This window comes from Achromobacter sp. DH1f (assembly GCF_000633435.1).
Classification (GTDB): Bacteria; Pseudomonadota; Gammaproteobacteria; order Burkholderiales; family Burkholderiaceae_B; genus Achromobacter; species Achromobacter deleyi.
Map to the genome: position 1 here is coordinate 1 of NZ_AYMF01000035.1, position 56071 is coordinate 56071.

The window sequence follows — 56071 nt, forward strand, 5'->3', positions numbered from 1 at the left end:
ATCACCGCCCCTCCCCAAGAACGTGCGCCCGACAAGCACGCCACAACCCGCACCCGCCAAGCGCCCCAAACCTCGCAACCCGTAGCCCTGGGGGCTGGGCCTTGTTGTGGCGAGCAACCTCGATGCGCCCGAGGGAATCTGAAGGAGGGACCGAAGGTCCGGACGAAGATGACGAGGGGGAAGTCCGGAGCGAAGGCTCCGGACCGCAATCGTGGGCGCTCGCCACAACAAGGCCCAGCCCCCAGGGCGACCTACGAAGACACCCCACCCGCCCAAGCCCCCAGCCGGCGTATCATCCCCATAGCTCCCCAAACACCCCCAAAAAGACATCAACCATGGACGTCTACACCCGCCTACAAGCACTGCTGACCCAACACCAAGCCACCTTCCGCCTGATCTCCCACCCCGCCGCCGGCCGCTCGGTAGAAGTCGCCGCCGTCCGCGGCACTGCCGTCAGCCAAGGCGCCAAGGCACTGGTCTGCCGTGTCAAGATCTCGTCCAACCAACGCAAGAACGTCCTCGCCGTCTTCCCCGCCGACCAGCAGGCCGACCTGGAAGCCATCGCCCGCGCCGCCGGCGGCAAGAAAGCCTCGCTGGCCTCCCAGGACCTTGCCCGCGAACTCACCGGCTGCGAAATCGGCGCCATCCCGCCCTTCAGCTTCAACCCCGACCTGCACCTCATGGTCGACCCCACCCTGCGCCAACGCCACGATGAAATCGTGTTCAACGCCGGCCGGCTCGATGCCTCGATCCTGATGCGCACCGAAGACTACTTCCGGCTCGCCGCGCCGCAAGAAGCCCCGCTCATCAAAGGCTAGAACCCCCACGAACCCGCGCCCCGAGGCCGCCTTGTCCCGCCCGACCCACCCATCGCGCGCACGCGCTTCCAACATGCGCTGGCTCATGAGCCTGGCGCACATGGAGCCGTCGCCCGTCAGCCGCTGGGTGGCCCTGCGCGCCGCCCTGGCCATCGGCCTGCCCACCGCCGTCGGCCTGGTCCTGGACCAAAGCGCGGCCGCCGCCCTGGTCGCGCTGGGGGCCTTGCCCGCCATCACCGGCGACAACGGCGGCCCCTACCGCAACCGCGCCCTGTCCATCGGGTCCACCGTCTTCGGCGGTGCGCTGGGCTACTTCCTGGGCAACCTCCTGTCCGGCCACGGCCTCTGGAGCGCCGCCGGCATGACCGTGCTGGTGCTCATCGCCAGCCTTGTCGGCACCTTCAACAACATCGCCGCCGTCGCCACGCTGCAATTTGCCACCTACGTCATCGTCGGCACCAGCCTCACCTCGACCTTGCCGCCCTGGCTGCCGTCGGTGCTGGTGGGGGCCGGCGGCCTGTTCGGCCTGGCGCTCACGCTGCTGGGTTGGGTCGTCAACCCCATCGCGCCGGAACGCGCTGCCGTCGCCACCGCCTACCGCAAGCTGGCGGCCATGTTCGCGGCCATCGGCACCTCGCGCATCATGGCTGCGCGGCGCGACATGGAAGCCGCGCTGACCACCGCCTACGACACCGTGCTGGCCGCCCGCCGCCGCGCCGCCGGCCCATCGCCCCGGCTGGCCCGGCTGGCCGCGCAACTGCAAGCCTGTACGCCGCTGTCCGACGCCGCGTTGGCGCTGGCCCGCGCCGGACGGGTGCTGCCGCACGAAGGCGCCCGCGTCATGAACCACCTGGCCGACCGCGTCGAAAACGACGCCCCGCCCGCGCCCGCCGACGACATCGCCACCTTGCGCGGCGCGGGGCTGGATGCCCTGGCCGATGCGCTGGCGCGCGTGCAGCCGCTGCTGGACGGCAGCGGCCCCGCCCAGCCCGACGCCTTTCCGGCCCTGCCGCCCGCGCGCCCGCGTACCCCGTGGCGCGTGCTGGCGCGCACCTACCGGCCGGGTCCGACCACGGTGCGCTACCTGGTGCGGCTGGGGCTATGCCTGGTCGCCGCCGAAGTCGTCGCCCACGCCTTCGCGCTGCCGCGCTCCTACTGGGTGCCGCTGATCGTCGTGGTGGTGTTCAAGCCCAACTTCGGTTCGGTCTTTGCCCGCGCGCTGCAAAGCTGCGCCGGCAGCGTGGTGGGCGTGGCCATCAGCGCCACCGTGCTGGCGCTGGACCGCAGCGGCATCGCCAGCCTGGTCACCGTGGTGGCGCTGGCGGCGCTATTGCCGTGGTCGATCCGCCGCAACTACGGCCTGTTCTCGGCCATCTTGCTGCCCATCCTGATGCTGCTGATCGGCGCCCTGCAGCCGGGCAGCTGGCCCATTGCGCTGGCGCGGCTGGTGGATGTGGCGGTGGCCGCCGGCATCGTGCTGGCGGTGGGCTACCTGCCCTGGATGCGGCTGGAACGCCACAACCTGGACCAGGCCGTGGCCACGGCCATCGATACGCTGGCCGCCTATCTCAACACCGTATTCCAGGCCGATGGCGCCACCCGCCACGACCTGCGCGCGCAAGCCTATGCGCGGCTGTCGGACCTGCGCATCGCGCTGCAACGCGGCCTATCCGAACCGCGCCTGGTCAGCCGCCGGGCTTTGGCGTGGTGGCCGGTGGAAGTGGCGCTGGAACGCGTGGCCAACGCCATCTCGGACACCGCCTGGTCGCTGCCCGCCGACCAGACGCCGCCCACGCCCTCCGAACTGGCGCTACTGGCCGGCGCCTTGCATAACATGGCCGAGGCCGTGGCGCAGGGCGCCCCCGTGGCCGTTGATGTCATCGACGCGCCCGTGCCCGCGCTGCACGAAGCGGCCGCCGCCATCGAGTCCTTGCGCGCCACGCTGGCCGGCCCGGAATTCGCGACCACGCCAGGCAAGCCCGCCCCTTCCTCATCGAACGTCCACCAGGTCTGAACCATGTGTCTCGCCGTCCTGGCCCTGCACGCCGTGCCGGGCATCCCCGTCCTGATCGCCGCCAACCGCGACGAATTCCACGCCCGGCCCACGCTGCCCGCAGCGCAATGGCCGGACGCGCCCCACGTCTATGGCGGCCGCGACGGCCTGGCCGGCGGCACCTGGATGGGCGCGACCGCAGGCGGACGCTATGCCCTGGTCACCAACTTTCGCGAGCCCGGCCGGCAGATCGCCGACGCGCCTTCGCGCGGCGCGCTGGTCGAAGACTTCCTGCGCGGCACCGCCACGCCCGCCGAGTACCTTGCCGCAGTCCATGCCGCCGGCCAGGCCTACAACGGCTTCAACTTGATCGTGGGCGACGCCCGCGGCGCCTGGTACGCCAGCAACCGCGACGGCGCGCCGCGCGCATTGGCGCCCGGCGTCTACGCGCTGTCCAACCACCTGCTGGACACGCCCTGGCCCAAGCTGGCGCGCACCCGGGCGGCCTTCGAACGGGTGCTGCAGCACGATCCCCAGCCCGACCTGCCGGCGCTGTTCGCCGCCCTGGCCGACCGCCAGCCCGCCGACGATGCCGACCTGCCCGCCACCGGCCTGCCGCTGGATCGCGAAAGACTATTGAGCAGCCCGTTCATCATCAGCCCCAACTATGGCACCCGCAGTTCCACCGTGCTGGCGCTGCACGACGGCGGCGCGGCCGAGCTGACCGAAAGGCGCTTCGCCCCCGACGGTTCAGCCAACGGCGAAAGCGCCCTGGCCTTCGCCTGGCGCGACGGCGCGGCAAGCGATATCCTGAAATGAGCCTCGGAAACCATCCACAGGCATCCGTTTGCATCCGCGGCGAACTCGCCGCGCGCAAAACGGTCGAATTTCTGTCGCGTGATCAATCCGCAAGGAGACCCTTATGAACAAGCGCATCGAACGCTGCACCGTGGCCGCCGTGATGGCCCTGGGCAGCCTGGCCGTCGCCGGCATCCTGACCACCGCCCAGGCGGCCCTGCCCGCCGTCAAGCACCAGGGCAGCGTGCAGTACGTCAGCGGCGGCATCGGCCTGGACGAATCCGAAGCCCTCAAGGCCGCCGCCAAGGACTACCCGCTGGCCCTGACTTTCGCCGCCCAGCGCGACGGCAAGGCCGACTACGTGGCCAACGTCGCCGTCAGCATCCAGGACGCTCATGGCAAGCAGGTGCTGAAAGCCGAATCTGAAGGCCCGTACATGCTGGTGAAACTGCCGGCCGGCAGCTACAAGGTGTCCGCCACCTTCAACGGCAAGGCGCAAGATCGTGAAGTGACCGTGCAGAACAGCGGCACGGCGCGCGCCGTGTTCGAATGGAAGTGATGCAGCGCCTCGCGGCTTTCACGGAAACGATGCGGTGGGGCTGCGGCCCTTGAAGGCATGCGCCGCCGCTTCGATTTCGTTGGTCCAGATGCCGCCCGTATAGCCGGCGGGCACGCGGCGCATGTCGTCCGGCGTATCGATGCCGGTTGAAAAGCCTTCGCCGTGATAAGGCCCGATCAGGAACGGGACGCTGCCCACGTCGCGCAGGCGCGCCTGGAAACGCCCCGGCCAGCCCCACAGCCACGGCGCGACATTGATCGGCACCATCACAAGCATGCCGTGGCAGGCCTGCGGTACATGCCCCGACCAGCCCAGCGCCACGTAGCGCAGCAGGCAGGATTTCAGGCCGGACCGGGTCAAGGTCGGCACCTCCGGCGCCAACTGGCGCAGGCGCGCCATGGGCTCGTCGCCGCCATAGGCCATGAAGTCGCGCCGCCGCTCGGGCGTCATGGCATTGAGCACGCGGGCCAGGGCCTCGCCCTCGGCCGGATCACGGCTCTTGATGTTGACCAGGAAACGCTGGCGCGGAAAAGCAGCCAGCACCTCGTCCAGCGTCGGCATCAGCCCCACTCCAAGGCCACGGAACGGAAACGTCTTGCCGCCGTCCGCCGTGTAGCCATAGCCGATATCCAGCGCCTTGAGCTGGGCCATGGAATGGTCACGCGTCACGCCCTGGCCGTCGGTGCGGCAGTCCAGCGTCCAGTCATGGAACACCGCGAACTGGCCATCGGTGGTCGGATGCACGTCGATTTCGACGATGTCGGCGCCGGCCTGGACACTGGCGCGCATCGACGCGATCGTGTTTTCCAGGTAGCCGTGGACGGGCGGCACGATCCGCGTGGCCGTGCAGGTATCGGGCTGCATGCCGGCGGTGTCGTAGCGCTGCGCGATGCCGCGGTGCGCCAGCAGCGTTGGCAGCGCGCCCGGTTCAGGCGTCGTCCAGTCGGCGTTGGCCACATACACCAGCGCCACCGCCACGACGGCCACGCCCGCCGCGATACGCCGCTTGCGCACGCGGCTACACGCCCGAGAACAGAATGGCGATCGTAAAGCCCATGCTGATCGCCCACACCAGCGAACGCAGCGCGCCCCAGCCGGCCAGGTACATCGCCAGATAGCCCAAGCGCACGCCCAGCCAGCACGCCATCAGCGTGGCCACGTGGGCGGGCGGCGCCTGGGTGTACAGCGCGAACAGCACCGCGCCGAAAAAGAACGGCAGCGCTTCGAAGGTATTGATCTGCGCCGCGTTGGCGCGGGCGCGCCAGCCTTCCTGGCGGGCCAGCCAGGCGCGCGGATCGTTGTTGTCGAACTTCTTGCCGCCGGCCTTGGCCACGATCGTCGACACGAACGGCAGGATTGCTGCCGCCAACATCAACCAGGCGATCATTTTCATTGTTGCTCCTTGTGCGGGCAGGCCCGCCGATTCGCGGCCGGCCCTTGCCGCCGCTGCGGCATGGTCGCCTGAAAGCGCGGAAATGAAAAGCCCGGGGCGCTTACACTGGCTGCCGTTTCACCGCAGGAAGATTCATGCCGCTCGCCTCTCCCGGTTCGCTCTTGTTCCTGGCCGCCGCCCTGTTGTGGCTGCCAGCCACCCGCCGTTGGTCGCTGCTGCCGCTGGCCGCGGCCTACGCCTGGGCCTGGACCGAAGGCGCCATCGAGCCGCTGGCCCTGGCCTGGCCCACGCTGCTGTTCATGGCCGCCATGCTGGTCCGCCCGGCCTTACCGCCCGCCCTGCGCGCCGCCGGCCACACCCTGTTCCTGACGCTGGCCGTGCTGCTGTTCCTGCATTGGCTGCCGGGCTTTCGCAACCCGCTGGTCATCCCGCGCGCCGCGCTGACGCCCGACGCCGTGCCCTTCGGCATGTACCTGAACCTGGACAAGCCGCTGGTCGCATTCTGGGTCGTCCTGGCCGCCGCACCCGTCATGGCCGGCGCCAACGCGCGCGCCACGGTCGGCGCTGCGCTGGCCGCCTGCGCCGCCGCCATCGCAGCCTGCCTGGGGCTGGCCTTGTTGCTGGGTGTGGTGGGATGGGCGCCGAAATGGCCGGCGTCCGGCTGGCTTTGGCTGGTCAACAACGCCTTGCTGGTGACCCTGGCCGAAGAAGCGCTGTTCCGCGGCTATGTGCAGCAGCGCCTGGCGCAGTGCTGGCGCGGCCAGCGCTGGGGCGCGACGGCCGCGCTAGCGGTCGCCGCGCTGCTCTTCGGCCTGGCGCACTACGCCGGCGGCTGGCAGTGGATGCTGCTGGCAGGCATTGCCGGCGTCGGCTACGGCGTGGCCTATCGCCATGGCGGCCTGGCCGCCGCCGTGCTGGCCCACCTGGGCCTGAACGCCGCGCACTACGGGCTGTTCACCTACCCGATGCGCGCGGCCCTGCATTGAGACTCAGGCCGCCAGGGCCGGATAGTCGGTATAGCCGGCGGCGCCCGCCGAATAGAACGTCGACGAGTCCGGCGCGTTCAACGGCGCGTTCTTGGCGAAACGCTGCGCCAGATCCGGGTTGGCGATGTACTGCACGCCAAACGCCACCGCATCCACGCGGCCCGCTTCGATGGCCGCTTCGGCCGACTCACGCGTGTAGCCTTCGTTGCCGATGTACACGCCGCCGAACGCTTCGCGCAGTTGCGGGCCGATGCTGTCCGCGCCCTCGTGCTCGCGCACGCACAGGAACGCCAGGCCACGGCGGCGCGCCGCACGCGCCACATAGCTGAACGTCGTCAGCGGATCCGAATCGCCCATCGTGTGCGAATCGCCGCGCGGCGACAGATGCAGGCCGACCCGGCCCGCGCCCCACACGCTCACGCATGCGTCGATCACTTCCAGCATCAGGCGGGCGCGGCCTTCCAGCGAACCGCCGTAGCCGTCCGTGCGGTGATTGGTGCTGTCCTGCAAGAACTGGTCCAGCAGATAGCCATTGGCGCCATGCACTTCCACGCCATCGAAACCCGCTTCCTTGGCCAGCAGCGCGCCGCGGCGGTAGGCCTCGACCACGCCCGGCATTTCATCGGTTTCCAGCGCGCGCGGCACCACATAGCCGCGCTTCGGACGCACCAGGCTCACGTGCCCGTCCGCCGCAATCGCACTCGGCGCCACCGGCAGCTCACCGTTCAGGAACACCGGATCGGAAATCCGGCCCACGTGCCACAGCTGCGCAAAAATACGGCCGCCGGCGGCATGCACCGCGTCCGTCACCTTGCGCCAGCCCTTGACCTGGTCTTGCGACCACAGCCCCGGCGTATCGGCATAGCCCACGCCCTGCGGCGTCACCGAGGTCGCCTCGGTCAGGATCAGCCCGGCGCCGGCGCGCTGGACGTAATACTCGGCCATCAGTTCATTGGGCACCCGACCTTCGCTGGCCCGCTGGCGGGTCAACGGGGCCATGATGATGCGGTTCGGCAGGGTCAGATCGCCCACGCGCAGGGGTTCAAACAACTGGCTCATACAAACAATCCTTGCCCGGGGCTCGGGCGCTGGGTAGCGGCGGCAGGCTACATATCTTGGTTCAATTGCTGCAAAAACGCGGCAATCACGGCTTCATTGCGACGAAAGAACACCCACTGCCCCACCTTCGTGGGCGTAATCAGCCCCGCGCGCTGCAGCACCGCCAGGTGTGAAGACACCGTGGACTGCGACAGCCCGCAGCGCCCATCGATATGGCCCGCGCACACCCCGTTTTCAAAGGTATGCCCCGGCCGTTCCTCGAAGTGCGCTTCCGGCGTCTTCAACCACGCCAGAATCTCGCGGCGCACCGGATTGGCCAACGCCTTGAGAATGGCGTCGGCATCAATCACCGGAGCGGCCGCCGTAGCGGTGGAAGGAAGGGTCGTCATATTCAAATATCGCAATTTATCGAATCTTATATCGAGACATCTCGATATATAGTCATGCCCCTACAGGCCAAGGGGCTATCCACCCCCAAAACCGCCTACTCGCCCTGCACCCGCCCCCGCAACCGCTTCACCTCGCCATGCAGCACCTTGCGCTGCACCCGCCGCCGCTGCGAAGCCCGCGTCGGCTTCGTCGCCCGCCGCGGCTTCTCGACCTTAGCCGCCGCCCTGACCAGATTCACCAGCCGCTCGATCGCCTCGGCCCGATTCTTTTCCTGGCTGCGAAACGACTGCGACTTGATGACGATCACGCCATCTTTCGAAATCCGATGATCACTCAGCCCACACAAGGCATCCTTGATCTCGTCCGGCAACGACGACGCCCGCACATCAAACCGCAGATGCACGGCACTGGAAACCTTATTGACGTTCTGCCCCCCCGCGCCCTGCGCCCGGATCATCGAGAACTCGAGCTCGCGCTCGTCAATATAGAGAGAATCTTGAACATGAAACATAGCGCGAGAGTATATAAGCCTTCCCCACCAAGCCCGCTGGAACACAAGGGCACAACACAATCCAGCCCCAGCCAAGCCCTCCACCATCCCGCAAGCCACAACTCGCCCTCAAGGGCGGGCGCAAGCCCGCCACCGCCCCACCCCACGCCGGAATGGTCACCGCCCCCAACGACAGCACGCCCTACACCAGCGCGCAGCGCACCCTCGCCGACGCAAGACACCGCGTAAGCCGATGAGGCCGCCCGCGCGGCCGAAAGCGGCGGGCCCCGCAAACCTCTAGGCAAGCCCACAACCTGGCAGCGCCCCAATCCTCGAAACCCGTAGCCTGCGGGGCTGGGCCCTGTTGTGGCGAGCAACCTCGATGCGCCCGAGGGAATCTGAAGGAGGGACCGCAGGTCCGGACGAAGATGACGAAGGGGACGTCCGGAGCGAAGGCTCCGGACCGCAATCGTGGGCGCTCGCCACAACAAGGCCCAGCCCCGCGGGCGACCTACGAAGAACCAATCGCAGCAAGCAAAATCAACCACCCACCCAAGAAAACAAGCAAGAACAAATCCCCACCACCAGCAAGCCCAGAATCACCCATCCCCCAGAAAGACTAAAATACCCCGCTTTTGCCCCATTCCAGCCCCCCGCAAGTCCATGACCTACACCGCCAAAGAAATCTTCAAAACCCTGCAAGGCGAAGGCGCCCACGCAGGCCGTGCGGCGGTCTTCTGCCGGTTCGCGGGCTGTAACCTCTGGACCGGCCGCGAAAGCGACCGGGCCAGCGCCGCCTGCAACTTCTGCGACACCGACTTCATCGGCACCGACGGCCACGGCGGCGGCAAATTTGCCACCCCCGACCGGCTCGCCGACGCCATCGCCAACGCCTGGGGCCCGGACACCGCCAACCGCTACGTCGTCTTCACCGGCGGCGAACCGCTGCTGCAATTGGATGCGCCCCTGCTCGACGCCATCCATGCGCGCGGCTTCACCGTCGCCATCGAAACCAACGGCACCGTCAAACCGCCCCCCGGCATCGACTGGATCTGCGTCAGCCCCAAAGGCACCGCCCCCGTCGTCATCGAACGCGGCAACGAACTCAAGCTGGTCTACCCCCAGCCCAACGCCCTGCCGCCCAACTTCGAACACCTCGACTTCCAGCACTTCTTCCTGCAGCCCATGGACGGCCCCGCCCGCGTGGCCAACACCGAACAGGCCGTTCAGTACTGCATGCAGCACCCGCAATGGCGACTCAGCCTGCAGACCCATAAATACATAGGCATTCCATGATTTCCGTGACCCGCAGACTTGAATTCGACGCCGGCCACCGCATTCCCGACCACCGCAGCCAGTGCCGCAACCTGCACGGCCATCGCTACGTGCTTGAAATCACCCTGACCGGCGACATCGTCCAGGCCCCCGGCGAATCCGACAACGGCATGTTGATGGACTTCTCCGAAATCAAGCACATCGCCAAGACCCACATCGTCGACGTCTGGGACCACGCCTTCCTCGTCTACGAAGGCGACACCGCCGTGCGCGGCTTTCTCGATACCCTGCCCGGCCACAAGACCGTCGTGCTGGACCGCATTCCCACCGCCGAGAACCTGGCCGCCATCGTCTTCGACACCCTCGCGCCGCACTATCACGGCCACTACGGCGCCGACCTGCGCCTGACCCGCGTGCGCCTGTACGAAACACCCAACTGCTGGGCCGACTGCAACGGCTGATGCCCGCGTAAGGCAGCGCGCCTGATCCCCGGGCGGCCTATATGGCCGCCCTTTCCATTTCCAGACCGCCCCGGCTTTCCATTCGCGGAAAGCCCGCCCCCTATTCTTCCGATTGGAAAAATCTATGGAGATATTCGCCATTTTCAATTAATAGTAAGCTAATAGATAGGATACAATCGAATTCATGAACCCACCCACCGACTCCCAACTCATGGCTACCACCGCAAACCTGATCGTGCTGTCGCGCGCTTATCGCGGCGCGGCAGACAAGGCGCTGGCCGACTACGGCCTGTCGCAAGCCACGGCCTGGCCCGTCATCCTGACCGGCCGCCTGGGCGACGGCGTGCGCCAGGGCGCGCTGGCCGAAGCCCTGGGCGTCGAAGGCCCGTCGCTGGTGCGCGTGCTGGATCAACTGGTAGCCGCCGGCCTGATGGAACGCCGCGAAGACACCCACGACCGCCGCGCCAAGACCCTGCACCTGACCGAAGCCGGCAACGCCCTGCGCAAACAGGTCGAAGACGTGCTGGTGGAATTGCGCCGCCGCCTGTTCGACGGCGTCAGCGAAGCCGACCTGCAAGCCTGCCTGCGCGTGTTCGACACTTTGAAGAATGCGCTGGGCCGCGGCACGGCCGGTGCGCAAGAGGACCGGCGTCCATGACATTGCCGAACGTCCGCGAGACCATCTTTTCGCTCAAGAGCTATATCAGCGCCATCATGGCGCTGTATCTCTCGTACAGCATCGGCCTGCCCCGCCCGTTCTGGGCCATGACCACCGCCTACATCGTGGCCCAGCCCTGGTCCGGCGCCGTGCGGTCCAAGGCCCTGTACCGCCTCGTCGGCACCTTCTGCGGCTCGGCCATGACCGTCTACATGGTGCCGCGCCTGTCGAATTCGCCCGTTGTCATGACCGCCGCCATGGTGGCCTGGGTCGGCGCCTGCCTGTACCTGTCGGTGCTGGACCGCACGCCGCGTTCGTACCTGTTCATGCTGGCCGGCTACACCGCCGCCATGATCGGCTTTCCCAGCGTGTCCGACCCATCGCTGGTGTTCGACACCGCCCTGGCGCGTGTCGAGGAAATCAGCCTGGGCATCGTCTGCGCCACGCTGATCCACAGCATCGTGCTGCCGCGCGGCCTGGCGCCCGCCCTGACGCTGCAGCTGGACAAGGCCGTGCGCGACGCCAAGCTCTGGATCCACGACACCCTGAGCGGCCAGAATGCCGAACAGAAAGATCGCGACCGCCGCGTGCTGGCCAACGACATCACCCAGTTGCGCCTGTTGTCCACCCACGTGCCGTTCGACACCAGCAACTTGCGCTGGACGGCCGGCGCGGTGCGCGCCATGCAGGACCAGATTTCCGCGCTGACGCCCGCCGTATCCGCCGTCGAAGACCGCATGCGGGCCTTGCAGGCCAACGACCAGCCGCTGCCCGAACCCGTCTCGCAAGTGCTGGCCGACATCTCGGAATGGATCAATGCCGGCGCCAAGGCCACCCACGAAACCGCCGTGCAACTGCGCGCCGCGGTCACCCAGCTGACGCCCGACATCGACAGCCGTTCAAGCTGGCGCGATGCGCTGCTGGCCAGCCTGATGGCGCGGCTGCGCGAACTGATCGACACCTACGACGCCTGCCTGGCGCTGCGCCGGGAAATCCGCGCCGGACTGGCCGGCGCCCCGCTGCGCGCGCCCCGCGCCGAACGCGCCGCCAACAACAACAGCACGCTGCACCGCGACCACGGCATGGCGCTGCTGTCGGCCCTGGCGGCGGGCGTGGCCATTTCGGTCGTCTGCGCCTTCTGGATCGGCACGGCCTGGAGCAACGGCGCCACCGCCGCCATGATGGCCGCCATCTTCAGCTGCTTTTTCGCCTCGCAGGACAACCCCGTGCCCGGCATCATGCAGTTCCTGGTCTACACGGTGTATTCCATTCCGCTGTCGGCGCTGTACCTGCTGGGCATCATGCCCGCCATCCATTCGTTCGAGATGCTGGCGCTGGCGATGCTGCCCACCGCTTTCGTGCTGGGCGTCTTCATCGCGCGGCCCGCGTCCACCGGCAAGGCCATGGCCGTGCTGTTCGGGTTTCTGGGCACCATGGCGCTGCAGGACACCCACACCGCCGACCTGGTGTCGTTCATCGACACGCAGGTGGCGCAGTGCATGGGCGTGGGCGCGGCCGCCATCATCGCCGCCATCTTCCGCACCGTCAGCGCCGACTGGAGCGCCCGCCGCATCCAGGCCGCCAACTGGAAAGAACTGGCCGTGCTGGCAAGTTCGCCGCGCGCCCCGGCGCGCCACACCTACGCCGCCCGCATGCTGGACCGCATCGGCCTGCTGCAGCCGCGCCTGGCCATGGCCAAGCGGCCCGACGACCTGGTGGCCGCCGACGCGCTGAAAGACCTGCGCGTGGGCCGCGACATCACCGAATTGCAGCACGCCCGCCGCCACCTGCCCATGGCCGACGCCACCATCGCCCCGGTGCTGGCCAGCCTGGCGCAGTTCTTCCGCGCCCGCTCGTCGTGGCGCGCCGGTGAAAAGACGCCGGACATGCTGGCGCAGATCGACCGCGCGCTGGCCAGCGTCTCGGCCACGCCGGCCGGCACCGCCGCCCGCGACCGCGCCGTGGTGGCCCTGGTGGGCCTGCGCCGCGCGTTCTTCCCGGACGCGGCCGACTATCAACCCGCCCATCCCACGCTGGAAACCCCATGATCGGCGAATTCAACCTCTACGGCATTTACTTCCCCTGGCTGCTGGTGCTGGGCGTGGTCACCCTGGGCGTGGCCTGGGCCGTGCGCCGCGTGCTGGCGCGCGCCGGGCTGTACCGCCTGGTGTGGCACCCCGCGCTGTTCGACCTGGCGCTGTTCGTGGTGCTGCTGTACGGCGTATCCCTCATTTCCCCTTATTTTCTGCAGAGATAGGTATGAAACTCCCCAATGCCCTGCGCCCCGCCGCCATCGGCAAATTCGCGCTGACCGCCGCCGTCGTGGTGGCCGCCGTGGCCGCCGGATGGCAGCTCTGGGTGCACTATGAAGTCGAACCCTGGACCCGCGACGGCCGCGTCAAGGCCTACGTGGTGCAGGTGGCGCCGGACGTGTCCGGCCTGGTCACCGCCGTGCCCGTGCACGACAACCAGGACGTCAAGGCCGGCGACCTGCTGTTCGAGATCGACCGCGCCCGCTTCCAGCTGGCCTTCGACCAGGCGCAGGCGTCCGTGCACTCGCAACAGGTGGCGCGCGAACAAGCCATGCGCGACGCCAAGCGCAACCGCTCGCTGGGCCAACTGGTGGCCGCCGAAGCGCTGGAACAAAGCCAGACCAAGCTGCAGCAGACCGAGGCCGCACTGGCCCAGGCCGAAGTGCAGTTGAACACCGCGCGCCTGAACCTGGAACGCAGCCGCGTGCTGGCCGTGACCGACGGACGCATCACCAACCTGGACCTGCGCGCAGGGTCGTACGCCACCGCCGGCCGCGGCGTGATGGCGCTGGTCGATTCCAGCTCGTTCTACGTCGAAGGCTACTTCGAGGAAACCAAGCTGCCCGGCATCCACGAAGGCGACCCCGTGACCGTCACGCTGATGGGCGACAGCCGCCAGATCCGCGGCCACGTCGAAAGCATTGCCCTGGGCATCGCCGACCGCGACCGCAGCACCAGCGCCAACCTGCTGCCCAACGTCAACCCGACCTTCAACTGGGTGCGGCTGGCGCAGCGCATTCCGGTACGCGTGAAGATCGACGACGTGCCCGAGGGCGTGCGCCTGGTCGCCGGCCAGACCGCCACCGTGGCCGTGGGCGACGCCGCCGCGCCGCGCCAGGCCGAGCCCGCGGCCAAGCAGCCGTCCTGATCCCCGCGCCACTTTCTTCAACCCTTTCAACCTGTCGACAACGCCAAGCCGTAACTGCCATGAACACCAAATTCTTCCTGCCGCTGATGCTGGCCGCCGCGCTGGCCGGGTGCACCACCGTGGGCCCTGATTACCAGGTGCCCGCCGGGTCGGTCGCCACGCGGCAAAGCGCCCAGGTGCCGTTCGCCGAAGCGCAGGAAGGCGTGTTCCAACAGAACGAGGTGCCCGGCCACTGGTGGCGCCTGTACAACGACCCGACGCTGGACGGGCTGGTCGAACAGGCGTTGGCGGCCAACACCGATCTGCGCGTGGCCAGCGCCAACCTCGAACGCGCCCAGGCCGCCCTGCGCGAAACCCAGGCGCAGCAGCAGCCCAGCCTGGGCGTGAATGCCTCGCCCACCTTCGGCCACGTGTCCGGCATCCAGGAACTGGCGCCCGGCATCGATCCGCCCAACCGCTGGTCGTATTCGGCCGGCGCCAGCATGTCGTACCAGCTGGACCTGTTTGGCCAGATCCGCCGCGCCGTCGAAGCGTCCAGCGCCGACGCCGAATCGGCGCAGGCCGCCTACGACGCCACCCGCGTCACCGTGGCCGCCGAAACCGCGCGGGCCTACGCCAACCTGTGCGCGGCCGGCATGCAGCTGGCTTCGGCGCAGCATTCCGTGAAGGTGCAGCAGGAATCCCTGGACGCCGTGTCGCGCCTGCAACGCGCCGGCCGCGGTACCGCGCTGGACGTCACCCGCGCGCGCAGCCAGCTCGAACAGCTGCAAGCCAACCTGCCGCCCTTCCAGGCCCAGCAGCGCACCGCGCTGTACCGGCTGGCAGCCCTGACCGGCAAGACGCCGGCCGAGATTCCCGCGTCGCTGCTGCAATGCGCCGCCGCGCCCAAACTGGCGCAGACCATTCCCGTGGGCGATGGCGCGCAATTGCTGCGCCGCCGCCCCGACATTCGCCAGGCCGAACGCAGCCTGGCCGCCGCCACCGCGCGCATCGGCGTGGCCACGGCCGACCTGTACCCCAAGATCACGCTGGGCCTGTCCGGCGCCTCGGGCGGCCCCGCCGCCATGTTCGGCGACCGCGGCACCTTCAGCTGGAGCGTGGGTCCGCTGATTTCCTGGACGCTGCCCAACACCGGCGCGGTGCAGGCCCGCATTGCCGAAGCCGAAGCCAATACCCGCGCCGCCGTCGCGCGCTTTGACGCGTCGGTGCTCAACGCCCTGCGCGAAACCGAAAGCGCGCTGGTGGTCTATGCGCGCCAGCTGGACCGCGACGCCTCGTTGCAGGCCGCGCGCGACCAGGCCGCCGTGGCCGCCTCGCAGGCGCGCCAGCTGTTCCAGTACGGCAAGACCGACTACCTGACCGTGCTGGATGCCGAACGCACGCTGGCCACCAACGAAAGCGCGCTGGCCGCCAGCCAGGCCGAACTCAGCAACGACCAGATCGCCGTATTCCTGGCGCTGGGCGGCGGCTGGGAAAAGTAAGCGTCGCTGCGGGCGGGCCGCTCGGCCCGCCTGTTCCTTGCCCGTTCGGGCTTTCTTCCAGAAATTGATTTCCATAATATGGAGACATCATTGCTCCAGGGAAACGCACGCTCGTAGAATCGCCTGCAGAACATCATTGATATCTGCACGGAGACAACCCAGCCCTTTGGCGCCGTATCTGCGCCGCCAGAGTGTCGGGATAAAAATCCATAATATGGAATACGAGACTGACACCCGGGAAGCCCGCGTCCTGGACAGCATCACCAAGCTGGCGCCCGAGGACGCCGGCCGCGTGGTGATCGCCGGTTCGCACGGCGGCCGCTACGCCGCGTATTGCGCGGCTCGCGGCCGGGTCCGCGCGGTGGTGCTGAACGATGCGGGCGTGGGCTGGGAACAAGCCGGCATTGCTGGCCTGCACGACCTGCAGCAATGGGGCGTGGCCGCCGCCACGGCCGACTACCGCAGCTGCCGCATCGGCGACGGCGCCGACATGGCGCGCCACGGCATCATCAGTCACGTCAACGACCTGGCCTATGCGCTGGGCTGCCGGCCCGGCATGGCGGTCGCAACGGCGGCTGCCCGGCTGGCCCACGCCGACCTGGCCCCCACCCACCCCGCGCCGCAAAAAGAAGCGCGCCGCATCCTGGCCACCGGCGCCGATGGCGCAGCGCGCGTCATCGGCGCCGATTCGGTCTCGCTGCTGGGCCCCGCGGACGACGGCCTGATCGCCGTCACCGCCTCGCATGGCGAACGGCTGGCGGGCCTGGCCACCGACGGCGTGCGCGCCGAACCGCGGCTGGTGACTTTCAACGATGCCGGCATCGGCAAGGACAGCGCCGGCATCGGCCGCCTGCCCTTGCTGCAGCAGCGCGGCATTGCGGCGCTGACGGTATCGGCCCACAGCGCCCGCATCGGCGATGCCCGTTCGTGCTTTGAAGACGGCGTGGTGTCGTCGGCCAACGCCCGCGCCCGCGACCTGGGCTGCCGCCCCGGCATGGCCCTGAAAGCCTTTATCGACGCCCTGCTGACAGGGCGCGCAATCCACTAGGGAGCAACCTCCGCATGTCGGAAAAACTGGAAATCACGGGCGGCGAAGCCATCGCCCGCATGTTCGCGGCGCATGACGTCGGCCTGATGTTCGGCATGGGCGGCTTTCAGCTGCTGCCGTTCTACGACGCGGTGCGGCGCCTGAAGCTGAACCACAACCTGATCAACGACGAACGCTGCGCGGTGTTCGCGGCTGACGCCTACACCAAGGTCAGCGGCCGGCCCGCCGTGTGCGACGCCACGTTGGGGCCGGGCGCGACCAACCTGGTCACCGGGCTGGCCGAGGCCTACAACGCCGGCACCGCCATGGTGGCGCTGGTGGGCGATTCGCACCGCATGCATTCCTGGAAGAACATGACCCAGGAAGCGCGCCAGCTGGAAGTGCTGCGGCCGGTGGTGAAAGACGTGCTGCGGGTCGAGAAGATCGAACGCCTCCCCGAGCTGGTGCGGCGCGCCTTCGCCGTGGCCACCAGCGGCCGCCCCGGCCCGGTGGTGCTGGACGTGCCCGAAGACATCGCCCATGAAGTCCACGCCTTCGACGCCGCCGCCTTCCATGCCGTGGATACCTATCGCCGCGCGCCCGCGCTGCGCTGCCGGCCCGATGCCGACGGCCTGGCGCAGGCCGCCGCCATGCTGGCCGGCGCCGCCCGCCCCCTGATGCTGTGCGGCGGCGGCGTGCACATCAGCGATGCCGCGCAGGCTGTGCAGGACTTCGCCCGGCGCTACAACATTCCCGTGGCCCACACCATGAGCGGCAAGGGCGCCATCGCCTGCAGCGACCCGTTGAACGCAGGCCTGTTCGGCCGCTACAGCCGCATCGCCAACGAGCTGATATCCAAGTCCGACTGCCTGTTCGTGGTGGGCTGCAAGCTGGGCGAAGTGGCCACGCGCCGCTACGACCTGCTGTCCACGGGCGCCCCCATCATCCACCTGGACATCGTGGCCGAGGAATTCGACCGCACCACCACGCCCGCGCTGCGGCTGTGGGGCGACGTGCGCGCCACGCTGGCCGACCTGGACCAGCACCTGGCCGCGCAGCCCGATGCCGGCGCCACGCGCCGCCAGGGCTACGCCGACGAAGTGGGCCAGGCCATGCACACCTGGCGCGAATCCGTGCAGGGCAAGCTGACATCCGCCGACCGGCCCATCGGCATGGCCCGGCTGATGCACGAGATCAACGCCAGCCTGCCCGAAGACGGCGTGCTGGTGGCCGACGGCGGCTTTGCCGCGCACTGGGGCGGCCTGCTGTTCGATACCAAACGCGCGGGCCGCGGCTTCGTACCCGACCGCGGTTTTGCGTCCATCGGCTACGGCATTCCCGGCGCCATCGGCGCGGCGGCCGCGGCCCCGGGCCGGCAGGTGGTCAGCCTGACGGGCGACGGCGGCTGCAATATGTCGTTGGGCGAACTGGAAACGGCCGTGCGCATGGGCCTGGCGTTCACGCTGGTGGTGGTCAACAACGCCGCGTCGGGCTATATCAAGGCGCTGCAGCACCTGATGTACGGCAGCGGCAGCTACCAGTCGTCGGACCTGGCGGAAACCAACTACGCCAACGTGGCGCGCGCGCTGGGCTGCAACGGCATCCGGGTGGAGGACCCGGCCGAGATACCCGCCGCGCTGGCCGCCGCCTACGCCTGCCGCGATCGGCCGACGGTGCTGGATGTAGTGGTCACGCGCGACCCCGCGCACATGCTGCCGGGCGTGGACAGCCGCGCGGCCAAGATCAAGCCGGGCGACCGCATCGCCTGAGCCATTAAAAAAACATCATCCCAAGCGAGGAGACAAACCATGAAAATCCGCAACTGGCTGACCCTGGGCGCCGCCGCCCTGGCCGCTGCCCTGGCAGGCCCTGCTGCTGCCCAAGGCAATGCGGCAAGCAACGCCGGCAACTACCCCGACCGCCCGATCCGCCTGATCGTGCCCTTCCCGCCGGGCGGCACGTCGGACGTGGTGGGCCGCATCTTTGCCGAAGCGCTGGGCAAGCAGATCGGCCAGCCCGTGGTGGTGGAAAACCGTGGCGGCGCGGGCGGCACGGTGGGCTCGCGCGCCGTGGCCAGCGCCACGCCGGACGGCTACACCCTGCTGCTGGGCACGTCCAGCACCAACGGCACCAATTCGGCGGTGTACAAGAACCTGCCCTACGATGCCGTCAAGGACTTCACCCCGGTCACGCAGATCATTCGCGTGCCGGGCGTGATCGTGGTTAACAAGAACTTCCCGGCCAAGGACTACGCCGCGTTCTTCGCGTTGATCAAGGGCGCACCGGGCAAGTATTCCTACGCCTCGTCGGGCAACGGCGGCGCCACCCACATGGCGATGGAATACTACAAATCGCTGTCGGGGCTGGACATGATGCATGTGCCGTATCGCGGCACCGGCCCGGCGCTGAACGACGTCATCGCCGGCCAGGTGCCCATCCTGTGGGACACGGCGGCCTCGTCCATGGCGCACATCCAGTCCGGCAGCCTGCGCGCCATCGTGGTGGCCGCCAAGAAGCGGCTGCCGCAACTGCCCGGCGTGCCCACGTTTGCCGAGGTCGGCCTGCCCGACTACGACGCCGAAATGTGGAACGGCCTGTTGGCCCCCGCCGGCCTGCCCGCCCCCATCCTGGCCAAGCTGAGCGAGGCCTCGCGCCGCGCCCTGGCCGACCCGGACGTGCAGGCCAAGTACGCCGGCGTGGGCGCCTACGTGGTGGCCGACCAGCCCCAGGCCTTCGCCGCGATGATCAAGGAAGACGTGGCCAAGTGGAAGAAGGTGGCCGACTTCGCCCATATCTCGGCGGACTGACATGGGCCAGGCAGAGAGGGGGCAATCCCACGAGGGCCGGTCGAACCCGGGGCTGCGTGGCTCGGATCAATCGGATTCGGTCCGGCCCGGCGCGGGCCGGCGCATGCAGGGCAAGACGGCCCTGGTGTTCGGCGCCGGCTCGTCCGGGCCGGGCTGGAGCAACGGCCGCGCCGCCGCGGCCCTGTATGCCCGCGAAGGCGCGCACGTGTTCGCGGTGGACCTGCGGCCCGAATCGGCCGAGGAAACCCGCCAGATCATCCTGGACGAAGGCGGACGCTGCACCGCGCTGGCGGCCGACGTCACCGACAGCGGCCAGATCCTGGCGGTGGTGCAGGCCATGCGCGAGCAGGCCGGCCGCATCGACGTGCTGCACAACAACGTCGGCATCACCGAAATGGGCGACCCCATCGAGGCTAGCGAAGCAAGCTGGCACCGCGTCATCGACACCAACCTGACCGGCGTGTTCCTGACCTGCAAGCACGTGCTGCCGGTCATGCTGGCCCAGGGCGGCGGCAGCATCGTCAACATCTCGTCGCTGGCGTCGATCCAGGTCAACACCTATCCCTACACCTCGTACTACGCCGCCAAGGCCGGCCTGAACCACCTGACCCGGGCGCTGGCGGTGCGCTATGCGCCCGACAACATCCGCGTCAACGCGGTGCTGCCGGGCGTGATGGACACGCCGCTGATCTACGCGCAGATCGCGGGCCAGTTCGAAGACGTCGAGGAAATGCGCCGCCGACGCAACGCGGCCAGCCCGATGGGCCGCATGGGCGACGCCTGGGACGTGGCCCATGCCGCGCTGTTCCTGGCCAGCGACGAAGCCCGCTACATCACCGGGGTATGCCTGCCGGTGGACGGCGGCAAGTCCTGCGCGGGGCGGTAGCGGCCGGTTTGCCGCCTTGCGTGGCGGGGCCGGTTTTCCGCATTGCGCGGCGAGGCCGGCCAGGCCTGGTCAGCGATGCCGGTCAGGCGCTTGCCGGGCCTGTCAGGCCCGTGGCGCCAGTTCCGCGGCCAATTCCGTGGCAGCGCGCTGCAGCGATGCCACCACTTCCTGCAAGCGCGCACCCGACAGGCGCGAGCGGATCGCCGCCACGCTCAACGCGGCCACCACGTGCTGCGCGCGGTCGAACACCGGCACGCCCACGCCCAGCATATCGGGGATGATGCGGCCCGGGTTCAGCGCATAACCGTGCTTGCGCGCCGCGGCGATGTCCTCGCGCAGCATGGCGGTGGACGGCAGGTCGGGCGCGGCCGACGCGTCATAGCGCGCCAGCACCCGTTCGATGTCGTCATTGGGCAGGAACGCCAGCAGCGCCAGGCTGCCCGCCCCCACGCCCAGCGGGCGGCGGTGGCCCACTTCCAGCGTCAGGATCTTGATGGGGAAATCGCCCGTCTTGCGGTCGACGCACACGGCCTCGTGGCCCGAGCGCACCGACAGGAAACTGGTATCGCCGGTGGACTGGGCCAGGCGCAGCACCGCCGATTCGGCGATGGCCTTGATGCCATGGCGGCTTTCGGCCGCCAGCCCCAGAATGTAAGACTCGCGCCCCAGGCTGTAGGTCTTGAGCTTGGGGTTCAGCGACAGGAAGCCTTCCTGCAGCAGCGCCGCCAGCATGCGGTGCGCGGTGGGCGGGGTCAGGCCCAGTTCGCGCACCACGTCGGTCAGGCCCACGCCGCGCGCGGGCGCCGCGCCCACGTATTTCAGGATGCGCAGCACCCGGAAGATGCTTTGCGCGCCGCCAACGGGGTCCGTCTCGCGCGCGGCGGCAGATTTCGCGGGGCTCATCGGACAGCCCTCGTCCGGCAAGACGTTCGGGCGCGCGGGTTCAATGCAGCGTGGCGCCGTCGGGCGGCGTCTGGTTCAGGCCCAGCGCCGCTTCCCAGCTGCGCAGCGGCACGCAGGTCTGCAAGCGCACGATGGCGCGCTGGATCAGGGCCGGGTGCAGCTCGTGGCCCACGTGCGTGGCGATGTCGATGGTGGCGTCGCCGTGCAGTTCGTCCAGCCGCGCCTGCGCGGCCTGAATGTGCGACACGTGCATCACGGGGTCGTCGGCGCCATGCAGCAGGTGCAAGGTGGTGTATTGCGGCGCGGCCTTGGGCAACTGCGCATAACGGCCCGAAAAGGCGATCACGCGTCCGGCCATGCCGTCGTGTGCCTGCACCAGTTCAAGCGCCATGATGGCGCCCTGCGAAAAGCCGGCCAGCGCGGTGTCGGACTGCAGCAGGCCAAAGCGGGCCTGGGCCTGGCGCACATAGGCTTCCAGCGGCGGCATGGCCTGGGCCACGCGTTCGGGGCGGTTTTCTTCGGATACGCCGCGCACCGAGAACCACTGGCGGCCCGTGCCGCCGCCGTCAAAGGGCTCGAAGCCTTCGGGAATCAGCACCGCCGCCGCGGGAAACGCGGCGCGCACGGCCTCGGCCAGCGGCAACAGGTTGTCGGGCGAACCGCCCACGCCGTGCAGCAGGATGAACAGCTGGCGCACGTCGGTGCCGGGCTCGGGCAGGAATTCAAGCGAGCGGGAAATCGGGGAAAAAGCAGCCATGTAACGGCTCCGCAAAGGCACTGGATAGGCCCATTGTAAAATGCGCGCCACACGCATTTCGACGCATTCCATGAAAACACCGACGACAGACTCGGGAAATCCTCCGGCCGGCCAAAACCAGTTGCACCGCGTGCTCAAGGCACGCCACCTGACCATGATAGCCCTGGGCGGCGCCATCGGCACCGGCCTGTTCATTGCCTCCGGCGCAGCCATCGCGCAGGCGGGCCCCGGCGGCGCGCTGATGGTCTACCTGCTGATCGGGGTGATGGTCTATTTCATCATGACCAGCCTGGGCGAGCTGGCCACCTTCATGCCCGTATCGGGCTCGTTCTGCACCTATGCGTCCCGCTATGTGGACGGCGGCTTCGGCTTCGCGCTGGGCTGGAACTTCTGGCTGAGTTGGGCCACGGTGGTGGCGGTGGACGTGGTGGCCGCCCAACTGGTCATGGCGTACTGGTTTCCCGACACGCCAGGATGGATCTGGAGCATCCTGTTCCTGTCCCTGACCTTCGGGCTGAACGCCTTTTCGGCGCGCAGCTTCGGCGAGGCCGAATACTGGTTCGCCATCATCAAGGTCGTGGCCGTGCTGTGCTTCATCGTGCTGGGCGTGGCCATGCTGGCCGGCATCATCCACAGCGACGCGCCGGTGGGCATGCGCAACTGGGCGGTGGGCGACGCGCCCTTCGTGGGCAACGCCGCCACCTGGGTGGGCGTGGCCATGGTGGTGGCCTATTCGTTCCAGGGCACCGAGCTGGTGGCGGTGGCGGCCGGCGAATCCGAAAACCCGCGCCGCAACGTGCCGCGCGCCATCAACCACGTGTTCTGGCGCATCCTGCTGTTCTACGTGCTGGCCATCCTGATCATCGGCCTGCTCATTCCCTATACCGACCCGCAACTGCTGCGCAACGAGGTCGAGGACGTGGCCGTCAGCCCGTTCACGCTGGTGTTCCAGCACGCCGGGCTGCTGTCGGCGGCCACCGTGATGAACGCGGTGATCCTGACGTCGGTGCTGTCGGCAGGCAATTCCGGCATGTACGCCGCCACGCGCATGCTGTTCAACATGGCCGTCGAAGGCCAGGCCCCGGCGATCTTCAAGCGCCTGACGCGCAGCGGCGTGCCGCTGTACGCGCTGCTGGCCACCACCGCGCTTGCCTGCCTGTGCATGTTCAGCGTGGTCTACAGCCCCAAGGCGGTCTACATCTGGCTGCTCAATTTCGCGGGCATGACCGAATTCATCGTCTGGCTGAGCATCGCGGTCAGCCATTACCGCTTCCGCCAGGGCTACATCAAGCACGGCTACGACACGGCCAACCTGCCCTACAAGGCCGGCCTGTTTCCGTTCGGCCCGCTGTTGGCCTTCGTGCTGTGCCTGTTGGTCACGCTGGGCCAGAACTACCAGGCCTTTCTGGACGAGCGCATCGACTGGATCGGCGTGGCCTCGACCTACCTGGCGATTCCGTTGTTCCTGGCCTTCTGGATCGGCCACCGGCTGATACGCAAGTCGCACTGGATCCGCTACGAGGACATGCAGTTCTACGGCCTGGAAGCCGATCGCGCGGCGGGGATTGGGCAGGATGAACCGGCGGTGGCGGTGCGTTCCTGAGATCAGCGGTTCTCGCGGGGCTGACCCGTGCCGAGATTATCCGCCCAGGCTTGCACGGCCTGGTGATCGACAACGCGGCCACCCTCAACGTCGGTTAACGCTTCCTGGGTCTGCCAGTCACGCTTTTCGTCCTGGGCGGCCCGGACCGAAAGTGCTTGCGTCATGATGCCGCCGTGCAAGCATTGAAGTTGTGATGCCATCTGATCTACCTGGTTAGCCAACGGGAGGCGCAGCCAGCACGCCCTGCCCCGAAAAAGTTGCCTGTGCCAAATCGCACGGCCTGCCCCTGACTGGGGTTATCAGGGCCAGTAACGATACCCCTGGACCCGTCTCAAATGCACCACATCGGTGCATTTTTCGGACACTTTCCGCTACTTGCCGCTGGGGTAAAATACTGTATATTCATACAGCAATACCTACCCCAAACCCCAGGAAAACCGGGTCGTCCGCCCGCCATGCCGTCCCCAGAACACATCCACCCCGCCGTGTGGCGCGCTACCCAGCTTGCCCGGGGCGCCGCCCGCAGCCTGCCCACCGGCCATGCCGCCCTGTCGGCCGAGCTGCCCGATGGCGGCTGGCCGCTGGGTTCGCTGATCGAACTGCTTACCCCGCAACCCGGCATCGGCGAAATCCGCCTGCTGCGTCCCGCCCTTGCGCAACTGGAAACCCGCCGCGCCATTGCGCTGGTGCAGCCGCCGCACGCCCCGCATATCGCCAGCTGGATGAGCTGGCGGCTCGATCCCCGGCAACTGCTGTGGGTGGCCCCCGAAAAACCCCTGGATGCCCTCTGGGCCGCCGAACAGATCCTTAAAAACGGCAGTTGCGGCGCGCTGCTGTGCTGGCTGCCCCACGTGCGCCCCGAATCCCTGCGCCGCCTGCACCTGGCCGCCCAGGCCAGCGACCTGCTCTTTGTCGCCCTGCGCCCGGCCAGCGCGGCGCAAAACGCCACCCCCGCCCCCTTGCGCCTGGCGCTTGCGCCCGCCGCGGGCGGGTTGTCCGTCCATATTCTCAAGCGCCGGGGGCCGGTCTGCGACACCCCGCTGTACGTAGGCCTCGAGCCCGGCGCCCTTACGCCTTCCCGCCATGCGCCTCTGGATCGCCGCCTACCTGCGCTGCCTGCCGCTGGACGCCCTGCGCCCGCACTGGCCGCATGAAGACCAGGCCTACGCGGTCCTCGACCAGGAACGCGTGGCCGCCCTCACCCCCGCCGCCCATCGGGCCGGGGTGCGCCCCGGCATGCGCCGCGGCGGCGCGGCGGCCATCGCCCCCGGCGTCGAACTGCTGACGCGCGAGCCCCTGGCCGAAGCCGACACCCTGCAAGGCGCGGCCCTGGCGCTGCTGCAATACACCCCCGAAGTCGCCCTGGCCGGCGAAGACACCATCCTGCTCAATGTAGGCGCCAGCCTGCAATTCTTTCGCGGGCCGCGGGCCCTGCACCGGCGCGTGGCCGCCACGCTGGGCGCGCTGGACCTGCGCGTGTCGCTGGGCATGGCGCCCACGGCGGCCGGCGCCTGGCTGCTGGCGCACCGCCCGGGCCGCGCCCGGTTGCGCCGCACCCTGGCGCTGCCCACGTTGGCGCGCCGCCTGGACGCCCTGCCCGTGGCCCTGTTGCCGCAGGCGCAGCCGCGCCTGGACTGGCTGCACGACATCGGCTGCCACACGCTGGCCGACCTGCGCGCGCTGCCCCGCGCCGGCCTGCAACGGCGCAGCGCCCCCGACCTGCTGCAGGCCCTGGATGCCGCCTACGGCCAGTCGCCCGAACTGCACCGCTGGATCGAACCGCCGCCCAGCTTCTCGCGCCGCATCGAACTCATGGACTACGTCGAGCACACCGACGCGGTGCTGGCCGTGGCGCGGCGTTTGGCCGAACAGCTGGGCGGCTGGCTGGCCGCGCGGCAACTGGCGGTGCGGCGCGTGGTGCTGCGGCTGGACCACGAACGCGGCCGCCACGCCCGCCCGCCCACCGAACTCGAACTGGCCCTGGCCCAGCCCGTCTGGCAGGCGCCCCAGATTCTCAACCTGCTGCGCGAAAAGCTTGGCCGCCTGACGCTCGAAGCCCCGGTCATCGCGGTGGCGCTGCTGGCCCCCGACACGGTCGACCAGCCGGCCGCCAGCACCACCCTCTTTCCCGAACCTGGCGGCACTGCGGCCGACCACGCCCGGCTGCTCGACCTGCTGGCCGCGCGGCTGGGGCGCGACCAGGTGCGCCGCCCCTGTCCCACGCCCGACCACCGCCCCGAAGCCGCCAATTCCTGGGGCGATGCGCTGGATGCCCCGCAACGCGCCGAGCCCCTGCCCGCCACGCTCGACCGCCCCTTCTGGCTGCTGGATCCGCCGCAGCCCCTGAAGCTGTCCGGCCACCGCCCGCAATACGCCGGCCAGGCCCTGCGGTTGATGCGCGGCCCCGAACGCATCGAAAGCGGCTGGTGGGACCCGGCCCTGACCGTGCGCGACTACTTCGTGGCCGAAGACGACGCCCGCGCGCGCTACTGGATCTACCGCGAACGCGACGACGAACACGCCCGCTGGTTCCTGCACGGCCTGTACGCCTGACGGCGCCCTTCTGCCCCGCGATCCGCCATGCAACCGTTCGACGATTCCCCTGATGCCCCCGATCCGCTGATCGGGCTGCCCGGCTATGCCGAACTGCAGTGCCAGTCCAACTTCTCGTTCCTGCAAGGCGCCTCGCACCCCGAAGAACTCGCCGCCCGCGCCGCCGAACTCGGCTACGCGGCCCTGGCCATCACCGACGAATGCAGCCTGGCCGGCGTGGTGCGGGCCCACATGGAAGCCAAGACCCAGAAGCTGCCGCTCATCATCGGCGCCACCTTCCGGCTGCGCGCCGGCCCCGACGCCGCGCCGCTGGACCTGACCCTGCTGGCGCAGACCCGCGAGGGCTACGGCAACCTGTCCGAACTCATCACCCTGGCGCGCACCCGCGCCCCCAAGGGCGAATACCGCCTGGCGCCCGAAGACTTCACCGCCCCGCCGCCCGGCTATGCGCACCTGCGCCACTTGCCCGAATGCCTGGCCATCCTGTCGCCCACCTACGGCGACGACCCCGACCGCATGGCCCAGCAGGCGCGCTGGCTGGCCGCCACCTTCGAACGCCGCGCCTGGGTCGGCCTGACCTTGCTGTACCGCTCGCGCGATGACCTGCATCGCGCCGCCGTCGAACAGGCCGCGCAAGCCGCCGACCTGCCCTTGGTGGCCCTGGGCCAGGTGCAGATGCACGTGCGTTCGCGCAAGCCCCTGCACGACACCCTGACCGGCATTCGCACGCATCAGTCCGTGGCACAGTGCGGCTACGCGCTGGCCGGCAATGCCGAACAGCACCTGCGCAGCCGCATGCGGCTGGCCAACCTGTATCCGCCCGACGCCCTGGCCCAGACCCTGGTGGTGGCGCGCCGCTGCGCGTTTTCGCTGGACGAACTGCGCTACGAATACCCCGACGAAATCGTCCCGCGCGGCCACACGCCCGCCACCTTCCTGCGCCAGGAAACCCTGGCCGGCGCCGCGCGGCGTTTTCCGGCCGGGGTGCCGGCCAACGTCTCCGAGCAGATCGAAAAAGAACTGGCCCTGATCGCCGACCTGCACTACGAAGCCTATTTCCTGACCGTCTACGACATCGTGCTGTTCGCCCGCAAGGCCGGCATCCTGTGCCAGGGCCGCGGGTCGGCCGCCAACTCGGCCGTCTGCTATTGCCTGGGCATCACCGAAGTCGACCCGCAGCGCGGCAACAACCTGTTCGAACGCTTCATCAGCAAAGAACGCAACGAGCCGCCCGACATCGACGTCGACTTCGAACACCAGCGCCGCGAAGAAGTCATCCAGTACATCTACGAAAAATACGGCCGCCAGCGCGCCGCCCTGACCGCCGTGGTGATTTCCTACCGGCCGCGCAGCGTGCTGCGCGACACCGGCCGTGCGCTGGGCGTCGACCTGGGCGTGATCGACGCCGTGGCCCGCGCCCACCAGTGGTGGGACGGCAAGAAGGAAATGCTGCGCACCCTGGGCGCCTGCGGGCTGGACCCCGAATCCCAGGTGGCGCGCCAGTGGGCCGCGCTGGCCCAGACCCTGATGGGTTTTCCGCGCCACCTGTCGCAGCACCCGGGCGGCTTTGTGATTTCGCGCGGCAAGCTGTCGCGGCTGGTGCCCATCGAAAACGCCGCCATGGCCGACCGCAGCGTCGTGCAATGGGACAAAGACGACCTGGACGCGCTCAAGCTGCTCAAGGTCGACGTGCTGGCGCTGGGCATGCTGTCGGCGCTGCGGCGCACGCTGGAACTGGCCGGCCAGCGCCGCGGCCAGCCGCTGCGCCTGCAAGACATCCCCGAAGGCGACGACCCCACCTACGACATGATCTGCGACGCCGACACCGTCGGCGTGTTCCAGATCGAATCGCGCGCCCAGATGAGCATGCTGCCGCGCCTGCGGCCGCGCAAATACTACGACCTGGTGGTGCAGGTGGCCATCGTGCGGCCCGGCCCGATCCAGGGCGGCATGGTGCACCCCTATCTGCGCCGTCGCCAGGGCCGCGAAAAAGAAAGCTACCCCAGCGAACGCGTGCGCGGCGTGCTCAGCCGCACCATGGGCGTGCCCATCTTCCAGGAACAGGTCATGCAGATCGCCGTGGTCGCGGCCGGCTTCACGCCCGGCGAAGCCGACCAGTTGCGACGGTCCATGGCGGCCTGGAAACGCAAGGGCGGCGTCGACAAATACCGCACCAAGCTGGTGGGCGGCCTGCTGGCCCACGGCTACACGCTGGAATTCGCCGAAGCCCTGTTCCGGCAGGTCGAAGGCTTTGGCGAATACGGCTTTCCTGAAAGCCACGCCGCCAGCTTCGCCCTGCTGGCCTATTCCAGCTCATGGCTCAAGCGCCACGAACCCGAGGCCTTCCTGGCCGCCCTGCTCAATTCCCAGCCCATGGGCTTTTACCCCGCGGCGCAACTGGTGCAGGACGCCCGCCGCCACGGCGTGCGGGTCCTGCCGGCAGACGTCACCGTCAGCGGCTGGGACTCGGCGCTGGAAGCCCTGCCCGACGGGCAAGCGCCGCGCCCCGCGCATCCGCACGCGCCGCCCGCTGACCAAACCCGCCCCGCCGTGCGGCTGGGCCTGAGCCTTATCCAGGGCCTGCGCGAAGACACCGCGCACCGCATCGAAGCCGCCCGCGCCGACGCCCCCTTCGCCAATACCGGCGACCTGGCCCGCCGCGCGGCCCTGAACCGCCACGACCTCAATGCCCTGGCCGCCAGCGACGCCCTGTTGACCCTGGCCGGCCATCGCCGCCAGGCCAGCTGGGAAGCCGCCGCCAGCGTCCACAGCCGCGATCTGCTGCGCGACGCCTCCATCCACGAAACCGAGGCCCCCGTGCTGGCCGCCCCGTCCGAAAGCCAGACCGTCGCGGCCGACTACCGCAGCGTCGGCCTGACCCTGCGGCGCCATCCCGTAGACCTGCTGCGCCCGCAACTGGCCGCGCGCAACTTCCAGCCTGCCGCCGTGCTCAACGGCTACCCCGACAAGCGCGTGGCCCGCGCCTGCGGCATCGTCACCGTGCGCCAGCGGCCGCAAACCTCCAAGGGCGTCATCTTCGTCACCCTCGAAGACGAAACCGGCCCCGTCAACGTGGTGGTACGCCCCGAACTGATCGAACGCCAGCGCCGCGAACTGCTCGGTTCCAGCCTGCTCGGCGTGTACGGCACCTGGCAGAACGTCGACGGCGTGCGCCACCTGATCGCGCAGCGGCTGGTGGACCTGTCCGACCTGCTCGGCGGACTCAGTACGCCCAGCCGCAATTTCCATTAAGACTTGGCGTCCGCAAGCAAACCTTTGCAGGTTCTCTCTGCCCGTCCTATATCCCGGCGCTTTTGATCACATACGCAATTTTCTTATCTACGATAGTGTCCTTCGCAACCCTCCCCCGCAAGGACACGTTTCATGCCCGCCGCCCCTCCGCTCTGCCTGGGCCCCCTGCCCACGGTCGCCGCCGCCCGGTTCCCCCTGCCTGCAGGCGCTTGCGACACGCATGCCCACGTCATCGCCGCCGACAACAACGCCTACCCCTTCGTCCCAGAACGCACCTACACGCCGCCGCCCGCCCCTGAAACCTCTTACCTGGCCATGCTGGACGCCACCGGCATGACGCGCGGCGTCCTCGTGCAGATCAGCGTCCACGGCACCGACAACCGCTACTTCCTGGAAGTGCTGCGGCGCCACCCGCAACGTCTGCGTGGGGTCGGCGTAGTCGACCCGTCGGCAAGCGACCGCGAGCTCGACGCCATGCATGCTGCCGGCGTGCGCGGCCTGCGCATCAATGTCCTGTTCGGCGGCGGCATCGGCTTTGACGCCATGGAAACCCTGGCCCACCGCTGCGCCGAACGCGGCTGGCACCTGCAATTCCTGCTGGACGCACGCCGCCTGCCTGAGCTCTTGCCCCGCATGCGCCGGCTGCCCGTCGTCGGCGTGATCGACCACATGGGCCATGCCCCCGTCGCAGACGGCATCCACAGCCCGGGCTTTCAGGTCATGCAGCACCTGGTGCGAGACCACGGCTGGTGGGTCAAATTGTCCGGCGCCTATCGCATCAGCGAACGCTTCGACGACTTCGACGACGTCACGCCCTGGGCGCGTGCGCTGATCGAGACGGCGCCCGACCGGATGCTCTGGGGCAGCGACTGGCCCCACGTACACATCCCCCGCATGGTCGACACCGGCCGCCTGCGCAACCAGCTGGCTGACTGGGCGCCCGACGCCGACCTGCGCCAACGCATCCTCGTCACCAACCCCCAACACCTCTACGGCTTTGCCGCGATCTGAGATCGCCGCGGCCGCCGTACCGAAACGTCCGTCCCCCCATCACTGAGACACAGCATGCAATGGTTTCGAGAATTGAATACGACCGAGCGTCGCACCTTCATCGGCGCGTTCGGCGGCTGGGCCATCGACGCCCTGGACTTCATGGTCTTTACCTTCGTGATTTCCACCCTGATGACCCTTTGGCATATCGACAAGGGCCAGGCCGGCATGCTGGGTACGGTCACCCTGCTGTTTTCGGCGGTGGGCGGCTGGCTGGCCGGCATCCTGGCCGACCGCTACGGCCGCGTGCGCATCCTGCAATACACCATCATCTGGTTTTCAGTCTGCACGGTCGCCATCGGCTTCGCGCAGAACTTTGAACAACTGTTCGTCCTGCGCGCCCTGCAAGGCCTGGGCTTTGGCGGCGAATGGGCCGTCGGCTCGGTGCTGATGGGGGAAATCGTCCGCGCCCAGCATCGCGGCAAAGCGGTAGGCACCGTGCAAAGCGGATGGGCCGTGGGCTGGGGCGCCGCCGCCCTGCTCTACACCTTGGCGTTTTCCGTGCTGCCGCCTGAATGGGCCTGGCGCAGCCTGTTCTGGATCGGCGTGCTGCCCGCCTTCCTGGTGCTCTACATCCGCAAGCACGTCCCCGAACCCGAAATGTTCCAGCGACGCCAAGCCAGCGGCATCGCGGCGGCATCCTTCTGGACCATCTTTTCGCCCGCCCTGCTCAAGACCACCGTGGTCACGTCGCTGCTGTGCACCGGCGTCCAGGGAGGCTACTACGCGATCACCACCTGGCTGCCGACCTTCCTGAAAGTCGAACGCAATCTGTCCGTACTCAATACCGGCGGCTACCTGCTCGTCATCATCGCGGGCTCATTCTGCGGCTACATCACCGGCGCCTACCTCGCCGACCGCCTGGGCCGCCGCGCCAACCTGCTGGTTTTCTCCGTGCTGTCCGCGGTCAGCGTCTACGTCTATACGCAACTGCCCCTGACCAACGGCCAGATGCTGGTGCTGGGCTTTCCGCTGGGCTTCGCATCCTCGGGTATTTTCAGCGGCATCGGCGCCTACCTCACCGAACTGTTCCCCTCGAACGTCCGCGCCACCGGCCAGGGCTTTGCTTACAACTTCGGGCGCGGCGTAGGCGCCCTGTTTCCCAGTCTGGTGGGGTTTCTCAGCCAGCAGCACGGCCTGGGCTGGGCGATCGGCGTGTTCGCGGCAGGCGCCTATGCCGTCGTCATCTTGACGGCGCTGCTGCTGCCCGAGACCAAGGGGCGCCAACTGGAATAGATATTTTCCCCGGCAAGCGCGGCGCAGGCGGCTGGTCTATGATGTTTTTCCCCGGCGCTGAAACTTTCACGGTGAACGCGCCTCGGACATCTTTCAGGAGTAATTCATGATTCGCAAGCTGATTCCCGTCCTGCTGGTCGCCGCGCTGAGCGCCTGCGCCAATACCGGAGCCCCGCGTTCCTCGTCCGCTTCCGCGTCCACCGATTCCAGCTCAAGCAGCCCGGCTTCCGCTTCCGACTCCTCGTCCAGCCCGTCCTACGGCGCCTCGTCGTCGGGCCGCCCCACCGGCAAGACCTGCGACGCCAGCGGCCTGCAATCGCAGATCGGCCAGAAGGCCACCCCCGCCGTCCTGGAAGACCTGCGCGGCCGCAGCGGCGCCACCACCGGCCGCATCCTGCGCCCGGGCCAACTGGTCACCATGGAATACAACGACACCCGCCTGAACCTGATCGTGGACAAACAGGACGTCATGACCGCCATCCGCTGCGGTTAAGCCCGGCTACGCCTCGCCCGGCCGGGCGGCCGGCGGCACATGCGGCAAGAAGGCCCCCGCGACCTCGAAGCCGCATTCCTCGCGCGCAATATCGATCACCCGCGATACCACCGGATTGACGATGTTCTTCTTGTGCACCGCGTAGTAATTGATGGTGGGCAGGTCGGGTTTGACGTCCAGCTGGCACAGCGCGCCGCGCTCGACCAGCGGCGCGAAATAGGCGCCCGGCAGGTAGCTGATGCCCAGGCCCAGCATCGTCAATTGCGCCATCATGCCCAGGCTGTTGCAGGTCAGCACCCGCTTGACCGGCAGGCCCTGTTCGGCGAACCAGGCATCGTACAGGTGCGACAAGGCCGAATTGGTGGGCTGCGAAATCACCGGATACGGCGCCAGGTCCTGCGGCGTCAGCCGCGCCGAAAAATCGATGTCCAGCGCCGGGCTGGCCATCCAGACGTTGGTCACTGCCCCCAGGTGCACACAGTCGTACTGGTAGCTCCAGAACGGACCCGGCATGATCGCCAGGTCCAGCTGGTCTTGTTCCAGCCGTTCATACAGCGTGATGCCGCCGTCGATCTCGGGCATCAGCTGCACCCGCGGATAGCGCAGGCTGATCTGGCTGACCAGCCGCGCCAGCCAGGTCATGCCGACCAGCTCGGTCACGCCCAGCCGCACCACGCCTTCGAAACTGGCCGGGTCGGCCATGTTCTGCACGATGCGGCTGTTCAGGTCCAGCATTTCGCGGGCCAGTTCGAACAGCTTGCGCCCCTGCGGGGTCATGACCAGCTTCTTGGCGCGGCGCTCGAACAGCGGCGCCCCGGCAAAGGCTTCCAGCTCGCCCACCCGCTTGGCCACGGCCGATTGGGTCGTGTGCAGCTTGCGCGACGAGGCGCTGAAGCTGCCCAGTTGCGAGCTCCAGTAGAAGGCCTCTAGCTGTTTAAGGGTGTACATCGCGGCGGTAGATGCGAATCGCATGGAAACCCTCACATTATCGTCGACCGCGGCGCCGCGCTGCCCCAAGGCCTGCGCAAGCGCCCGCCAGGCGGCCGGCCCTGCGCAAGACGCCGCCTACCCGCGCGGATGCAGGATGTCCACCAGGAAACGCTGCGCCCGGGGATGGCTGGGCGCGCTGAAAAAGCGTTCCGGCGTATCCATTTCCAGGATCTCGCCCGCGTCCATGAACACCACCCGGTCGCAGACATCCCGCGCGAACCCCATTTCGTGGGTCACGCAGACCATCGTCATGCCGTCCTTGGCCAGGCCCTTCATCACCTGCAGCACCTCGCCCACCATCTCGGGGTCCAGCGCGCTGGTGGGTTCGTCGAACAGCATCACAGGCGGCTGCAAGGCCAGCGCCCGCGCAATCGCCACGCGTTGCTGCTGGCCGCCGGAAAGCGATCCCGGATAGGCGTCGATCTTGTGCTCCAGCCCCACTCGCGCCAGCAACTGGCGGGCCAGTTCCACGGCCTCTTTGCGCGGCTGCTTGCGGATGCTGACCGGCGCGAAGATCACGTTTTCCAGCACGCTCATGTGCGGAAACAGGTTGAACTGCTGGAACACGAAGCCGATCTTCTGGCGCAGCGCGTTCAGGTTGGCGCCCTTGGCGTAGATGTCGGCGCCATCGATCAGGATGCGGCCTTTCTCAATGGGCTCCAGCCGGTTCACCGTGCGGATCATGGTCGACTTGCCCGAGCCCGACGGCCCGCACACCACCAGCACTTCGCCGCGCGCCACCGACAGGTCCACGTCCTTCAGGACGTGGTGCTCGCCATACCATTTATTGACTTTCTCAAGCTTGATCATGAAAAGATTCCGTTGGCGCCGGCTCAGGCCATGGCGCGTTGGCGGCGGATGCGCAGGTCCAGCCACGACAGGCCGCGGCTCAGGCTGAAACACACCACGAAGTAGATAATCGCCAGGATGCCGAACACCTGCAGCGGCTGCGTCAGCACCAGGTTGTTGACCTGGTTGGCCGCGAACGTCAGTTCGTTCACGCTGATCACGTAGCCCAGCGAGGTTTCCTTCACCGTCGATACGAACTGGCTGGTCAGGCTGGGCAGCACGTTGAACAGCGCCTGCGGCAACACCACCCGCCGCATCGTCGTCCAGTAGCCCACGCCCAGCGAGCGCGACGCCTCGATCTGGCCGCGCGGCACCGCCTCGATGCCCGAGCGGATCACTTCCGACAGGTAGGCGCTTTCGTACACCACCAGCGCGGCGATGAGCGTCCAGAAGCCGCTGATCACCTGCCCCGTCAGCTTGGGCACCACGAAATAGGCCCAGAAGATCAGCATCAAGAGCGGCATGCCCCGCACCACGTTGACCAGCGTCTTGCTGGCCACGCGCAGCCAGCCATAGGGGCTGACCCGCGCCAGCGCGATGGCCAGCGCCAGCGGCAGCGACAAGGCCAGGCCGCAGGCCGCCAGGATCAGCGTCAGCGCCAGGCCGCCCAGGGGGCCATTCGGATATTGGCCGACCAGCAGCGTGGGCCAGTATTGCAATAGCAGATCAAGCACCGTGGCCTCCGCGATTCAGGCGGTAGCGGGCATAGATGCGCGAACCGATCAGCATGATCAGGAAAGATCCCAGCAGGTACATAAGTGTGGCGGCGCCAAAGGTGGCGAAGGTGCGGTAGGTTTCGTTTTCGATCTCGCGCGCCTGGTAGGTCAGTTCCATCACGCCGATGGCCATGGCCACGCTGGTGTTCTTGAACAGCAGCAAGGCGCGGCCCACCAGCGGCGGAATCGAAATCCGCACCGCCTGCGGCACGATCACGAACCGCATGCATTGCAGGTAGCTGGCGCCCAGCGCCCGGGCCGCCTCGAACTGCGTGCCGGGAATGGCGCGCAGCCCGCTGCGGATGTCTTCCGCGATGTACGCGGCCGACCCCAGCGCCAGGGCGATGGCCGCCAGCGACATCTCGGCGTTGTGCTGATACAGCCACAGCCGGAAACCTTCCGGCAGCAGCTCGGGCATGCCGAAATACCAGAACAGCACCTGCACCAGCAGCGGCACGTTGCGGTGGTATTCCACATAGGCATCGACCAGCCAGCGGCACGGCGCCAGGTTGGTGGCCCGCACCACGACCAGCGTCACCGCGATCGTGAAGGCCATCACCCAGGACACCAGGAACAGCTGCAGCGTCACCGCCATGCCGCTCACCAGCAGCTGGTATTGCGAAGCGTCAAGTAGGCTCATGAAACGCAACCGCCGCTCAACCCGCGATGGGGCCGATCTTGAACCCGCGCTCCAGCTTGTACGGCGTCTGCGCGCCAAACCACTTGTCAAAGAGCTGCGCGGCCACGCCCGAGCTTTCGGCTTCGTCCAGCGCCTGGTTCACCACTTGCAGAAAGCCCGGCTCCGTCTTGCGCACGCCCAGGCCCCAGGGCTCGTCGAACACCGACTTGGCAATCACGCTGACCGGCGCCGTGGGCGGGCTTTGCAGCACCAGGCGCGCCAGCACCAGTTCAGACGCAAACTGCGCATCCACCTTCTTTTGCTGCAGGGCCAGGTAGGTGGCCGAGCTGTCGCCATAGCCAATGACCTGCGACTTGTCCAGGATGCGCTTGATCTCGCGTTCCGAGCTGGACCCCTTGGTCGCGCCGATGCGGCGGCCGTTCAGCGATTCAATCGTGTCCAGGCCCGAATCCTTGCGCACCAGCAGCTTCTGCGGGCTGACGTAGTAGGCGTGGCTGAACGCGATCTGCTGCGCGCGGTCCGGCGAATAGCCCAGGTTGGCCGCCAGGATGTCGACCCGGCCTTCGTTCAGTTCGGGCACGCGGGCCGCCACCGACAGCAGCTTGTAGCTGACCTTCACGCCCAGCTTGTCGGCCACCAGCTTGCACACGTCGACGTCATAGCCCACCAATTGGCGCGACGCGGCGTCCTGGAAGCTGAACGGCTGCGAGGTGCCCAGCGTGCCGCAGATCAATTCCCCGCGCGCCTTGATGTCGGCCACCTGGTCGGCCTGGGCGGCAGTGCCCAGCAACAGCGTGGCCAGGCCCAGGCAGGCGGCGATGCGTGAACGGTAAGTCATGGTTGATTCCCCTTGTGGTTATGGTCAAGAAAAAAATAGGCCCGCGCGGCGCACAGGCACCCTAGCGCGGGCCATCGCCCTACACCAGCTTGGCGCACGCCTCGCGGATCGCCGAGCACCCCTGGCGGATATCGTCCAGCGATGCCGCGAACGACAACCGGAACGTGCCCGGCGCGCCATACGCGTGGCCATCGATCACCGCCACGCCGGCTTCGCGCAGCAGGTAATGCGTCAGGTCGGTATCGGTGCGGATCTCATCGCCGCCCGGCGTACGCTTGCCCAAGAGGTCCGAGCAGTCCGGAAACACGTAGAACGCGCCTTGCGGCACCACGATGTCCAGCCCCGGCGTGCCCGACAATTCGGCCACCGCCAAGTCGCGGCGTTCGCGGAACACCCGGGCGAATTCGGCCACGCAATCCTGCGGGCCGGCCAGCGCTTCCAGCGCCGCCGCCTGGCTTACCGACGATGCGCCCGACGTGCTTTGCGATTGCAGAATCGCCATGGCCTTGATCAGTTCGTCCGGCCCAGCGCCATACCCAATGCGCCAGCCGGTCATCGCGTAGGCCTTGGACACGCCGTTGACCACCAGCGTACGGTCGGCCAGTTCGGGCGCCACCTGCAGCGGATGCACCGTGGGCGTGTCCGTGAAATTCAGGCGCGCGTAGATGTCGTCCGTCATCAGCCACACCTGCGGATGGCGCTTGAGCACCTCGGTCAGGCCGCGCAGCTCGTCGGCAGTGTAGACCGAGCCCGTCGGATTGCTCGGCGCGTTCATCATCAGCCACTTGGTGCGCGGCGTGATGGCGCGTTCCAGCGCGTCGGGCGTCAGCTTGTAGTCCGTGGCCGGCGTCGTCGCCACCGCCACCGCCACCGGCACGCCGCCGTTCACCAGCACCATGTCCGGGTACGAGACCCAGAACGGCGCGGGAATCAGCACCTCGTCGCCGTCGTTCAGCGTCGCGGCCAGGCCGTTGAAGATCACCTGCTTGGCGCCCGTGCTGACGATGATGCGGGCCACCGGGTAGTCCACCCCGGTCGCCTCCAGCAGATGGCCGCGGGCCGCCTTGCGCAGCGCCACCGTGCCCTGGGCCGGCGGATACTTGGTTTCACCGCGGTTCATCGCCGCCGTGGCCGCCTGGCGGATGTGTTCGGGCGTTGAAAAATCCGGCTCGCCGATCGTCAGGTCGATGATGCGGCGGCCCTGCTCGCGCAGTTCCGCAATGATGGCGCGCGCCGCCACGCTGGGCGACAGCTTGATGCGCTTGATGCGGTCGGCGACGATGCTGGGGCGCGCGGGCGCGGCTGCGGCTGCGCTCGGGGCCACCGGGCGGCCGCTCTCGGCGCCGGTATGGCCAGCGGTTGCTTGGCTCATTTCGCGCCTCCGGTCTTCTCGGCCAGCGTCTTGTCCAGCCAGGGCTTGGTGTACGTGCCAGCGCGCAGCTTTTCCTTGGCCACGGCTTCGTCGGCTTCCTTCTTCATGGCCAGCGCCAGCACCGCTTCGGCGTGCTCGGCGGGAATCACCACCACGCCATCGGCATCGCCCACCACCACGTCGCCGGGGTTGACCACCTGGCCGCCCACCGACACCGGCACATTGATCTCGCCCGGGCCGTCCTTGTACGGCCCCTTGTGCGACACCGCCCGCGCAAAGCAGCCGAACTGGCCCTGCGCAAACACGTCCAGGTCGCGCACCGCGCCGTCGATCACGAAGCCTTCGATGCCGCGGCCCTGCGCGTCCATCATCATCAGCTCGCCGACCAGCGCGTTGCTGGTGTCGCCCGCGCCATCCACCACGATCACGTCACCCGCGCCACCCAGCGAAATCGCCTTGTGGATCATCAGGTTATCGCCCGGGCGGGTCTTCACGGTCAGCGCCAGGCCCACCGTGCGCTGGTGGCCGGCATGCAGCGGCCGCAGCCCGGCAACGCCGTACAGGCGATTCATGCAGTCGCTGATCTGGGCCGACCCGATGGCGGCAAAACCGGCCAGCACGTCGGCAGAGACGGCGGGCGCGGACCGGGGGAGAATGCGGTATCCGATGGGATTCATAGAGAGGAAAGTCTTCAAAGCGTGAACGGCGTTAAGCGAACCTGCATTACAAAGCCGCGCGCCCTATTCCTCAAAACGATATAAATTCCCGCTTATCTACGAATTATTTTCGTGGATAGCACTGCTGGAGGGACAAAGACATGGACATCCATAGCCTGAGCAAGCAACTGGCCGGCCTGCCGACCATCCTGGACCTGGCCCAGGAAATGAAGCTGATCCGGGCGCTGATGCAGGTGCCGCCGCACAACATCGCCGCCCATCCCACGCAGTTCCAGCGCATCGTGGCCGCGCTCGCGCTGACGCATACGGATTCGGGGGTGTTTGAACTGACGTCGGCTACCGATGCATTCTTTGCCGAATTCCACCACTGGTTGCGGCAGATGCAGGGCAGCGTGTGCCCTGAATTGAGCAACGCCTTGATCGAGGATTTCAGCCTGTCGGCTGAGGAGTTTGCCGATCGGATGCCGCCTGAGGAGTGATCTGCGCCGCCAGGTCCGACAACACCGTCCCCCCAAGCCGCTGCAACAACGCGGCTTCGCCCTCGCCCAGCGCCTGCGCCACCAGCTGGTTCGCCGCCCGCTCCACCGGGCACGCCGGATTATCGTCAGCCGGCCCGATCGTGAATACCGCGCCGTGGCCGATGGCCTCGTACACGTCGCGCGCCGTAAGGGTGTCCAGCGCCCGGGCCAGCGTCCAGCCCCCCTTGCGCCCGCCGGTCGACGTCACCATACCCGCCGTACGCAGCGCCGCCATGGTCCGCCGCACCACGACCTCGTTCGTATGCAGCATCTGCGCCAGCGTGCCGGACGTGGTCGTGCCGCCGCGCAGATGCATGTGGACCAGCACATGCAGCAGGCGGGCAAAGCGGGTGTCGTAGGCCATGTTGAAATACCGTAACCTTTACTGTTACGGTATTATATCCGCACTGGATACCGCCTGCGAGCCCCACCATGACCGATCTGCAAACCCACCACGTCACCGTCAACGGCATCACGCTGCACGTCACCGCCCAAGGCGACGGCCCCCTTGTCCTGCTGTGCCACGGCTTTCCTGAAACCGCCTATGCCTGGCGCCACCAGCTTGCCGCCCTGGCCCAGGCGGGGTTCCGAGCCATAGCGCCCGACCTGCGCGGCTACGGCGCCAGCGACCGCCCGGCAGACGCGGCCGCCTACACCACGCTGGACGTCATCGGCGACCTGGTCGCCCTGCTCGACAGCGAAGGCGCCGACACCGCCGTGATCGTCGGCGGCGACTGGGGCGCCAACATCGCCTGGCAAGCCGCGCAACTGCGCCCCGACCGTTTTCGGGCCGTGGCCGCGCTGGGCGTCCCCATGATGGGCCGCGCGCCCCTCCCGCCCAGCCGCCTGTTCCCCAAGACCGACGCCGCCCGCTTCTACACGCATTACTTCAACGAACCGGGCGTGGCCGAACGGGAATTCGAACGCGACGTCGACGCCACCCTGCGTGCCATTTATTTCGCCGCGTCGGGCGATGCCGGGCCGCGCAACGACCCCGCCACGCCCAACCCCTTCGGCATGGTGCCCACCGGGCGCGGCCTGCTCGATGCCCTGCCCGTGCCCGGCACCTTGCCCGCCTGGCTGACCGAATCAGACCTGGCGGTGTTCGTCCAAAGCTATCAAGCCAGCGGTTTTCGGGGCGGCTTGAACTACTACCGCAACCTGGACCGCAACTGGGCATTGCAGGGCGCGCTGGAAGGCAAAAAAGTCGACGTACCCGCCCTGTTTCTGGTGGGCGAACGCGACACCGGCCTGGCCATTCCCGGCATGGACCAGATCATCGACGCCATGCCCGCCCTGGTGCCGCAATTGCGCGCCCGTGAAATCATTCCCGGCGCGGGGCATTGGCTGCAGCAGGAAGCGCCGCAGCAGGTCAACCGGGCGTTGATCGATTTCCTGCGCAGTCTTTAATATCCCCCCGCTTGACCCTCACGTAACGTCATCCCCCAAAGTCCGGCCTGCGTAGACAACGAAGGAACCTCATGCGACTGAAAGTCGGAGAACTGGCCAAGCGCAGCGGACTCACCGTCCGCACGCTGCACCACTATCACGCGATCGGCCTCTTGACGCCTTCGGCGCGCGCCGACAACGGTTACCGGCTATACGGCCGCGACGACATTGCCCGACTGCATCAGATTCAGGCATTGCGTCGCTTCGGACTGCCGCTGGCCGAAATCGGCGCCACCCTGGACCAGCCCGGCACCCCGCTGGACGAGATCATCGCCAAACAGATCACGATGCTCGACCGCCAGATCCAACAGGCCGCCCGGCTGCGCGAACGTCTCGCGCAGCTGCAAGGCCAGTTGGCCAGGGGCGCCGAACCGGAGCTGGCCGATTGGCTGACCACTTTGGAACTGATGACCATGTACGACAAATACTTTTCCCCGGAAGAATTGGCACGCTTGCCCATGTACAGCCGCAGCCGCGACGGCGACGCCGACTGGATCGCACTGATCAAGGAAGTGCGGCAGCAGATGGACAGCGGCGCCCCGCCCGAAGACACGCAATCGCAAGCGCTGGCGCTGCGCTGGATGACGCAACTGCTGCACGACACCAACCGCGACCCGCGCCTGCTCGTGAAACTGAACCAGATGCACGAGCAGGAACCGGCCATGCAGGAACACATCGGCATATCGCCGGCCATGCGGGACTATGTCGTACGCGCCTTCTCCGAAAGCAAACTGCGGCTGTATGAAAAGCACCTGACGCCGGAAGAAGCCCGGTTCATGCGGGCGCATTATCACGACCGCGTCGGCGAATGGCCGGCCTTGATGGCGCGGGTACGGGATGCCATTGACGCCGGACACGCGCCCGACTCTGCCACCGGCCTCCAGCTGGCACAGCAATGGCTGGAACTGTTCCGCACCTACGCCGGCAACAACCCCGCAACCCACGCGAAATTCCGCCATGCGCTCATGACCGAGCCCGCGCTCACCACCGGCACCTGGACCGACGACGCCACGCTGACCTTCATGCGACAAGCCATGGCGGCGTTAGCCGCAGCGCGTTGATCGTCGAGGATTGACCGTTATCGGGCGGCGACGCGTCCTGCACCATTCGCCGCCCGACAATAATGTTCTCAGTCTGAAACCATTATTCATACTTGATGCCGCGGCTGGGGTATAAACGAGGCCCATTATTTCCAGCTAGGAATCTTGTGTCGAACACACTCGGGGCGGGTCGTTTTATCGCTGAAACTGCGCACACCCTGCGCCGGCAAGGCAGCGCCATGCTGGCCGCCGCGCCGTGGTCGCTGGCCATTTTCACGTTGTCGCTGCCATTCGCCCTGATGACCACGCGCCTGTACCAGCGCATCGACCTGCTGTGGGTCGTGCTGGCGCTGGTCAACCTGATCGCCTTTGCAAAAATGACGTACGCCTGGCATCGCGTGGTAGTCCTTGGCGATGCCGGCCGCAGCGATGCCACACAAGGCAGTACGGGCGAAGCGCGCCATCTGGTGCTGCTGGCCCTGTTCGCCATTGCTCTGGCCGTGCTGACCCGCGCCAACGGCGACGTGCCGTTCATCGTCTACGTATTGCTCAACGGCGCGGAAGATGCGCGCTTCTGGGCCGCGCTGGTGGCCGTGCAATTGCTGATCTGGGTGCCGGTCTGCTACCTGCTGGCCGTGTATGGCTTGTGCCTGCCGCGCGTGGCGGCTACCGGTGAATACGGCTTTCGCAGCATTCGCGCCACGATGCGCTATCCGCGCTGGCCGCTGATGGCGATGCTGCTGTTGCTGGTCTCGGTGGCCGGCTATTTCAATAGCGACCTGGTCGAACTGCGGCGCGACCTGACGAATATCGATGCCCTGTGGGGCGCAGTGGGCGTCTTGCTGTGCGTGCCGATCACGTTCGTGCTGACGGCTCTGTACGCCGTCGCCTATCGCGATTCTGCCAAATGAATCCGCCAAATGAATCCGCCAAATAAGAATCAAGGCTCGCGTGACCGACGCTTGACCATGTTCAAAATGGTCTGAACCAACTCTTCCCGCGCCTGGTCGGGGGTGATCTCGCCTTCCACCGCCGCCTGCGACAGCGCGTCGGCCGCCCCCAGCATGCCCCACAGGCTGGCCAGGGTCAGCGTCTTCGAACCCGCCAACGGCGAAAAGATCTGCTGGCATTTTTCAATGAAGGCATGCTGGTACTGGCGTTTCACGGCGGCCAGTTCCGGCGAGCCGTCCAGCGCCGCCAGCACGCCGGGAATCTCGCGGCCCTGCGTCAACACGCATGCGATATACCGCGATGCAATGACGTCGGCCAAGTCCTTCAACGTGGATTTGCTGGCCGCGATGGCCTCGTCGATGATGGCCGTCTGGCGCAGGTCGAAATCCTGGTACAGCGCGGCCAGCAAGCCATTGCGCGTACCGAAATGGTCGTAGACCACGGGTTTGGACACCTGCGCCTCTTGCGCCAGCCGCCCCAGCGTCAGCGCGTCGGTGCCTTCATCGCGGATCAACTGCCAGGACACATCCAATAGCTGCCGCAGCCGCCCTTCCTTCGTGAAACGGCGACGGGGTTCGGGGGCTGGGGCAGCAGGCATGAGGTCTCGGTTCAGGGGTTTTGAATCATCGCGGCGCGGCAAAGATGCGTTGGCCGATGGCAAGGGCGGCATCCAGGTGCGACGTCGGAAAACCCGCATCCGACGGCACCATCAATTCCGACGAAGCGACACGCGCGCCGCAATAACCGAAGATGCCGTGGTCGATCTGCGTTTTCATCGCACCGAAATAGCCATGCCGGGCGTAGGTTCGCATATCGGCGCCGCCATTGGCAATCAAGTGCACGTTCAGGCGTTCCAGCTTCTTGACCAGCTTGCCTTCCATGTCGTCGTCATAGGCCCAGCCGTTGGTGAACACGCGGTCGATCCAGCCTTTGAGCAGGCCTGGAAACGACCACCAGTACACCGGGTAGACCAGCACCAGCGCATCGGCGCGGTCGATCCGTGCGTGTTCGGCAGCCACATCGGCCGGCGGCGTGCCGCGCGACAGCAGCAAGGCCGAGTCTTGCCGGGTGAAGGTAGGGTTGAAGCCTTCCGCGGTCAGGTCCGCGATTTCAAACGAATGCTGCGAGCCGGACGCCGTGACGCCCTGCGCCACGTGATTCGCAATGGCGTGCGTCAAGGAAGATGGGTCAGGGTGGGAGACAACGATAAGCGCATGCATGTCGGGGACCTCTGGGGTGAAGTTGCTATGTACCAATCGTAGCCTACTTTTAGTAGGTTATGAAAGCCCCTGCCCGGACACCCTGACGGCGGCGCTCGCCGAGCCCCGCCGTTCTCGCGCTACACAGCGCTACGCCTTGACGTTGCGGTTCAGGAATTCCAGCATCGCCGCCGCGATTTCCGCCCCGTGGGTTTCGATGGCGAAGTGGCCGCTGTTCACGAACCGCACCTCGGCCCGGGGGTTATCGCGCTTGAACGCTTCTGCCCCCGGCGGCAGGAAGAAAGGATCGTTCTTGCCCCAGATCGCCAAGGTGGGCGGCTGGTATTCGCGAAAGAACGCATGCAACTGCGGGTACTGCTTGACGTTGCTGCCGTAGTCCAGCAACAGATCCATTTGCGGCTCGTCGCCAATGCGGGCAATGGCGGCGGAGGCCAGCTGATAAGTCTCGGGCGCGATCAGCGACGCGTCTTCCACGCCTTCGACGTACTGCCACTTGATCATGTCCGGCGTGTTGAAGCGGCGCAGGGCCTCGCGGTTTTCGGCGGTCGGCGCGCTCCAGGCGCGGCGCATGTCCGCCCAGCCGGGGCTCAGGCCTTCTTCGTAGGCGTTGCCGTTCTGGCTGACGACGGCGCTGATCTTCTGCGGGTGCTTGACCGCCAGGCGCCAGGCCACCGGCGCGCCGTAGTCGAACACATACACCGCGTAGCGCGTCAGGCCCTTGGCCTGCGTGAAGGCATCGATGACCGAGGTGAGGTTGTCGAAGGTGTAGGCGAAATCCACGCCCGGCAGCACCGTCGTCTGCCCAAAGCCCGGCAGGTCCGGGGCGATCACGTGGTAGTCGCCGGCCAAGGCCGGTATCAGGTTGCGGAACATATACGACGACGCGCCAAAGCCGTGCAGCAGCAGCACGACGGGCGCATCGGCACGCTCGGCTTCGCGGTAGAAGACGCTGACGCCGTCGACTTCCAGGGTGGCGTGGCGCACGGCCTCGGGGCGGAGAGCGGCGTTGGCGTGATCGACAGCGGGAGGGGTGGCATTCATGGCGATTCCTTGCAAAGGGAGGTTCGTGACAAAGTAACTGTTTAAATTAACTTTCATTGGTTACTTTGGCGCAGTCTGCCCCAGATCGTGATAACCTGTCAACATCATTTTTAAGGGTTACCCATGACCACCGCAGAACACCGCCACGACGGCGCCGCGACCGAGCCGCCGATGATCGGCGACCACCTCGCGATGGACCTGCTCAATACCCAGGCCCGCAGCGACGACCAGATCGTCGATTTCTGGAACAGCGGCGATGACGTCATGCGCTGGCTCGAACGCCACCACGTGACGCCCCCGGGCAAGCCGCCGCGCGTGGCCTCGGCAGACCTGCTGGCCCAGGGCAAGCAACTGCGCAATGTGGTGCATGACCTGATCGCCGCCCGCAAGGCGGGGCAAGACGTCGATGTCGACCGCCTGAATCAATATTTGCAGGGGTATCTGACGTCCCCGCGGCTGGAACGCGATGGCCAGGGCAAATTCGTGCTGGCCCGCCGCCCGCAGGGCGACGCGATCGCGTCCTTGCTGGGGCCCGTGGCCGAAGCAGCCGCGCACCTGCTCATCGACGGCGACTTCTCGCTCGTCAAGCAGTGCGAACACCCGGACTGCATCCTGTGGTTCTACGACCGCACCAAGTCGCACAAGCGACGCTGGTGCAGCATGGCCCAATGCGGCAACCGCTACAAAGCGGCGCAGTTCAGAAAGCGCAGCAGCGGCGCGCTAGCAAGCCCGGGCAAATAGGCACGCCGCTACCAGCGCTGCGTCTGCACGAAATCCACGAAGGCGCGCAGCGGCGCCGGCAGATAGCGGCGTCCGGGGAAATACAGCAACGGCCCGGTAAAGCTGGGCCACCAGTCTTGCAGCAACGGTTCCAGCTCGCCGCGGTCAAGAAAGGGCTGTAGCCAGTCTTCGAACAGATACACCACCCCTGCGCCGCCCACGGCGGCATCCACCGCCAGGTCGGCCGCTTCGCCCAGGCTCACGATCAACGGGCCGTCCACGTCCACCGTCACACGCTTGCCCGGCTGCTCGAACACCCAGGCCGGCATGGCCCCGCTGGAAAAGCGCCCGCGCAGGCACAGGTGGTTGCGCAAATCGTCCGGATGCGTCGGCCGCCCGTGCCTGGCCAGGTACGCAGGCGAGGCCGCCGCCCCCATCCGCTGGCGCTTGGGGCCGATCGGAATGGCCACCATGTCCTGGTCCATGCTTTCTTCGTAGCGTATGCCCGCGTCGCAGCCCGATTGCAGCAATTCCACAAAACGGTCGTCCACCACCACTTCCAGCCGAATCTCGGGATACGCCGCCAGAAACGGCGGGATGATGCGCGGCAGCACCAGCCGGGACGCCGACAGCGGCACATTCAGCCGCAGCCTGCCCGCCGGCCGGTCACGAAAACGATTGGCCACGTCCAGCGCCGATTCCACCGCGTTCAGCGCCGGTGTCAGCTGTTCCAGCAAATGCTGCCCGGCCGCCGTGGTGGCCACGCTGCGCGTCGTGCGGTTGAACAGCCGCAGCCCCAGCCGGGTTTCCAGCCGGCGCACGGCCTCGCTCAGTTGCGATGCGCTGGCGCCCGTGTGGCGGGCCGCGCCCCGAAAGCCCCCGTGCGTGGCCACGGCCACGAAAGCGCTGATGTCTTGCAGGTCTTGCATGGCGGGTCTCGATTGTTCTGAATTCCGCACAAGCTGTGCGATTACGCTGGATTGTCGTACGGTACTCCCAGGCCTAGACTGACGTCCATTCCCCTCCCCTCAGGAACCCGTCATGACCTCCATCGAACAAGCCGGCACCTACTCACTGGGCGACCGCGCCATGAACCGCCTGGGCTACGGCGCCATGCAACTGGCCGGCCCCCACGTATTCGGCCCGCCCAAAGACAAGGCCCAGGCCATCGCCGTCTTGAAGGAAACCGTCGAACTGGGCATCAACCACCTGGACACCAGCGACTTCTACGGCCCGCACGTCACCAACCAACTGATCCGCGAAGCCCTGCACCCTTATCGCGACGACCTGACCCTGGTCACCAAGGTCGGCGCGCGCCGGGGTCCCGACGCCTCGTGGCTGCTCGCCGCAACGCCCGCCGAACTGGAATCCGCCGTACACGACAACCTGCGCAACCTGGGCCTGGACGTGCTGGACGTGGTCAACCTGCGGCTCATGTTCGACGTGGCCGGGCCGGCCGAGGGCGACATCGAACCCATGTTCTCCACCCTGGCCAACCTGCAGCGCAAAGGCCTGGTGCGCCACCTGGGCCTGAGCAACGCCACGGCCACGCAGGTGGCCCAGGCCCGCGGCATTGCCGACATCGTCTGCGTGCAGAACCAGTACAACCTGGCGCATCGCCACGACGACGCCCTGATCACCCAGTTGGCGCAGGCAGGCATCGCCTACGTGCCCTTCTTCCCGCTGGGCGGCTTCTCGCCCTTGCAGTCCGCTACGCTGGAACGCGTGGCCGCCGACTGCCAGGTCACGCCCATGCAGGTCGCGCTGGCGTGGTTGCTGCAGCGTTCGCCCAACATCCTGCTGATTCCCGGCACGTCGTCCGTGGCGCATCTGCGGCAGAACGTCCAGGCGGCGCAGCTGACGCTGTCGCCGCAGGCCGTGGCGGAACTGGATGGAATATATTGATGAAACCATGCCCAAGCCGCCCACCACCATTCCCCGCAAAACCCCGGAGTCTGCCGCGATGGTGGCCAGCGTCAAGCGCGCCCTGCGCATCACGCCGGTGCTGAACCGCCTGACCTACGACGACACGGAAGAGATCCGCGCAGTGTTCAGCGAACTCATCGGCCAGACGCTGGACGAACGTTTCTCACTGATCCCGCCGTTCTACACCACCGGCGGCGACAGCATCCGTATCGGCCGCAACGTCTTCATCAACCAGAATTGCACCATGTACGACCTGGGCGGCATCGACATCGGCGACGACGTCCTGATCGGCCCCAACGTCAGCCTCATCACCTCGGGCCATCCGCTGGACCCGGCCGAACGCCACCGCAGCGTCGTTGCCAAGCCCATCGTCATCGGAAAAAACGTGTGGATCGCCGCGGGCGTCACCGTCATCGGCGGCGTCACCGTGGGCGACAATGCCGTGATCGGCGCCGGCTCGGTCGTGACGCGGGACGTGCCGGCCAATACCTTGGTCGGCGGCAACCCGGCGCGCGTCATTCGCGCGATTGCCGAGGATGCGGATCCGGGGTGCGGGCGTTGATGCGTGACTGATGTCACAATTGCGCGGCAGTCGCAATCCACGACTGCCCCTGCAACGCCCCACGCCAATCCGATTGAAATCCAAGCCCCCCATGCCCATCGCCATCGCTTCCGACCACGCCGGCTACGACCTGAAAGAACAACTCAAACAGGCGTTCACAGACATTGAATGGCTGGACCTGGGCACGCACGGCTCGGCGTCGGTCGACTATCCCGATTTTGGTTTTGCCATGGGGCAGGCCATTACCGAAGGCAAGGCTCAGCAAGGCGTGGTGATCTGCGGGTCCGGCATCGGTATTTCCATCGCCGCGAACCGCTTTGCCGCCGTCCGCGCGGCGCTGTGCACGAACAGCACCATGGCCCGCCTGAGCCGCCAGCACAATGATGCCAACGTCCTGGCGCTGGGCAGCCGGATCATCGGATTCGAAGTGGCGCGGGAATGCGTCAGCGCGTTCCTGGAAACGCCGTTCGAAGGCGGACGCCATCAGCGGCGGATCGATAGGTTGAGCCAGGCGAACCCGAGCCCGGCCTGACAACGCGCAGGCTGCCGCTGTTCGTTTCATCCTGCCGACCCTGCCTCTGTCCCGGCGTCTGGTTCCTTTGAAAAGCCGTTCCCCATGACCACTTATACCGCCCTGCAAGACGCCACCATCGCCTTCGACCTGGACGGCACGCTGGTCGAATCGGCCCCGGACCTGGTCGGCGCCATCAACGCCGTGCTGCAAGCGGCCGGCTACCCCGCCGTGACCTACCCGCAGGCCAAGGCGCACGTCAGCCGGGGCGCCAAATGGATGATCCAATGGGCGCTGACCCAGGCCGGCGAGCCGGAACCCGAAGCCCGCAGCGCCGACCTCTTTCCGCAGTTCGTCGACCGCTACCGCGAACATATCGCCGACGAAAGCAGGCCCTTTCCCGGCGTGGTCGATGCGATCCAGCAACTGAAGGCCGCCGGCGCCAAGCTCGTCGTCTGCACCAACAAACCCACCGCGCTGTCCGTTCGACTGCTGACCCTGCTGGACATGGCGCCTCTGTTCGACGGCGTGGTCGGCCTGGACGCCGTCACCGCCCCCAAACCCGACCCGGCCCACCTGATCGAGGCCGTGCAGGCCGTGGGCGGCGACGTGTCGCGCACCGTCATGGTGGGCGATGCCGCCCCCGACGCCGGCGCGGCGCGGGGGGCCGGCACGCCGTTGATCCTGGTGAGCTTCGGCTACACCGAGATTCCGGCGGCAGACCTGAAGCCGGACGTGTTGCTGCATCACTTCGATGACCTGGTGGACGCTTGCGTCCGCCTGCTCAACCCACAGGCGTAACGAGCGCTGCCGGCCACGGCACGTCGATGTCCCGATTTCCGGGCGCAATAACCCCTATTGCCGAACCCCGCATTCCCGACGACAATCCGTATTGAGTTTGATTTTTATTAAGAAAACGCGGCACCCCCAGGCCGTACTTGCCCCATTTGGCCTTCCATCGTGCCGGCAATGCCCTCCCCCGATACTGTCGACGCGCTCTACAGCGACCATCACGAATGGCTGCGGCATTGGTTGCGCCGCCGGCTGGGCAATGCCATCGACGCGGCCGACCTGGCGCACGACACCTTCGTCAAGGTACTGGTGCGCCCCCAGGCCGCCCTGCAAGCCCGTGAACCCCGCGCCTGGCTGACCACAATTGCGCACGGGCTGGTGGTGGACCATGTGCGCCGCCTGTCGCTGGAACGGGCCTACCAACAGGCCGTGGCCGCGCTGCCCGAACCGCAGGCGCCGTCCCCCGAAGGCCGCCTGCTGCTGATCGAGGCGCTGGTGCGCGTCGACGCCATGCTCGACGGCTTGAATCCCAAGGCGCGCAGCGCCTTTTTGCTGTCGCGGCTGGAAGGCCTGCCGTACACCCGCATTGCGGAGCAGTTGGGCGTCACGCTCAGCTCCGTCGAAAAGTACATGGCCACCGCCATCCGCCACTGCCTGGCATTGCAGTCGGCATCGTGACGCCGGCCGCTCAATCCCGCGCCCTGGCGCCCGATCCGCTGGACCAGGCCATCAGCTGGGCCGTGCGCATGGCCTCCGGCGCGGCCACGGCGCAAGACCGCGCCGCCTGTGACGCCTGGCGCGCCGCCGACCCCGCCCACGAAGCCGCCTGGCAGCAAGTGCGCGCGGTGGAACAACCTTTTCAAGAGATGGCCGCAAGCCCCGCGGGCCCCGTGGCCTACGGCACCTTGCAGGCCGCCCGCGCCATGCAGGCCCGCAGCCACGGGCGCCGCCGCGCGCTCAAGCTGCTGGGCCTGGGCGCCATGGCATCGATGGTGGGCCTCTTGAGCCTGCGCCTGTCGGCCTGGCAGGAACGGGCCCAGTACCACACCGCGGTGGGCGAACGGCGCCGTGTTGTCTTGCCGGACGGCACCGAGTTGTGGCTCAACACCGATACGCGCGCCCGCGTCGTGTTCACGCCCGCCCAACGGCTGCTGGTGCTGGACCAGGGCGAAATCTTCATCACCACGGGCGACGACGCCGGTTCGTTCTCGGGGCGTCGACCCCTGTGGGTGGACACCCCGGCCGCGCGGCTGCACGCCATCGGCACGCGCTTTGGGGTGCGGCTGGAGCAAGACGGCGCGGCCCTGGCCACCCGGCTGCATGTGGATCAGGGGCAGGTGGCCGTGCATTCCGGCGACCTGCTGCCCGTGCTCGCGCAGGCCGGCGACAGCATCCGCGTGCGGGCACCCGGCGCCGCGCCCGAGCGCCTGGCCGATGCCGCGTTCGACGCGTCGTCCTGGACCCAGGGCGTATTGGTGGTCAAGCAGATGCCGCTGGGCCGCTTTGTCGCGGAATTGGCGCGCTACCGGGCGGCCGGGCTGGCCTGCGCCCCCGACGCCGCGGACCTGCGGGTGTCGGGCGTCTTCCAGTTGGACGGCGCGGACCCCGCGGCCCGGGCGCTGAAGGTGCTGGCCAGCACCCTGCCGGTGCGCGTGGTCGCCGGGCCAGCCGATGCCTTGACGGTCACGGCGCGCTAGAAAATATCTTGCAGATCGATTGCGGGTTTTGCGGGGTTCGTCCGGCAACCAGGTATTGCCTCTTTTGAATCCAAGGATATGCCTGCCATGCCGCCGCCCTGCCCCGCTTTTTCGCGCCTGCCTTCGCCCACACCACCCACCGACCGATCCAAGACACGGCCCCGCCGCGGCAGCCTGACGGCCTGGACATTCATCGCGGCCGCCGCCCTGGCGCCAGCCTTGGCCCCGCAGACCGCCCGGGCGCAAAGCACGGACGCCGCCCGCAAGCCCATCCGCGTCCCTGCCGGTAATCTGGAAGACGCGCTGAACAGCTACGCCCGCCAGGCGGGCATCACGCTGTCGTTCGACCCCACACTGATGCGCGGCAAGCAGAGCGATGCGCTGGACGCCCCCGCCAACGTTCGCGACGGCCTGGCCGCCCTGCTGGCGCGCCACCGCTTGCAGGCGGTGCCCGTGGGCGACAACAGCTACGCCGTGCGCACTCTGGCCGAATCGTCGGGCGCCGCCACCGTGCTGGCGCCGGTGGTCGTCACCGGCGCCGGAGAAACCGCCTACAGCCACGTCGACGGCTACGTCGCCCGCCGCAGCGCCACGGGCACCAAGACCGACAGCGCCCTGATCGAAACGCCGCAGTCCATCTCGGTGGTCACCGCCGACCGCATCGCCGCCATGGCCGCCTCGCGCGTAACCGACGCGCTGGCCTACACGCCCGGCGTCAAGACCTTCGACGGCTTTGATACGCGCTACGACTGGCTGTCGATTCGCGGCTTCGACGCGTATTCGCCCGGCTTCTACCAGGACGGCCTTCTTCTGCGCAACAACGCCGGCTATTCCATCTGGCGGGTGGAAGGCTACGGCGCCGAACGCATCGAAGTCATGCGCGGGCCGACGTCGGTGCTGTATGGCCAGAACTCGCCGGGCGGCATGGTCAACGTCGTCAGCAAGCGCCCCACCGAAGAGCCGCTGCATGAATTGCAGGTTCAGGTCGGCAACTATTCCCAGCGCCAGGTGGCGGGCGACTTTGCCGGGCCGGTGGACGAGGCCGGCAAAGTGCTCTATCGCATCACCGGCATTGGCCTGGACAGCGACACCCAGGTCGACCACGTCAAGGACAAGCGCTTCTACATCGCCCCTGCCCTGACCCTGCGCCCATCCAGCGACACCACGCTGACGCTGCTGAGCCAGGTATCGCAGATACGCGCGGGCAATTCCTATGGTTTCCTGCCGGTCGACGGCACGCTGCTGTCCACCCCCAACGGCCGCATACCCACTCACACCTTCGTCGGCGAACCGGACGTAGACCGCTACAACCAGGATCAATGGAATGTCGGCTACCAGCTCGAACACCGATTCAATGACGTCTGGACCGTGCGCCAGAACGCCCGCTACGGCGAGATCAAGACCGATTACCGCCAGGTCTACCAAAGCGGCTTCCTGACCGAAGACGCCGACAACCCTCAGTCGCCCGCCAACTACCGCCAGGTCGGCCGCGTGGTCTTCGGCAGCCGCGAACACGGCAGCCTGGGTACCCTCGACAACCAGGTGCAGGCCAAGCTGCGTTCGGGCGACTGGCTGCACACCGTGCTGGTCGGCCTGGACCTGCAACGCGGCCGCTACCAGCAAAAGACCTTCTTCGGCGAAGCCCCGTCCATCGACATCTTCTCGCCGGTGTACGGCCAGCCGGTCACCCTACCCGACCCCTATCAGGACACCACGTCCACCCTGACCCAGACCGGCTTGTATCTGCAAGACCAGATCAAATGGGCGGACCGTTGGGTCGCCACGTTGGGCGGCCGTTATGACCGGTCCGTCATCGATACCGACAACCACCTGGACAGCAGCTCGTCACGCCAGACCGACAGCAAATTCACCGGCCGCGCCGGCCTCGTGTACCTGGCGCCCAACGGCCTGGCGCCCTACGCCAGCTACAGCACGTCGTTCCTGCCCATCACCACCGTCGACCCCAAGACCAACCGCCCCTTCAAGCCGGAAACCGGCCGCCAATACGAAGTGGGCCTGCGCTACCAGCCGCCCGGCACCCGCGACAGCTACAGCATCGCGCTGTTCGACCTGCGTCGCCAGAACGTCATGACCTTCGACCGCGAGATGGTGCCCGTGCAGACGGGCGAAGTCATGGTGCGCGGCATGGAACTGGAAATGGCCATGCAGCCCATCACCGGCATGAACCTGCTGCTGTCCTACACCTGGACGCCCGATGCCCGCGTCACCAAGAACGCCAACCCCGACAAGATCGGCACCCAGCTCACCGCTACCCCCCGCAACCAGGCCTCGGCCTGGGGCGACTATCGCTTTGCCAACGGCATCAAGGTGGGGATGGGCGTGCGCTTCGTCGGCGCCACCGACGGCGCCAACAGTTCCGCCCCCGCCAAGGTGCCGGCCTACACCCTGTTTGACGCCATGCTGGGCTACGACTTCCAGCATTGGAGCCTGGCGTTGAATGCGCGGAACCTGGCCGACAAGGTCTACCTGGGGCGTAATTGCGATTCGTATAACTGCGGGTATGGCGAGCGGCGCCGGGTGATGGCCACGGCGACGTATCGTTGGTAGCAGGAAGAGATGGAATCAGACAGCACTTTCGTTGCAGTCCGATTCCCCCCCCACCAGCTGCAAAGCCGTCAGGTGCATAGCATCGGCTTGAATCTGCAAGGCCCCCTGTCGATCGGATCTTGCGGTTTCTTTGGAACGGGTTTGACTTCCGATTTTTGCTCTGGCTGCGGTGCCACGACCACAGGTGCCGGCTTTGGACGAAGTGGTTCTGGAGCAATGTCAATCAGTCCGACAATAAAGCTCAACTCCTTGCCGGAAAGACAAAGAGGATGATTCGCTGACCGCGTGCAGTAGCCGTTGGCAATGGGGCGCAACCGAGTCGCCACAAGCCACGCTCTGAACTCCTGCAGGATTTTTTCATCGGACGGCTGTTGACCAGCCGTCGACTGTGCTGCGAATCCGGTCTGTCCACTGCTTTCGTACAACGGCAGCGAAGCAAGAAGGCTGTAGTAGTTCACCGTCATCTTTGGAAGAACCACGGCGTCAGATGCCGATCCCGCTGATCCCGCCGGCGTCTGAGTCGCTTGGCTGTTGGCAATACCGCTGCGCTGGAGCGTGACGAAGCCGCTGAACGAACCTTTAGCCAGCCCAACCATGCCATCAGACTCATTTTCATTCGACGCATGTTTGGAATCATTGGATTCAGACGACGATTGGATCTGGTTGTCGATCTTGTCCAAGTTTTCAATCGAACAATCGAACGAATTGATGCATTCCCACACGGCAAGGTCGAGATTTCTTGCGTATGTAAGCGCAACATCTCGATTGGCGCTGACTGCTGGTGCCCCGCCTCTCAGAAAATTCTTGAATGAACTCGGATCCTTGATCGCCCTGTCGTAGTCCGCCCCGAGATCGCTGAAATTGTAGTAACTCAGAACGAAGAAATCCTGATCCACGGGAGATACACGGTTCTCCAATTCATCCGGCCAATTGGGCAATGAGCGGTAATTTTGTGTGAAGAAAACGTAGGGGCGCGGGTTAAATTGACCGTCTACTTTGTATTGCGTGAATTTTGCAACCATCTCATCGAGCGTAACCGGGATGCCTCCAAATGCGCCACCGATCTGATCGAATACGACCTTGAGACTCTTGGCGTCAGCTGCGGCTTGAGCCGTCTGCTTGAAACTGGCACTGGCGCTGAACGCGCTGAACCCGCCGGCGGCCTGCGCCTGAATCTCCTCCTTGCGTGACTGGTTAACCTTGGAGATGCTCAAGACTGCGCTCAATCGCCCCCCTTCACGTACCGACGTAACGAAAGAATCGCCACATGCCTGAAGAAAGCGATTGACCCCGTCTTTCGCTCTCAACAAGCGCAGGGCATCATCCGTGAGCCGAATACCGCTGCCTTTTGACGGCTTAACGAAGCGTCCACCCATATCGACAACCGCATTCATCACAACGTTGGCGTCGTACGAGCTGAATCTCTTCTCATTCAGATAGCTACCCGATCCACTGAACGGACCGTAACTTCCTCCTGCAGACCCAGAAATGGAATCGAAATAGGCCGCGCTATTTTCCACCGCAGAAATTGAAGCGGTCAGACTCGTACCAGGAAGTTTTTCAATGCCTCCTTCGATGCAAATATTCGCGCTGGCTCGGTTCAAGAACGAGTTCCAACCTTGACCGATATCCACTCCAGCAGCTGGATATACCCTCGCGATCTGTTCGACAAGTTGCCGGTTGAGGATGTATCCGCTGACGCGACTGGACGGCGATACCGCCGGCGCGGCCGCCATATTGTTCTTGTTCGAAAGCACTAGAGGGAGCAACGGAAATTTGTCGCTAACGCCCAAGTCGGGTGATGTTTCTTGCGTGAACTGCAAGGTTGGCACAAGGAGGAGCGTCCCTGTCACATCGGTATTCGTCGTTGGACTCGCCGTCGGCTGTTGAGCTGCTGCTGCGTTTGCAAGAAACGCCATACTGACTACAAGTGAGAATCTGTTCATGACTTTCCCCATAGCGATATGTCCAAAAATGGTAGTCAATTTTTGTGACAGAAACTAGCCATTTTTAGCAATATGCCGGAGCGGACAGAACCAACGACCTCAGGTCTGGTTGACCAATCCCCCACATAGTGGCACCTTACCCCGAAGTATCCCGTAAGGAACCCCACTTGGACCACCCCCAACCCCTTGTCACCGTCGACGCCGTCTTGCTCACCTTGCGCGCAACCGGCCTGGAAATCGCCCTGCAACCGCGCGGCCGCGAGCCGTTCAAGGGCGCCATGGCCTTGCCTGGCGGCGTCGTGCATGTCGACGAAGACGCCACCACCGAAGCCAGCATCCGCCGCGTGCTGCGCGACAAGACCGGGTTCGAGCCGCGCTACCTGGAGCAATTGCAGGTTTTCTCCGGCCCCGACCGCGATCCGCGCAAGTGGTCGCTGTCGGTTTCCTACGTCGCGCTGGTGCCCGCCGCCGAACTGGAAGCCTCGACGCAAGCCGGGTTCCAGTTCGTCAGCGTCGACGCCCTGCCGCCCCTGGCCTTCGATCACGCCGCCATCGTGGCCGCCGCCGTCGCCCGCCTGCGCGGCAAGTCCAGCTATTCCACCCTGCCGTTCTTCCTGCTGCCGGAACGCTTCACGCTGACCGAGCTGCAGCACACCTACGAAGCCATCCTGCAGACCCGCCTGGAGAAATCCAACTTCCGCCGCAAGATGGAAGCCTGGGACGTGCTGCAAGCCACCGAAGACTACGTGCTGGGCGCCCAACGCCCTGCCCGCCTCTATCGCCTGAAGGACTTCACCCTGTTCGACCGCAGCGTCGGATAAGCGTCACCCCCCTCTCTTGAATCCAGCATAGTTGCAAACAAACAATAAGTAGGCTTATACTGGCCTCACTTAGTTTTAATTTGCCACTAAGGCCACATCATGTTCACCATCACAGCGGT

At 67.0% G+C, this 56071-nt stretch carries 58 protein-coding genes (1 of these 58 cut by a window edge); 37 read left to right on the forward strand and 21 right to left on the reverse strand.

From position 1 onward, the window contains the following. The first annotated feature begins 335 nt into the window (after positions 1–335). The 4 genes from U858_RS0128060 to U858_RS0128075 all read left to right on the forward strand — a co-directional run bounded on the left by U858_RS0128060 (position 336) and on the right by U858_RS0128075 (position 4168). Positions 336–818, forward strand: coding sequence for a YbaK/prolyl-tRNA synthetase associated domain-containing protein (locus tag U858_RS0128060; RefSeq protein ID WP_025140438.1), 483 nt, complete (start codon positions 336–338; stop codon positions 816–818). Positions 819–891: 73 nt separating this feature from the next. Beyond that, positions 892–2832, forward strand: coding sequence for an FUSC family protein (locus U858_RS0128065; protein WP_042885694.1), 1941 nt, complete (start codon positions 892–894; stop codon positions 2830–2832). A gap of 3 nt (positions 2833–2835) precedes the next feature. Continuing rightward, positions 2836–3630: an NRDE family protein gene (locus U858_RS0128070; protein ID WP_025140440.1), complete on the forward strand. Its 795-nt coding sequence runs from the start codon at positions 2836–2838 to the stop codon at positions 3628–3630. A 103-nt stretch (positions 3631–3733) separates the two neighbouring features. Beyond that, entirely contained in the window at positions 3734–4168 is a 435-nt protein-coding gene (locus tag U858_RS0128075) for a carboxypeptidase-like regulatory domain-containing protein (protein ID WP_025140441.1), read from the forward strand. A gap of 18 nt (positions 4169–4186) precedes the next feature. On the opposite strand, the gene U858_RS0128080 is transcribed toward U858_RS0128075, so the two are convergent. Both U858_RS0128080 and U858_RS0128085 read right to left on the reverse strand, forming a co-directional pair. Then, on the reverse strand, positions 4187–5182 hold the full coding sequence (locus tag U858_RS0128080; RefSeq protein ID WP_025140442.1) for a glycerophosphodiester phosphodiesterase family protein: 996 nt from the start codon (positions 5180–5182) through the stop codon (positions 4187–4189). A 4-nt stretch (positions 5183–5186) separates the two neighbouring features. After that, a complete protein-coding gene (locus U858_RS0128085) occupies positions 5187–5561 on the reverse strand; it encodes an MAPEG family protein (protein ID WP_025140443.1) in 375 nt (124 codons plus the stop codon). A 134-nt stretch (positions 5562–5695) separates the two neighbouring features. On the opposite strand from U858_RS0128085, the gene U858_RS0128090 reads away from it, so the two are divergent. After that, the gene (locus tag U858_RS0128090; protein WP_025140444.1) at positions 5696–6547 is read left to right on the forward strand and encodes a CPBP family intramembrane glutamic endopeptidase; all 852 of its coding nucleotides are present in this window, start codon (positions 5696–5698) and stop codon (positions 6545–6547) included. A 3-nt stretch (positions 6548–6550) separates the two neighbouring features. Here U858_RS0128090 and U858_RS0128095 read toward each other — a convergent pair whose 3' ends face one another. The 3 genes from U858_RS0128095 to arfB form a co-directional block, all read right to left on the reverse strand. Then, positions 6551–7606, reverse strand: coding sequence for an alkene reductase (locus U858_RS0128095; RefSeq protein ID WP_025140445.1), 1056 nt, complete (start codon positions 7604–7606; stop codon positions 6551–6553). A gap of 47 nt (positions 7607–7653) precedes the next feature. Continuing rightward, entirely contained in the window at positions 7654–7995 is a 342-nt protein-coding gene (locus U858_RS0128100; RefSeq protein WP_025140446.1) for a helix-turn-helix transcriptional regulator, read from the reverse strand. A 95-nt stretch (positions 7996–8090) separates the two neighbouring features. Further along, positions 8091–8507 carry an alternative ribosome rescue aminoacyl-tRNA hydrolase ArfB gene (gene arfB, locus U858_RS0128105; protein ID WP_025140447.1) on the reverse strand — a complete coding sequence of 139 codons (417 nt, stop codon included), beginning with the start codon at positions 8505–8507 and terminating at the stop codon, positions 8091–8093. Positions 8508–9149: 642 nt separating this feature from the next. Between arfB and queE the strand changes: the two genes are divergently transcribed. From queE to U858_RS0128160, 11 genes are all read left to right on the forward strand, one after another. Continuing rightward, a complete protein-coding gene (gene queE / locus U858_RS0128110; protein ID WP_025140448.1) occupies positions 9150–9782 on the forward strand; it encodes a 7-carboxy-7-deazaguanine synthase in 633 nt (210 codons plus the stop codon). Further along, entirely contained in the window at positions 9779–10222 is a 444-nt protein-coding gene (gene queD, locus U858_RS0128115; RefSeq protein WP_025140449.1) for a 6-carboxytetrahydropterin synthase QueD, read from the forward strand. Before queE ends, queD begins: the two co-directional genes overlap by 4 nt. A gap of 184 nt (positions 10223–10406) precedes the next feature. Continuing rightward, entirely contained in the window at positions 10407–10880 is a 474-nt protein-coding gene (locus U858_RS0128120) for a MarR family winged helix-turn-helix transcriptional regulator (RefSeq protein ID WP_025140450.1), read from the forward strand. Beyond that, on the forward strand, positions 10877–12928 hold the full coding sequence (locus tag U858_RS0128125) for an FUSC family protein (RefSeq protein WP_025140451.1): 2052 nt from the start codon (positions 10877–10879) through the stop codon (positions 12926–12928). Before U858_RS0128120 ends, U858_RS0128125 begins: the two co-directional genes overlap by 4 nt. Beyond that, a complete protein-coding gene (locus U858_RS0128130) occupies positions 12925–13137 on the forward strand; it encodes a DUF1656 domain-containing protein (protein ID WP_025140452.1) in 213 nt (70 codons plus the stop codon). The genes U858_RS0128125 and U858_RS0128130 overlap by 4 nt, the downstream gene beginning before the upstream one ends. A 2-nt stretch (positions 13138–13139) precedes the next feature. Then, complete coding sequence (locus U858_RS0128135; protein WP_025140453.1) at positions 13140–14060, forward strand: HlyD family secretion protein; 921 nt, start codon at positions 13140–13142, stop codon at positions 14058–14060. Positions 14061–14119: 59 nt separating this feature from the next. Then, positions 14120–15541, forward strand: coding sequence for an efflux transporter outer membrane subunit (locus tag U858_RS0128140; RefSeq protein ID WP_025140454.1), 1422 nt, complete (start codon positions 14120–14122; stop codon positions 15539–15541). Between the two features lie 214 nt (positions 15542–15755). Next, positions 15756–16589 (forward strand): hypothetical protein, encoded by an 834-nt coding sequence (locus U858_RS0128145; RefSeq protein WP_025140455.1) that lies wholly within the window; start codon positions 15756–15758, stop codon positions 16587–16589. 14 nt (positions 16590–16603) lie between these two features. After that, a complete protein-coding gene (locus tag U858_RS0128150) occupies positions 16604–18337 on the forward strand; it encodes a thiamine pyrophosphate-binding protein (RefSeq protein ID WP_025140456.1) in 1734 nt (577 codons plus the stop codon). A gap of 39 nt (positions 18338–18376) precedes the next feature. Beyond that, entirely contained in the window at positions 18377–19375 is a 999-nt protein-coding gene (locus tag U858_RS0128155) for a tripartite tricarboxylate transporter substrate binding protein (RefSeq protein WP_025140457.1), read from the forward strand. A gap of 103 nt (positions 19376–19478) precedes the next feature. After that, positions 19479–20261 (forward strand): SDR family NAD(P)-dependent oxidoreductase, encoded by a 783-nt coding sequence (locus U858_RS0128160; RefSeq protein ID WP_029954386.1) that lies wholly within the window; start codon positions 19479–19481, stop codon positions 20259–20261. Between the two features lie 102 nt (positions 20262–20363). Here the strand turns inward: U858_RS0128160 and U858_RS0128165 are convergent, their stop codons facing one another. Then, positions 20364–21164 (reverse strand): IclR family transcriptional regulator, encoded by an 801-nt coding sequence (locus U858_RS0128165; protein ID WP_025140459.1) that lies wholly within the window; start codon positions 21162–21164, stop codon positions 20364–20366. A gap of 40 nt (positions 21165–21204) precedes the next feature. Then, a complete protein-coding gene (ypfH, locus tag U858_RS0128170) occupies positions 21205–21921 on the reverse strand; it encodes an esterase (RefSeq protein WP_025140460.1) in 717 nt (238 codons plus the stop codon). Positions 21922–21976: 55 nt separating this feature from the next. On the opposite strand from ypfH, the gene U858_RS0128175 reads away from it, so the two are divergent. Next, positions 21977–23524, forward strand: a complete 1548-nt coding sequence (locus U858_RS0128175; RefSeq protein ID WP_369797744.1) for an amino acid permease — start codon at positions 21977–21979, stop codon at positions 23522–23524. A 2-nt stretch (positions 23525–23526) separates the two neighbouring features. Here the strand turns inward: U858_RS0128175 and U858_RS0128180 are convergent, their stop codons facing one another. After that, positions 23527–23688: a hypothetical protein gene (locus U858_RS0128180; RefSeq protein WP_232786617.1), complete on the reverse strand. Its 162-nt coding sequence runs from the start codon at positions 23686–23688 to the stop codon at positions 23527–23529. 291 nt (positions 23689–23979) lie between these two features. Between U858_RS0128180 and imuA the strand changes: the two genes are divergently transcribed. The 6 genes from imuA to U858_RS0128210 all read left to right on the forward strand — a co-directional run bounded on the left by imuA (position 23980) and on the right by U858_RS0128210 (position 32108). Then, entirely contained in the window at positions 23980–24678 is a 699-nt protein-coding gene (gene imuA / locus U858_RS0128185) for a translesion DNA synthesis-associated protein ImuA (RefSeq protein WP_025140463.1), read from the forward strand. After that, positions 24608–26077, forward strand: a complete 1470-nt coding sequence (locus tag U858_RS0128190) for a DNA polymerase Y family protein (protein ID WP_025140464.1) — start codon at positions 24608–24610, stop codon at positions 26075–26077. Before imuA ends, U858_RS0128190 begins: the two co-directional genes overlap by 71 nt. Positions 26078–26104: 27 nt before the next feature. Then, positions 26105–29329 carry an error-prone DNA polymerase gene (locus U858_RS0128195; RefSeq protein WP_025140465.1) on the forward strand — a complete coding sequence of 1075 codons (3225 nt, stop codon included), beginning with the start codon at positions 26105–26107 and terminating at the stop codon, positions 29327–29329. 132 nt (positions 29330–29461) lie between these two features. After that, positions 29462–30340: an amidohydrolase gene (locus tag U858_RS0128200; RefSeq protein WP_025140466.1), complete on the forward strand. Its 879-nt coding sequence runs from the start codon at positions 29462–29464 to the stop codon at positions 30338–30340. A gap of 54 nt (positions 30341–30394) precedes the next feature. Next, entirely contained in the window at positions 30395–31615 is a 1221-nt protein-coding gene (locus tag U858_RS0128205; protein ID WP_025140467.1) for an MFS transporter, read from the forward strand. Between the two features lie 106 nt (positions 31616–31721). Next, positions 31722–32108 (forward strand): I78 family peptidase inhibitor, encoded by a 387-nt coding sequence (locus U858_RS0128210; RefSeq protein ID WP_025140468.1) that lies wholly within the window; start codon positions 31722–31724, stop codon positions 32106–32108. 6 nt (positions 32109–32114) lie between these two features. On the opposite strand, the gene U858_RS0128215 is transcribed toward U858_RS0128210, so the two are convergent. The 7 genes from U858_RS0128215 to U858_RS0128245 all read right to left on the reverse strand — a co-directional run bounded on the left by U858_RS0128215 (position 32115) and on the right by U858_RS0128245 (position 38190). After that, positions 32115–33056, reverse strand: a complete 942-nt coding sequence (locus U858_RS0128215; RefSeq protein WP_025140469.1) for a LysR family transcriptional regulator — start codon at positions 33054–33056, stop codon at positions 32115–32117. Between the two features lie 117 nt (positions 33057–33173). Then, positions 33174–33908: an amino acid ABC transporter ATP-binding protein gene (locus U858_RS0128220; protein ID WP_025140470.1), complete on the reverse strand. Its 735-nt coding sequence runs from the start codon at positions 33906–33908 to the stop codon at positions 33174–33176. 23 nt (positions 33909–33931) lie between these two features. After that, a complete protein-coding gene (locus tag U858_RS0128225; protein ID WP_025140471.1) occupies positions 33932–34621 on the reverse strand; it encodes an amino acid ABC transporter permease in 690 nt (229 codons plus the stop codon). After that, positions 34614–35303 (reverse strand): amino acid ABC transporter permease, encoded by a 690-nt coding sequence (locus tag U858_RS0128230; protein WP_025140472.1) that lies wholly within the window; start codon positions 35301–35303, stop codon positions 34614–34616. Before U858_RS0128230 ends, U858_RS0128225 begins: the two co-directional genes overlap by 8 nt. Positions 35304–35319: 16 nt before the next feature. After that, positions 35320–36141 carry an ABC transporter substrate-binding protein gene (locus U858_RS0128235; RefSeq protein ID WP_025140473.1) on the reverse strand — a complete coding sequence of 274 codons (822 nt, stop codon included), beginning with the start codon at positions 36139–36141 and terminating at the stop codon, positions 35320–35322. A 79-nt stretch (positions 36142–36220) separates the two neighbouring features. After that, complete coding sequence (locus U858_RS0128240) at positions 36221–37513, reverse strand: aminotransferase class I/II-fold pyridoxal phosphate-dependent enzyme (protein ID WP_025140474.1); 1293 nt, start codon at positions 37511–37513, stop codon at positions 36221–36223. Continuing rightward, positions 37510–38190, reverse strand: coding sequence for an RraA family protein (locus U858_RS0128245; protein WP_025140475.1), 681 nt, complete (start codon positions 38188–38190; stop codon positions 37510–37512). Before U858_RS0128245 ends, U858_RS0128240 begins: the two co-directional genes overlap by 4 nt. 140 nt (positions 38191–38330) lie before the next feature. On the opposite strand from U858_RS0128245, the gene U858_RS0128250 reads away from it, so the two are divergent. Next, positions 38331–38669, forward strand: coding sequence for a hypothetical protein (locus U858_RS0128250; RefSeq protein ID WP_025140476.1), 339 nt, complete (start codon positions 38331–38333; stop codon positions 38667–38669). On the opposite strand, the gene U858_RS0128255 is transcribed toward U858_RS0128250, so the two are convergent. Beyond that, on the reverse strand, positions 38620–39072 hold the full coding sequence (locus U858_RS0128255; RefSeq protein ID WP_025140477.1) for an Rrf2 family transcriptional regulator: 453 nt from the start codon (positions 39070–39072) through the stop codon (positions 38620–38622). The genes U858_RS0128250 and U858_RS0128255 overlap by 50 nt on opposite strands. Before the next feature lie 68 nt (positions 39073–39140). Here U858_RS0128255 and U858_RS0128260 point away from each other — a divergent pair, with 68 nt between their 5' ends. The 3 genes from U858_RS0128260 (at position 39141) to U858_RS0128270 (ending at position 42108) form a co-directional block, all read left to right on the forward strand. Continuing rightward, positions 39141–40118 carry an alpha/beta fold hydrolase gene (locus U858_RS0128260; RefSeq protein WP_029954395.1) on the forward strand — a complete coding sequence of 326 codons (978 nt, stop codon included), beginning with the start codon at positions 39141–39143 and terminating at the stop codon, positions 40116–40118. A gap of 71 nt (positions 40119–40189) precedes the next feature. Further along, entirely contained in the window at positions 40190–41218 is a 1029-nt protein-coding gene (locus U858_RS0128265; protein WP_025140479.1) for a MerR family transcriptional regulator, read from the forward strand. A 146-nt stretch (positions 41219–41364) separates the two neighbouring features. Continuing rightward, complete coding sequence (locus U858_RS0128270) at positions 41365–42108, forward strand: hypothetical protein (RefSeq protein WP_232786618.1); 744 nt, start codon at positions 41365–41367, stop codon at positions 42106–42108. A gap of 29 nt (positions 42109–42137) precedes the next feature. Here the strand turns inward: U858_RS0128270 and U858_RS0128275 are convergent, their stop codons facing one another. The 3 genes from U858_RS0128275 to U858_RS0128285 all read right to left on the reverse strand — a co-directional run bounded on the left by U858_RS0128275 (position 42138) and on the right by U858_RS0128285 (position 44409). Then, entirely contained in the window at positions 42138–42746 is a 609-nt protein-coding gene (locus U858_RS0128275; protein ID WP_025140481.1) for a TetR/AcrR family transcriptional regulator, read from the reverse strand. Between the two features lie 25 nt (positions 42747–42771). Beyond that, positions 42772–43368: an NAD(P)H-dependent oxidoreductase gene (locus tag U858_RS0128280; protein WP_025140482.1), complete on the reverse strand. Its 597-nt coding sequence runs from the start codon at positions 43366–43368 to the stop codon at positions 42772–42774. Between the two features lie 129 nt (positions 43369–43497). Beyond that, positions 43498–44409: an alpha/beta fold hydrolase gene (locus U858_RS0128285; protein WP_025140483.1), complete on the reverse strand. Its 912-nt coding sequence runs from the start codon at positions 44407–44409 to the stop codon at positions 43498–43500. A 123-nt stretch (positions 44410–44532) separates the two neighbouring features. On the opposite strand from U858_RS0128285, the gene U858_RS0128290 reads away from it, so the two are divergent. Beyond that, a complete protein-coding gene (locus tag U858_RS0128290; protein ID WP_025140484.1) occupies positions 44533–45150 on the forward strand; it encodes an ABATE domain-containing protein in 618 nt (205 codons plus the stop codon). Positions 45151–45158: 8 nt separating this feature from the next. On the opposite strand, the gene U858_RS0128295 is transcribed toward U858_RS0128290, so the two are convergent. Beyond that, positions 45159–46058: a LysR family transcriptional regulator gene (locus tag U858_RS0128295; RefSeq protein WP_025140485.1), complete on the reverse strand. Its 900-nt coding sequence runs from the start codon at positions 46056–46058 to the stop codon at positions 45159–45161. A gap of 112 nt (positions 46059–46170) precedes the next feature. Here U858_RS0128295 and U858_RS0128300 point away from each other — a divergent pair, with 112 nt between their 5' ends. The 7 genes from U858_RS0128300 (at position 46171) to U858_RS0128330 (ending at position 53185) form a co-directional block, all read left to right on the forward strand. Then, positions 46171–47034 carry an aldo/keto reductase family oxidoreductase gene (locus tag U858_RS0128300; protein WP_025140486.1) on the forward strand — a complete coding sequence of 288 codons (864 nt, stop codon included), beginning with the start codon at positions 46171–46173 and terminating at the stop codon, positions 47032–47034. Next, a complete protein-coding gene (locus U858_RS0128305; RefSeq protein ID WP_232786619.1) occupies positions 47021–47617 on the forward strand; it encodes a sugar O-acetyltransferase in 597 nt (198 codons plus the stop codon). Before U858_RS0128300 ends, U858_RS0128305 begins: the two co-directional genes overlap by 14 nt. A 91-nt stretch (positions 47618–47708) precedes the next feature. Then, a complete protein-coding gene (gene rpiB / locus U858_RS0128310) occupies positions 47709–48149 on the forward strand; it encodes a ribose 5-phosphate isomerase B (RefSeq protein ID WP_025140488.1) in 441 nt (146 codons plus the stop codon). Positions 48150–48233: 84 nt separating this feature from the next. Further along, positions 48234–48929, forward strand: a complete 696-nt coding sequence (gene gph / locus U858_RS0128315) for a phosphoglycolate phosphatase (protein ID WP_025140489.1) — start codon at positions 48234–48236, stop codon at positions 48927–48929. Positions 48930–49097: 168 nt separating this feature from the next. Then, positions 49098–49598: a sigma-70 family RNA polymerase sigma factor gene (locus U858_RS0128320; protein ID WP_029954397.1), complete on the forward strand. Its 501-nt coding sequence runs from the start codon at positions 49098–49100 to the stop codon at positions 49596–49598. Next, complete coding sequence (locus U858_RS0128325; RefSeq protein ID WP_025140491.1) at positions 49595–50617, forward strand: FecR domain-containing protein; 1023 nt, start codon at positions 49595–49597, stop codon at positions 50615–50617. The genes U858_RS0128320 and U858_RS0128325 overlap by 4 nt, the downstream gene beginning before the upstream one ends. 87 nt (positions 50618–50704) lie before the next feature. After that, positions 50705–53185, forward strand: coding sequence for a TonB-dependent siderophore receptor (locus U858_RS0128330; RefSeq protein WP_081821745.1), 2481 nt, complete (start codon positions 50705–50707; stop codon positions 53183–53185). 68 nt (positions 53186–53253) lie between these two features. Here the strand turns inward: U858_RS0128330 and U858_RS0128335 are convergent, their stop codons facing one another. Next, positions 53254–55131 carry a hypothetical protein gene (locus tag U858_RS0128335; protein WP_157838863.1) on the reverse strand — a complete coding sequence of 626 codons (1878 nt, stop codon included), beginning with the start codon at positions 55129–55131 and terminating at the stop codon, positions 53254–53256. A 167-nt stretch (positions 55132–55298) separates the two neighbouring features. Between U858_RS0128335 and U858_RS0128340 the strand changes: the two genes are divergently transcribed. Next, positions 55299–55952: an NUDIX domain-containing protein gene (locus U858_RS0128340; RefSeq protein WP_025140494.1), complete on the forward strand. Its 654-nt coding sequence runs from the start codon at positions 55299–55301 to the stop codon at positions 55950–55952. A gap of 99 nt (positions 55953–56051) precedes the next feature. Then, on the forward strand, positions 56052–56071 hold the 5' portion of the coding sequence (locus tag U858_RS0128345) for a phosphoribosyltransferase family protein (RefSeq protein ID WP_025140495.1). The gene runs 838 nt beyond the window's last position; only the first 20 of its 858 coding nucleotides appear in the window; its start codon is at positions 56052–56054; its stop codon lies off the right edge, out of view.

Bases quoted from the DNA above. Each gene is read 5' to 3' on its own strand.
- U858_RS0128060 (WP_025140438.1), top strand. From the start codon at position 336: ATGGACGTCTACACCCGCCTACAAGCACTGCTGACCCAACACCAAGCC.
- U858_RS0128065 (WP_042885694.1), top strand. From the start codon at position 892: ATGCGCTGGCTCATGAGCCTGGCGCACATGGAGCCGTCGCCCGTCAGC.
- U858_RS0128070 (WP_025140440.1), top strand. From the start codon at position 2,836: ATGTGTCTCGCCGTCCTGGCCCTGCACGCCGTGCCGGGCATCCCCGTC.
- U858_RS0128075 (WP_025140441.1), top strand. From the start codon at position 3,734: ATGAACAAGCGCATCGAACGCTGCACCGTGGCCGCCGTGATGGCCCTG.
- U858_RS0128085 (WP_025140443.1), bottom strand. From the start codon at position 5,561: ATGAAAATGATCGCCTGGTTGATGTTGGCGGCAGCAATCCTGCCGTTC.
- U858_RS0128090 (WP_025140444.1), top strand. From the start codon at position 5,696: ATGCCGCTCGCCTCTCCCGGTTCGCTCTTGTTCCTGGCCGCCGCCCTG.
- U858_RS0128095 (WP_025140445.1), bottom strand. From the start codon at position 7,606: ATGAGCCAGTTGTTTGAACCCCTGCGCGTGGGCGATCTGACCCTGCCG.
- U858_RS0128100 (WP_025140446.1), bottom strand. From the start codon at position 7,995: ATGACGACCCTTCCTTCCACCGCTACGGCGGCCGCTCCGGTGATTGAT.
- arfB (WP_025140447.1), bottom strand. From the start codon at position 8,507: ATGTTTCATGTTCAAGATTCTCTCTATATTGACGAGCGCGAGCTCGAG.
- queE (WP_025140448.1), top strand. From the start codon at position 9,150: ATGACCTACACCGCCAAAGAAATCTTCAAAACCCTGCAAGGCGAAGGC.
- queD (WP_025140449.1), top strand. From the start codon at position 9,779: ATGATTTCCGTGACCCGCAGACTTGAATTCGACGCCGGCCACCGCATT.
- U858_RS0128120 (WP_025140450.1), top strand. From the start codon at position 10,407: ATGAACCCACCCACCGACTCCCAACTCATGGCTACCACCGCAAACCTG.
- U858_RS0128125 (WP_025140451.1), top strand. From the start codon at position 10,877: ATGACATTGCCGAACGTCCGCGAGACCATCTTTTCGCTCAAGAGCTAT.
- U858_RS0128130 (WP_025140452.1), top strand. From the start codon at position 12,925: ATGATCGGCGAATTCAACCTCTACGGCATTTACTTCCCCTGGCTGCTG.
- U858_RS0128135 (WP_025140453.1), top strand. From the start codon at position 13,140: ATGAAACTCCCCAATGCCCTGCGCCCCGCCGCCATCGGCAAATTCGCG.
- U858_RS0128140 (WP_025140454.1), top strand. From the start codon at position 14,120: ATGAACACCAAATTCTTCCTGCCGCTGATGCTGGCCGCCGCGCTGGCC.
- U858_RS0128145 (WP_025140455.1), top strand. From the start codon at position 15,756: ATGGAATACGAGACTGACACCCGGGAAGCCCGCGTCCTGGACAGCATC.
- U858_RS0128150 (WP_025140456.1), top strand. From the start codon at position 16,604: ATGTCGGAAAAACTGGAAATCACGGGCGGCGAAGCCATCGCCCGCATG.
- U858_RS0128155 (WP_025140457.1), top strand. From the start codon at position 18,377: ATGAAAATCCGCAACTGGCTGACCCTGGGCGCCGCCGCCCTGGCCGCT.
- U858_RS0128160 (WP_029954386.1), top strand. From the start codon at position 19,479: ATGCAGGGCAAGACGGCCCTGGTGTTCGGCGCCGGCTCGTCCGGGCCG.
- U858_RS0128165 (WP_025140459.1), bottom strand. From the start codon at position 21,164: ATGAGCCCCGCGAAATCTGCCGCCGCGCGCGAGACGGACCCCGTTGGC.
- ypfH (WP_025140460.1), bottom strand. From the start codon at position 21,921: ATGGCTGCTTTTTCCCCGATTTCCCGCTCGCTTGAATTCCTGCCCGAG.
- U858_RS0128180 (WP_232786617.1), bottom strand. From the start codon at position 23,688: ATGACGCAAGCACTTTCGGTCCGGGCCGCCCAGGACGAAAAGCGTGAC.
- imuA (WP_025140463.1), top strand. From the start codon at position 23,980: ATGCCGTCCCCAGAACACATCCACCCCGCCGTGTGGCGCGCTACCCAG.
- U858_RS0128190 (WP_025140464.1), top strand. From the start codon at position 24,608: ATGCGCCTCTGGATCGCCGCCTACCTGCGCTGCCTGCCGCTGGACGCC.
- U858_RS0128195 (WP_025140465.1), top strand. From the start codon at position 26,105: ATGCAACCGTTCGACGATTCCCCTGATGCCCCCGATCCGCTGATCGGG.
- U858_RS0128200 (WP_025140466.1), top strand. From the start codon at position 29,462: ATGCCCGCCGCCCCTCCGCTCTGCCTGGGCCCCCTGCCCACGGTCGCC.
- U858_RS0128205 (WP_025140467.1), top strand. From the start codon at position 30,395: ATGCAATGGTTTCGAGAATTGAATACGACCGAGCGTCGCACCTTCATC.
- U858_RS0128210 (WP_025140468.1), top strand. From the start codon at position 31,722: ATGATTCGCAAGCTGATTCCCGTCCTGCTGGTCGCCGCGCTGAGCGCC.
- U858_RS0128215 (WP_025140469.1), bottom strand. From the start codon at position 33,056: ATGTACACCCTTAAACAGCTAGAGGCCTTCTACTGGAGCTCGCAACTG.
- U858_RS0128220 (WP_025140470.1), bottom strand. From the start codon at position 33,908: ATGATCAAGCTTGAGAAAGTCAATAAATGGTATGGCGAGCACCACGTC.
- U858_RS0128230 (WP_025140472.1), bottom strand. From the start codon at position 35,303: ATGAGCCTACTTGACGCTTCGCAATACCAGCTGCTGGTGAGCGGCATG.
- U858_RS0128235 (WP_025140473.1), bottom strand. From the start codon at position 36,141: ATGACTTACCGTTCACGCATCGCCGCCTGCCTGGGCCTGGCCACGCTG.
- U858_RS0128240 (WP_025140474.1), bottom strand. From the start codon at position 37,513: ATGAGCCAAGCAACCGCTGGCCATACCGGCGCCGAGAGCGGCCGCCCG.
- U858_RS0128245 (WP_025140475.1), bottom strand. From the start codon at position 38,190: ATGAATCCCATCGGATACCGCATTCTCCCCCGGTCCGCGCCCGCCGTC.
- U858_RS0128250 (WP_025140476.1), top strand. From the start codon at position 38,331: ATGGACATCCATAGCCTGAGCAAGCAACTGGCCGGCCTGCCGACCATC.
- U858_RS0128255 (WP_025140477.1), bottom strand. From the start codon at position 39,072: ATGGCCTACGACACCCGCTTTGCCCGCCTGCTGCATGTGCTGGTCCAC.
- U858_RS0128260 (WP_029954395.1), top strand. From the start codon at position 39,141: ATGACCGATCTGCAAACCCACCACGTCACCGTCAACGGCATCACGCTG.
- U858_RS0128265 (WP_025140479.1), top strand. From the start codon at position 40,190: ATGCGACTGAAAGTCGGAGAACTGGCCAAGCGCAGCGGACTCACCGTC.
- U858_RS0128275 (WP_025140481.1), bottom strand. From the start codon at position 42,746: ATGCCTGCTGCCCCAGCCCCCGAACCCCGTCGCCGTTTCACGAAGGAA.
- U858_RS0128280 (WP_025140482.1), bottom strand. From the start codon at position 43,368: ATGCATGCGCTTATCGTTGTCTCCCACCCTGACCCATCTTCCTTGACG.
- U858_RS0128285 (WP_025140483.1), bottom strand. From the start codon at position 44,409: ATGAATGCCACCCCTCCCGCTGTCGATCACGCCAACGCCGCTCTCCGC.
- U858_RS0128290 (WP_025140484.1), top strand. From the start codon at position 44,533: ATGACCACCGCAGAACACCGCCACGACGGCGCCGCGACCGAGCCGCCG.
- U858_RS0128295 (WP_025140485.1), bottom strand. From the start codon at position 46,058: ATGCAAGACCTGCAAGACATCAGCGCTTTCGTGGCCGTGGCCACGCAC.
- U858_RS0128300 (WP_025140486.1), top strand. From the start codon at position 46,171: ATGACCTCCATCGAACAAGCCGGCACCTACTCACTGGGCGACCGCGCC.
- U858_RS0128305 (WP_232786619.1), top strand. From the start codon at position 47,021: ATGGAATATATTGATGAAACCATGCCCAAGCCGCCCACCACCATTCCC.
- rpiB (WP_025140488.1), top strand. From the start codon at position 47,709: ATGCCCATCGCCATCGCTTCCGACCACGCCGGCTACGACCTGAAAGAA.
- gph (WP_025140489.1), top strand. From the start codon at position 48,234: ATGACCACTTATACCGCCCTGCAAGACGCCACCATCGCCTTCGACCTG.
- U858_RS0128320 (WP_029954397.1), top strand. From the start codon at position 49,098: ATGCCCTCCCCCGATACTGTCGACGCGCTCTACAGCGACCATCACGAA.
- U858_RS0128330 (WP_081821745.1), top strand. From the start codon at position 50,705: ATGCCGCCGCCCTGCCCCGCTTTTTCGCGCCTGCCTTCGCCCACACCA.
- U858_RS0128335 (WP_157838863.1), bottom strand. From the start codon at position 55,131: ATGAACAGATTCTCACTTGTAGTCAGTATGGCGTTTCTTGCAAACGCA.